We start from the raw sequence: 57,671 nt of genomic DNA on the forward strand, positions 1-57,671 counted from the left end.
GCGTATGCGCTCGACAAGCTTGGGGAACCGATGCTGTAACTCTTGCGTACGAGCAATGGCCTTGGAGGGCGCCTCTCTCTCGTATGCCATTAGAGCTTGTAGATAGGCAGCCTCTGGGGCAAGCTCTGGGCTCCATGGGTGATCTGCCAGTAGTGTAGCAGCTCGGCTAGCCTGCCCCTCGCTCCAGTCGAGGTTGCAAAGGTAGAGTATGGCCCACTCTGCCCATATAGATCGGCCCGTAGAGGCCTGCTCTAGCAGAGCTCTAGCCGCTGGTATGCTAGCAGAGGTATTCTGCTCTGTGAGCATGAGGTAGGCACGTAGTGTCAGGCACTGGGAGTATTCTTCGTCATTGAGTCCATCGGCCTGCACTAGGGATAGGTGGTGAGCAGCATTGATGCGGTCACCGCTCTCCATATACACCAGTGCGAGCATAAGCCTAGCCCGGTTGCGATCCATTGAACTAGGGTACTGCTCTACGAAGTCGAAGAGGACCCGTGCACTAGAGCTCTCTAGGCTCATGAGCTTGGAGAGCGCTTGCATATAGGGCCTCTGATCGGCATTGGCAAAAGTAATAGGCAGGTGCAGTCGGCTCTGCGAGATACCGATATGGTTTTGTCCCACGGCATATTGCCTCATCTGGCTCTCTAGACTCAACCTAGCAGAGGGCAGAGATTGCTGTGCTCCTAGATGAGAGAGGAATAATGTAGACAGACTGAGGCAGAGGACTAAATGTTTCATACCTAAAGTAATTCAAAAACTTGATACATATTTTGACAAAGATAACAAACACAGCTCAAATGCTCCTCTGCTCATGTACTCGGCTTGCCAATACATAAATAAGGACACCATCTGAGCTGCCTCTATAGCTCTAGCGAGAGAGCCAAAGACTGCCCGTCTTGCGTACTGCCCTCTAGTGGCTCGCTAGTCTAACTGGCAAGAGGGTGGCGGAGTAAGTGCCGACCACAAACTAGGCGTCGGCTCTAGCCATGGTAGAGGCGGCTGAGCGACTGTGGGGCGAATGGGTGTATTGCGTGTCTGTGGCGTGTCGATACCAGACTTCTTGAGCATCTCGGACATCCACGGCAGACGCCCCACGTATAGGAAGCGCTTGTTGAAGTAGCCGCTTGACTTGAGCTTGTGCTTAATGATACCACGGCTATTAGTACTGTGCATAATAGTCAGATCTCCGTCCTTATTGTCCACCACGAGGGCCACATGGCCTACTCGAGAGCTAGAAGCATTGCGCCCCTTGAAGAAAACCAAATCTCCGGGTCTAGCCTCTGCGACTTTCTTGACGAAAGTGCTTAGTGCTGCCGATGAGCGGGGAATCTGTACACCTAGCATCTTATATAAATAAGATACGTAACCAGAGCAATCCAACGGCCAAGGAGCTATGCCTCGTGAGCGGTAGGGTTTGCCGAGTAGTCGCTCACCGCTGCGTATGAGCTGCGAGAGCGCTTCCTCCAGCAGAGGCTCGTCCGTGCTAGCAGCCCGTGACACTTGCGCTGTCTGTATGCTGTGACTTGTGGCAGGCTTGCTTTTGCTCTTCTTATTGCGTGCGGCGCAGCTAACCAGAGGTAGCGAGAGCAGTACTAGCAGATAGAGCCGAGAGGCTAGAGTATATTTGGGGTTCATCAGCAATCTTTATCTATTGATTTTGTCGTATTTTACCAGATATGTAAGCATTATAGCTATGAGTTTGTTGTAGCAAGGAGATAGAGTGGCGCACATAAATCTCCTCACACCGGCGTGATAGCTATCAGTACTTACACAATATGGCAACGAACGAAAATAAACATTTATTATGAAATAGGGCATAACCTCCATGGACGAAGATCTAAACTGACTGTTAAAAGATGTTATCAATCTATGGATCAATTGTCGAAAATTAGTTGGGATTTGCTGAAAAATTGAAGGACTGATTTGGGAGGATTCTAGGACTCATTTCTCTAGATGTGTCCTACAATTCGCATAGATTGATGGGAAGAAATACGCAACAGTAAAGCTCCAATCTACTGAATATGCCAACAAAACATTTTATACAACTGATTATCAATAGGATAACAAAAATCTATTTTAGGCAATTATTTTTGCTGAGCGGAGCGGAAGTGCCCCAATAAGAGAAAATGCAATCTAGAGCCTCCTAGGGGGCAAATACGAGATCTACACATTTTCCCCAAAGCGCTCATGTGCTTTCCCATCAACATTCTGAACTCTGACCTGAAATATAAATCGAGCCTTGGCCAAAGACTCTACTCTCTCGACAAGCAAGGCAACACACTTGTAGTACACCAAGCAAGCCCTCTTTGCTGCATTAGGAGACACGTCAAGTTATATTCGGCAAGGCATCGCAATCATAATAGACAAGACACAGCCCTCTCAAATTGCCAGCTCCTAACCTGACATGGGTTCTGCAGAAGAGTTTGTGTATCGTGAAAGGCTCAGTTAGCACATCGGTGTGTTTCTCTTTTCCCGCTGAGTATGAAAAGACAGAGGTCCGAGTCGGTTTCGACTCGGACCTCTGTTCCTGCGGAGAGAGCGGGATTCGAACCCGCGAGACGCTTGTGACGCCTACACGCGTTCCAGGCGTGCCTCTTCAACCACTCGAGCACCTCTCCTTTATCCTAAAAGCAGTACAAAGATAAAACTTTTTCGCAAACGAGTACTAAAACTGGAAATAAATGAAGGGCTGGATCTCAGCAGACCTCATCTGTATAACGGCAGTCAGCAGAGCCAATACAATAGCTGCCTGCCAAACGAACTCGGCACGAGCAAAGAATAGCCTAAAACGACGCTCCAGTCGGTGACTCGTAAAGTGCAGCATATAGCCTAAGATCATCAAAGCAAACACCAATCTATACCCCTGCACAAACTGAAGGAAGACCTCTGGGTGAAAGTTCGTAGCAATCTGCGTAAGTACTTCGCCTGCCGTCTGCATCGACTCTGCCCTGAAGAATATCCAAGCAAAACATACTAAATGAAAGGTTAGTATGCGTCCCAACCAGCGGCGCCAGAGAGGAAGCTGATCGGCACCACGAGCCGAGCTTGGCACTAGGCTACACCACATCTTATGCACCGCCAAAGCAACCCCATGTACTGCCCCCCAAAGAACAAACCTCAAGGCGGCACCATGCCACAGACCACCGAGGAGCATCGTAAGCATCAAATTAATATAGGTGCGTACAGAACCTTTGCGATTCCCCCCAAGTGGAATGTATAAGTAATCCCTGAGCCACGAAGAAAGTGAAATATGCCATCGCCTCCAAAACTCAGTGATGCTGGCAGACTGATATGGAGAATCAAAGTTGATATTGAAGCGAAAGCCCAATAGCAACGCAATCCCGATAGCCATATCGGAGTACCCAGAGAAGTCGCAGTATATCTGCAAAGCATAGCCATAGACACCCAACAAATTCTCAAGCCCAGTGTAGAGAGCAGGCGCATCGAAGATACGATCGACAAAGTTGAGGCTGATATAGTCCGATATGATAGCCTTCTTAAACAGACCACTTACGATCAGAGCCAGCGCCTCCCCATACTCTGCTCTTGGCAATGTAGGCTTACGATAAATTTGGGGAATAAAATCCTTGGCCCGAACAATAGGCCCTGCCACAAGCTGGGGGAAAAACGACACATAGAAGACGTAGTCTATCCAACGTTTCAGCGGTTGTATCTCTCCTCTATACAGGTCGATGATATAGCTCATGGTCTGGAAAGTATAGAACGATATCCCTGCTGGTAGAATAATGTCCCACGCTTGCCATTCACCGAGCACCCACTCGGGCTTACCAAGAGCCAAGCCAAGCATATTCATCAAGCCGAAAAACAAGCTAACAAGGAAATTGAAATACTTAAAGTAAGCCAAAACCCCGAGATTGATGAGCATACTCAAAGCAACGTAACCCTTTCGTTTACCTCTGTTTGATGTGCGGGACATCAATCTACCGATGAAGAAGTCACTCGTTGCAGCCAACACTAGAAGAATTACATAGAGACCACTGCTTTTGTAATAGAAGAATAGGGAGAAAAGTGCTACGTATACGATACGCAGAGTAGTGTATCTCCTAAGTGCGCCATAGATAGGCAGGAAGAGTAGGAAGACGAAAAAAAACAATCCACTAGAGAAAATCATCGGCGCTGTGGCATCATAGCGCAGAAGCTGTGGAATGAGAGAGAAATCCAAAGAGCTTAAAAAATCCATCACGCCCTTTATTTATGCCCCACAAGAGGCTTACTCTGCTCTATGATCTCAACCAATGCAGCAGCAATATACTCGCCATGCTTAGTATAGCCAGCTACGGTGTAGTGTGTGCGGTCTGTGTGCATCCAACCTTTGGCTAACCAATGATTAGCCTCTCGCTCTGTCCCGATACTACCATACAGATTAATCAATGTGTAGCCACGCTGACGAGCCAAATAGTCCATAGTGCGTGCAGCCGTACCCGTATTCTTGTTGTAGCTATAATTGACCACGGTACGAGGAACGGACTTTCTCTTGCCTCGAGCTCGACCACGAGCATACGCCACTCGGCTAGCGGTCTTGAGGAAGCTAGGCGGCGGTGTCGTCATCACAATCGGCAGATTGGGCAGGCTCTTCTCTAAGAGTGTAAAGAATGTAGCCATATTAGCCCGAAACTCTTCCGCTGAGAACCTAAAAGTGTAGGAGTCATTCGTCCCGAGTGACACGATCAACAGGTCTGGCTTGGCCTTAACTATACGGTCGATCTCAGCTTGTATGCTATAAGTAACATACGTAGCACCATTGATTCCCCAATGCTGCACCTGAATGCTATCTCCATACTGGCCGCACAGACGCTCTCTGATGGGAACTGTCGTGAAGCCACTAGTAATATGGCTATCTCCCAAGTGTACGATGCGTAGTGGTGCCCGATCCGTACGACTAGACTTGAACGACTGCCAAAGTGCTTGATATATTGGACTTGATGGTGCATACCAACGATAGACCTTGGGCTTGTTGGCTGCAAAAAGTGACTCTATGCCCAGAAGTAATATGAGGCATAGGCTCAAAATATATGTACTATTGCGCTGCTTCATAATATCGTTTTTCTATTTCTAGAGCTTCCACGAATTTGCTCGCTAGCTCTCGCCCACCCTTATGATTAAGATGAGTATAATCTTTGGCGGCCTTACCCTGAGCTGCCATCTGTGTAATGCCGCCTATTGAGCGCATAGCCTTGAGCAAGCTCCAAAAGGGCAACCCTAGGTCTGCCGCCAGCATCTCTTGCTGCTTGTGCAGCTCTATGATAGCCGGCATAGTGGTCATTGAGCCAGACGAACGCTGGGCCCTATCCGACACACCTAGTAGCATGACGTCGGCCTCGGGATAGAGCTGTCGTAGATGTTGTATGGCTCGCTTCATTTGCTTGGCATACCCACGATAATCTCGCTGTTTGGCATTGGCTACATTGAGGCCGTACTGTAGAATAATCAGATCGTACGGGCGTAAACGCCCAAACGTTTGGTTCAGATCAAGGTCTAGGGAGGACAACAATAGCCCTGAGTTCCCTCGTAGCGACATATTGTCTACCGTAACGCCACGGCTCTGCTCTAGGGCTATACCATAGCTCGTCATGGAGCCAGCTCCGCTGGTGAGTGCCATCTTGATGCTCGTAGTCGGAGGTGTAGCATAGGTATAGGTGGACATAGCTACGCCTTGCTCTGTGGCTGGGAGGTGAAGCTCTTCCTCGCCACTATCAGTCGTGATCTTAACGGAAAGAGGCTCCGTGGCTTGATAGTACATAGTGGCACGATCGAATGCACCCATTCCCTTAGGCAGGCTATAACGAGACCATGCACTACCCTCTGGACGAAAGATATGCCCAGAGATAATATGACGCTCTCGCTTGCTGTGTAACATTGAATGATCCTTCCAACCTCGGAAGTCATGCCGTACCGACATACGAAATCCAGCAGTAGTACTGCTCATCGGCATCCACCCCACGCCCGAACCTCCATATAGGGTCTGGAGCTTAGAGCGCAAAGCATCGGTAAAGATATCTCCCTCAACAAACGAATCTCCCAGCACAGCAATACGAACCGATGCATCTAGAGATTGGCACTTAGCAAGACTAGAGAAAAAGCGTCGAAGACCCGTACGGGTTTGGCTATAGTCTACAATCTCAGTGCTGATACTATCCTCTTCTGACCAGCTCTCTGTATGTATCCGTTCATATACTTGGGCTCGTCTTACCTGCTCTTGCTCTATCGCCTGTGCGTCACTGTGTGATGCATCTTCCCCTTCCAGCTCTATAGTTGGAGTTTCGTACATATATACATCTAGATCGATAGTATCAATCACCTCTGTGGATCTCTCGACACGAAGATCTGCCAGCATATCAATAGGCTTAGACTCCCAGCCTCCAATATTCCTAGGCAAGTAATATAATAGTAATAACCCCAGCATCACAACTAGTAACAGGGCATACATACGATAGAAGTAATCTTTCGTTTTTTTCATCCAGCGTCAATCAATATCTGCTTATTTGCTTCTCCTCACTCGAGTCTTACTCTTCTCTCGATCTCGCTTAAGGCGTTTTCGCTGCTTAGCTTCCTGCTTAGTTCGCTTCTCTCGCTGCTCAGCCTTCTCTTGCATCTCATCGTAGCTAATAGCAGGTCTAGCTAACGCAGACTCACGAGGCACTTGTAGGGGATCTGAGGCAATGGCAGTTGTATCAACCGCAGCTGGCACTGCTGTGCCGAATCCGAAATCCAGCTTCTCTCCCGCAGCAGACCTAGTCTGTGCCTCTCTATTAGTTCGCTTGCTTTGCTCCGAGACCCAATAGTCTGCAATCTCTCTCGCCACTTGCACATCTACAGAGAGTAAACTGTCTCCCCCATGTAGCAGAAAATCCAAATAGTTCCACAGCATATCGGCTCTATTGAGCCGAGCAATATTAGTCTGCGAGATGGGAAGTATTGCCAAACGACCCAAAGTGCCGTAGCTATCATCGGAGGTAAGCTGATTGAGGTATAACTCCAGAGCATACGTTGTAGTAAATTTACCTACCGCTACAGCCGGCATATCAAGCTCATTCAATGCCCTAAGTGGGACTAGCGATTGCGTCTGTTTCGTGAAGTTGTACACTGCCAAGCGATAAATCAACTCAGGAGTGGAGAGCGAATCCATACCGATCAAGAGCAGTGCATAGCGATCACTTGCTCCACTAGGAGAGAACACCTCTGCTTGATCTATCTGAGTAGAGTCTACTCCTCCAGTGGCAACAGACCAATTGATTGGCTTAGGGTGACCGGCATAGATAGGGCGCCCCTCTCTCAACCCTTCAAGCATGGCCTCTACCAAAGTCTTGATCTCTTCTGGTGGGGTTATGGTCTGCAGTTCTCGAAGCTTCTCGCCGAAGGCCACAGCATTACCCGCACTAGCTTCTGCCATAGCAGAGAGAAAGAGCAGACGAGGCAGGTGCTCACTAGTCGGATAAGTTCGTTTGATCTCGCTGTAAATACTAAGAACGCTATCGGGCTGCCCATGATGATAGGCCTCGAAGGCTCGTACATACCGCCGAGCGACAGTCTGATCTCGATCTCGCAGACGCTCTAGATAATTGGGCGTAGACAGCTCTTGAGCGAGCTGAGTATTGGGGAAAGTAACCAAATATCTGCGACGGACTTGATCTGCTTGTCCTTCATCTCCCTGCCTCAGATAGAGTAAATAGAGGCGATAGAGTATTTGCTCCGCATATTTCGTTTTTGGGAAGCGCTCTAGTACTTGATGATAAATCTTGGTAGCATCTCCTAGACGTTCTAGTTTATCCGTTAGTAAACGCCCCATCTCTACGAGATTCTGCTCGATCTGGGCTTCGCTCTCTTGCTGTGCCTGTGGCGTCATGGGCAACCTAGAGAGGTAATACGCAGGGTTGTGCGGATCTTCGGTAGGTTGGATCTCTTCTTTGACCTCACTTTGATCCGACATATTGACCTGCCCATCACCTGAACGAGCAGTAGTACTATCGGCTCCTCCCGGGAGCTGTGATTGAATACGATCTAGGACAAAGCCATCACGCTTACGCAGGCGCCAAAGATCCTCTAGCTTACGACGGCCCCATGTTCGCTCGAAATCTTTGCGCCCCTCGCTGAGCAGGGCATAGTTGTAGAAATAGAACTCTCCGCTCTCCCCTATCACTTTGGGAATAGATGGAGCACTAGGGGTAGTCGCCCCCGGCATACGTGCAGCGATATCCTGATTGCGCTGAGCGATAGAATCTCTAGCCCTCTGAGCAGCCTCCTCTGCTTCCTTGGCTTTGAGCACCCTGATCACACTATCAATCACTAGGGCTCTAGCCTTCTCGTCCATGCGAGCCAAAGCGAGCACACTATCCTCTCGGTGCACAACCTCTGCGGGCTGAGCCAAAGAGTCCAGACCTTGTGCTAGATAATTGTATGCCTTGTAGCTCGGCTCAAGCTGGGACAGAGCGGGTATGGCTTGGGTGTATGCGGCTCGGGCTGGGAGATATTGCATGCGTTGCAGATAAATCTGTCCTAGAGCGATATTGGCCAGAGCATAGTCTTGCCCTTTATTTTGGCTCGTATCTATGGCAAAGCGAAAAGCACCAATAGCCCCGAGGGTATCCCCCGAAGAGAGATAGGTGCTACCTATGGCGTAGTAGATTTGATCGAGTTGAGTTCGATACTTACCTCGGCGAGCCATCGCCTTGAGTGACCTAAGAACATCTGTATGCCCTCTAGGCGATAGCTCTGCTCGTCTGATGCGGGCAGCAAAGTCTAGAGCAGGTCTAGGAGAGAGAGAGAGCACCTTACCGTATGAACGGTAGGCTGCTAAGGCATCGCCCGAGCTCTGCTGTAGCTGCCCGAGCAAATAATACAACCTAGCCTTCTGAGCGGCTAAGGGTTCTACCTGTGCTGCCAAGGAGAGCCAAGGTAGAGCTAAAGCCTGCTCCCCCTGAGCCAGATGGTGCTCTGCCATAGTAAAGCTATACAGAGGTTTAAGATCGTTATAGAGACTTCTATTAGTCGTATCAATAAGGGCTACTAACTGCTTACCCTCACTCGCTCGGTCCGCAAGACTGAGGCAACGGACCTGCCAGAGCAAAGCTACATCTCGAACCTCTGGCGAAGCCTCATAGAGGCGAGCAATGTAAGCGAACGTAGCCATAGCCTCATCGACATCAGCATTATAGAGCTGAGCCTTGCCTAGCAACAGCCAACTTTGATGCAAAAATGGATTATACTCGCCTCTGAGCTGCTCTGCTACGGCCTTGGGATCCTTCCGCCAACTGGGTTTGCGTGCGGGTTTAATGCGAATGCTATGTTCTTTAATGGCCTTCTGTGCCTTCTCTACTGAACGATCGAATGAGCCTCCAGACTTCTTATCCGTACCTCGTACCTGTGCTATCTTATAAGCAATGAGGTCTGGGGCGATAGGGCGTGTGTAGCTCTCGTTTTCACCCTCTAGTAGTGAGCGGTAAGCCTCGTCGAAGGCGGTCTGTCCGTTGTAGTGTACGTTGTACCTTGTCGTCAGGTTATGGTATAGACGGGTAGCACTATTGTTTTTCTTAACCGTACAGCCCCAACCTAGCCCGAGTGCTATAAAACATAGGACTAGCCACAATGGATCGAAAATAGAGGAGCGAAAAACAGCTTTCATACGGTCATCATATACGGTTATCTATACGCTACGCAACTGTAGTCGACGCAAAAGTTTCGCACAGCCCAACATTAAGAATAGGACCAGTATGATCAGTACTCCCGAGGGGACAGCTAGCAAATAGTAACTAAGCAGAAGACCCGAGATATTCGCAAACAAACATACCAAGACAGAGCCAAGCATTAGCCGCTTGAAGTCGGCGACAAAGAGCCCTACTATACTCTGTGGCAGAGTGAGCAAAGACATCAAAAGCATAATCCCCACTAGCCTGATGCACAATACCAAGCCTACTGATACGATCACAAGCATAAACATATTCCAGCGGTCCGCTCTCACACCTCGTGTCCGAGAGAAGTCGGGATCGAAAATGGAATATAAAATGGGACGATAGAATAGAACCAAGCAAAGCAATAGCAAGGAACCAAAGCCCGCAAGCCACAATAAATCGGTCGAGCTAACCAGCAAGATATTGCCAAAAAGGTAAGACGAAAGACCCGTTGTATAGCCGGGTGTAAGAGTTAGAAACAGAACACCCAATGCCATACCAAGAGCCCAAACACCAGCAATAGCAGAGTCTTCTCTGATCTCTCCACCTCGGCTCAGAGAGCTAATACCAAGAGCGGCCAGTACGGCAGCTACTCCAGCAGATAATATGGGGCTAATACCTAAATAGACCCCCAGTCCCAGCCCTCCGAATGAAGCATGCGTAATCCCTCCACTAACAAAGACTATGCGGCGTACCACAATATAAGATCCTATCAGCCCACAAACTAGAGCTGATAGGACAGACGCCCAAAGTGCGTTTTGGAAGAATTGAAACTCGAAAATGCTTGCCACGCCCAGAGCCTACTACTTAATTAATGATGATGTGCGTCTGGCCCGTGCTCCATGTGGTAGGCTCGGCACTCGCCTACGATGAGGAAAACCTCTGGTTTAAGATCCTCGGGAAGCTCTATCTGACGTAGTTGCAAGCTACGCACCCATCCTGCCACATCATCTTGGTTTAATGTGATGAGGATATCTCGAAACTCATCAACTGCCTCGGCTGAATAGTCGCAGGCCTGAGTACCATGGAAGCGGTCGAGCTCCTCGTCATCGTAGTAGACAATCCGTGTGCTGACTGCAGAGAGCAAGCTATCTCGCTCGCAGGTCATGTGCATACCACAGCAACCACCTACACTGACTGGACGCTCGGGTTCAACCTCCACTGCCTCGCCACGTGCGATTTTAGCTTGACGAATCTGTCCTTGTATCCAGCCGACCAAGGCAGCGACAGCCCCAAGGGCTAGAAGGGCGATAACTGCCCATGTTATATTCATACTCTTGTTCCTCTTAACTATATCACTTGCTAAACAAGGCTTCGCAGATGATTGGGGACACACATCAAACGCCCAGATGTATCTATCTATTGCCTCGCAAGTTTACAACAAAAGTACAATAAAGATGTTTCAATCCACACATAGACCATTTTAGCTTCAAGGGGCTGTACCGAAAACTCAATTCCAGTACAGCCCCTTGACTTGACTAAATCACCCTAATATCTAGAAGCGCTGAAGCATCTGCTTGAGGCTTTCCTTGGCATCGCCGAGGAACAGATGCACGCCCTCGGCTCGCGTGTACAGAGGATTGGGGACGCCTGCATAACCGGGAGAGAGGTCGAAGTTGCAAATCACAATCTCTCGAGCTGCGTCTACACTCAAGACAGGCATACCATAGATTGGCGTGCCCTCGGCCTCACGAGCAGCGGGGTTAAGCACGTCATTGGCACCAATCACAACTACCAAGTCCGCAGTCTTGAAGTCATCATTGATCGCGTCCATCTCGTACAGATCCTCGTAGTCTACATCAGCCTCGGCTAGTAGCACGTTCATGTGCCCCGGCATACGACCTGCCACGGGNATCATTGATCGCGTCCATCTCGTACAGATCCTCGTAGTCTACATCAGCCTCGGCTAGTAGCACGTTCATGTGCCCCGGCATACGACCTGCCACGGGGTGGATTGCGTAGCGCACTCGAGCGCCTTGGCTCGTTAGCTTATTGGCTAGAGCTCGCACCTCGTGCTGAGCCTGAGAGAGTGCCATACCATAGCCGGGGACGATGATGACTTCACGAGCCGAGCGAAGCACCTCCGGCAGACGATCTGCTGTATTAGACTCTGCCTTGCTCGAAGCTCCCTTCTCGTCAAAAGCTGACAGCAGTCCCTTGAGGCTTTCCTTGGCGTCGCCGAGGAGCAGATGCACGCCCTCGGCTCGTGTGTACAGCGGATTGGGGACGCCTGCATAGCCGGGAGAGAGGTCGAAGTTGCAGATGACGATCTCTCGAGCCGCATCTACACTCAAGACAGGCATACCATAGATAGGCGTGCCCTCGGCCTCACGAGCAGCGGGGTTAAGTACGTCATTGGCGCCAATCACAACTACTAAGTCGGCAGTCTTGAAATCATCATTGATCGCGTCCATCTCGTACAGATCCTCGTAGTCTACATCAGCCTCGGCTAGTAGCACGTTCATGTGCCCCGGCATACGACCTGCCACGGGNATCATTGATCGCGTCCATCTCGTACAGATCCTCGTAGTCTACATCAGCCTCGGCTAGTAGCACGTTCATGTGCCCCGGCATACGACCTGCCACGGGGTGAATGGCGTAGCGCACTCGAGCGCCTTGGCTCGTTAGCTTATTGGCTAGAGCTCGCACCTCGTGCTGAGCCTGAGAGAGAGCCATGCCATAGCCGGGGACGATGATGACCTCACGAGCCGAGCGAAGCGTATCTACGAGCGTTGGGCGTGCTGACTCACTGGGCTTAGACTCGTCTGCGACAGGAGCTGCTGTACTCTGTGGCTTGCTCGCAGTTTGTGACTGTGGTTTGGAGGTGTTTAGTCCCTCTCCAAGTAAGATGGAGGCTAGGCTACGGTTCATAGCTCGGCACATGATCTGTGTGAGGAGCAGACCGCTAGCTCCCACGACACCTCCGATTGCCACAAGTAGCAGGTCGCCCGTAGCCATACCTGCAATGGCACCCGCCAAGCCGCTAAGCGAGTTGAGTAGAGAAATGGTAATAGGCATGTCTGCACCACCGACACGAATGGCGAAGAGATAGCCAAAGAGCGTCGAGAGCACGGTTACTATCCCAACGGTGAGTGCATCTGCCTCTAGATAGCCCAAGAAGATCATGACCGTGAGCGCGCCGCTCATGCCGATGCACACGTTGGAGATGAAACTATGGGCAGGGTAGACAATAGGACGCTGGGGTAGGAGCTTGTGCAGTTTACCTGCTGCCACAAGACTCCCCACTAGAGTCATCATACCAATCAAGATCGCTAGAACAGACGTACCAGCAGCGAAGCGAGGATTGTCGCTCGTCATGATACCTAGACTCATGCCTTGTAGGCTGAGGAAACCGACAAGGGCCGATGCGCCACCTCCAATACCGTTGAGCAGAGCCACAAGCTGTGGCATCTGTATCATCTGCACACGTCTGGCCAAGCGCAAACCGATGAGGCTACCAATAGCTATGAATAGGTAGATCGTCCAAGCAGAGAATACCTGATGATAGACCAAAGTAAAGATAATGGCCAGCAGCATGCTTAGAGCACTGAGCTGATTGCCTGCTTTGGCAGTCTGCACACGGCTCATCATCCAAATACCGCCTAGCACCATGACGGTAAGCAAGGCGCATATACCATAATATATGTAAGGTGTCATGGGCCAAAACTATTTTTTGCGGTTGAACATGCGTAGCATACGGTGCGTCACAGCGAACCCGCCTACTACATTGACTGTGGCTAGGATAATGGCTAAGCCTCCTAGTATCTGGCTAAGCCAGAGATGCCCACCTGTGGCACTGAGCAGAGCCAGACCTGTGGCAGAGACAGCACCAACGACGGTAACGCCACTCAGAGCGTTCATACCCGACATCAGAGGCGTGTGTAGCAAGCTGGGAACATTACGAATCAATAGATACCCGACGACCGTGGAGACAGCCAATACTATGAGATAGAGCAGTGGGGACATAAGTGTTATATTCCTAAATAGTGAGTTATCAATAAGCCGAGGCTGTGCCCCTGTGATGCTACTCGCAGCGACACAGCCTCGTAGACTAGTTGCAGATTGTCTGATTACTTGGCTGCCATAGCCTCCAGCGTACCAGCGTGGACGATCTGTCCGTCGCGTGTAACGAGGATCTTGGCACAAATCTCATCATTCATGTCTAGATGTACGGCACCGTCCTTGACGAGGTACTTGACTAGATTGTACATATTGTTGGCAAACATCCATGTAGAGCTCTTTGGGAGCATGCCCGGGATATTTTTGATGCCTTCTAGGATTACTCCATGCTTGACGGCTCTCTCTCCTGCTGGTGTTATCTCGCAGTTACCGCCTTGGTCAATAGAGATATCTACGATCACTGAGCCCTTCTTCATTTGGCGAACCATATCCTCGGTGATGAGTATGGGGGCAATTTTTCCGGGGATTAGGGCGCTACAGAATATCACGTCCATATCCTTGATGACCTCCATAAGGCGCTTACGTTCCTCCACCAGCACATGCTCGGGCAGTGTATTGGCATATCCACCCTCGGCTACGGCTAGCTCGGCTGGCACGCCAAGGTCCACGACCTTGGCCCCTAGGCTCTGTGCTTGTTCGACGGCAGCAGGGCGAATGTCGGCAGCATAGGTCTGGCAACCTAACCGTTTGGCCGTAGCTAGAGCTTGTAGTCCTGCTACGCCTACGCCGATGATCAGAGCCTTAGCAGGGGGGATCATACCTACGGCAGTACCCATCATCGGCATAAAGCTCGCCAAGTCGTTGGCTGCCATCAAGATTCCCTTGTAGCCGGCACAAGTACTCATCGAGGTGAGTGCGTCTAGGTTCTGAGCACGACTGATACGTGGCACGCCATCGAGCGTCAGACCAATGACTCCCTGCTGAGCTAGTCTGCGTACCATGTCGTGATTGACTGGCGAAGCTGGGTGAATGAAGGTGATGAGGTATTGACCCTGATGCATCATATCGACCTCGTGTAGCCCGAGCTCATGGTTCATCTGGGGTTCTTTTACTTTGAGGATAATGTGTGCCTGATCGTAGATTTCACGTGGCGAATCAACTAGCTCAGCACCTGCTGATGCATATTCTTCGTCATGGTAAAGTGCGCCAAGGCCTGCATTCTTCTGAATGAGTACTCTGAATCCGTCCTTAACAAACTTGGAAACAGTCTCTGGTGTGGCAGCTACACGTGCTTCGCCGTGCATAATTTCTTTTGGGATACCAATGATAAGCATCATTTTTAACTTTTTAAGCGTTAATATATCGTACACTTTTGTTTATATCCAACACAATGCTGCAAATATACTAAAGAAATACTAGCATCAAAGAGAAACTCAACAAAAACACATCTTCAGTTTGTTCGCAATCCTAATACCTCGGAAGTTTAGCCCCAAGCATCATGCTTAGGTGCTTGCACAAGGAGCCACTGATCGCTCATGGCGTGCTACTAGAGGCCTGCTCCTCGGCACATTGCTGGTACTATACCCTACTCCAGCGGGCGAAGCTCAAGCCATGATCCGTTATTTATGCCCCCGCAAGGAGGCTACATGGGGCGAGACACACAAGTTTGACGCCTCGTTTATCCCTCACAATCATTTGGTTTACAAAATAAACTGAATTACATTTGTAGAGTCATTGCGCACTTAATGCACTGATATTTGTAACTACTAGTAAGCAAGGCGGACGGCTACAAGCATTTAATCACATCGTATTACTTATCTCAACACGCACACAATGGCGGCAGAAAATCTCAACCCAAAGCAAAGTCTAGAGGTCATCGAAGCGATGATCAGCAAGACAAATCGTAGAATCAACACCACGGGGGCGACCCAATTCCTCCTCTGGGGCTACGTCACAGTCCTGACGAGCCTGCTACACTACTTCTTAATGCCCTATATGACGTCTATACATCACGCCTATATCTGGCTACTCATTCCGTTTGTCGGTGGCATTATCTCTTGGCTAATGGCTCGCAGAAAGCGCCATCAACCGTATAGTAGCAGTCAGATAGACTACTTCATCAATACTGTTTGGCTCGTGAGCGGACTCAATGCCCTTGCTTGTTCCTTTGTCCTAGGGTTCTTTACGTTGATTGCGATCATCATTCTTCTAGGCTCGGCTTCGGCGATTACGGGCTTTGTCCTACGCATCAGAGTGCTACAAGTCTGCTCTATCTTGGGTATGGCGATTGGTTATGGCAGCATCATACTCGACCGCACTCTAGACTTGCTCTCTTATAGGGATTATAGTCTGGTGTTTGGAGTCGTCTTTTTCGTTATGCACTGTATCCCGGGGCATTACCTCTATGCGCAAATACGCCGAGAGCTCAAGAGTACACCTAATGCGTCTGTCGTATGAGCGACGTGATCAACTTGCCAAGCCTCGACCCACTACTCCTCTCCGAGCTCAGACTCTCGATCATGTCGATCTTGCTCTCGCTAGAGGAGGCGGACTTTCTCTATATTAAGGAAGCAACAGGAGCCAGCTCGGGCAATATCAGCGTACAGATAGACAAGCTCGCATCGGCAGGCTATATCACCATCGAGAAGGGCTTCATCGGCAAGCGAACACGTACTACTTGTCGGCTCTCGCCGCTTGGGCGAGAGGCTTTTGTCAAGCACTTCGAGGCTTTGAAATCATATCTCCCCAATTCTAATAAGTTATGACCATCTCTACCAGATTTATGTGCATCGCACTGCTGATGACCTACTCGAGCCTAGCCGAGGGTCAGACCCTGCTCAAGGGACGAGTACTCGACGGGCATGGGCGCCCGATACGCCTAGCGAATGTGTACCCAGCAGACTCTTTCGACGGCACAGCGACCGATTCGCTCGGCTACTTCTCTCTCTCGACGGAGGCACCGCTCCCCCTAAGCCTCGTCGCCTCGCATCTGAGCTACGAAGCCGATACCATTGTGCTCAAGCGTATGGAAGATGCCCAAGACCTCACCTTTAGCCTCAAGGAGAAGCTATCGCTGACGCTAGAGGAGGTTGTAGTGAGTGCCTCTGCTCTACGCTTCAACGACCGCAAAGGCCAAGCCGTCATGAAGCCGATGGACGTCTACACCAACCCAGCAGGCTCGGGCGACCTAGCCCTATCTATGCGGCAGATGCCGGGCTTGCAGCATGTGGGGCAGACAGAGGGCTTCTTCGTGCGTGGAGGTGCTGCGTGGGAGACGAATGTGAGCATCGAGGGGATACGTATCCAGCGTTTCTTCGGCAAGAATGGGCACAATACCCCCACGAGGGCACGCTTCGAGACGGGTATGTTCCAAGGACTAAGCCTAGCCACTGGCGGCTATGGTGCAAGCAAACAGGGCGGTCTGAGCGGATTGCTCGAGCTACAACTCTCGGGGCAGTCGCCTTCGTCGCTCAATGTATCGCTCGCATCGGTCTTCGCTGGCATCGGCTGGGGCTACCTCTCACCCAAGAAGACGACCTATATCGAGCAGGGAGTGAGCGTCATTGAGGGCTCTGCCCTTAGGCTGATGCTTAGGAACGAGTACAAACTGCCCGAGGCTCCTTTCGGTATGATCTATCATGCTCGACTAGCTTGGTCACCGACAAAGCAGGACGACGTCAAGGCGCTCGTGATGATGCGCCGAGATAAGCACATCTCACTCGCCCCAGCCCCCACACCCTATGGCACCACCTCGGAGCTATACAAGGGACGTAACGACTATGCTTTCGGCATGGGGCGCTGGCGCCATCATTTCCAAGACGGCTATACCAAGACTACACTTGCCGTTGGTCTTGGCTGGGACGACAATAAGCTCCACATAGCCTACCCCGACTGGCACAACCGTAGCTTCGAGATGACGTCACGAGAGCTAGATGCCCAGATACGTTTGAGGCTAGATACACGCCTCACCTCGCTCAAGGTGGCTGGTGGTCTGGACTATGCCTACGTCCGTGCCAAGGCTGCTCTACGGCAGAGGCAGGGCATTGGCTCGATAGCTGATGCGACCTCATCGGCTTGGGTTGAGGCTTTCTACCCCATTAGCCGCTCACTATCGCTTGAGGGAGGGCTAAGGCTGGAGCATTCGTCCCTCATTGGCTCGGCCACACTGCTTCCACGGGCTGCGCTTGCCGTGCGCCTGCATCAGACTGGTACCCTAAGCCTAGACCTCGGTAGATATGCAGCCCTAGGCGACTACTACCTGACACATGGGATACAACCCAATGCTCGAGAAGAGGCCTATCAAGCCAACCTAACCTACGAATGGCGTCCCAAGCTGCATCATCTGCTACGCTTGCAGATCTATAACAAGGAGTACAGCAGCCTCACTCGCCTGCATCACAACTACCGAGTGGACAATCTAGGCCGTGGCTATGCTCGTGGAGTCGATGTATTCTGGCGAGTTACACGCCTTATCCCCAACGTTGAGCACTGGCTCTCCTACACCTACACCGATGCCCGTCGTAGCTGGCTGTATGCTCACGAGCTAGAGCAACCCGACTTCGTCGCCACGCATACAGCCTCGGCCGTGATCAAGTATTGGTGCAAGCCGATCTCTTCGCTCTTCAACCTCGCTATAAACTACCGCACGGGTATGCCCTACCACAATCCTAACAGCAAGGCTCGAGGCTACTACAACGAGCTCAATGACGAGAGTTTCGGTCTGAGCTTCTCGTACAACTATCCGTTTATGCTTGGCCGTATGGCAGGTGTGGTCGTGGCTAGTGTGGAGAATATACTCAATGCTGCCCCAACCTTCGGCTACCGCTACTCGCCCGAGCCTAATGCTCTGGGGCAATACTCGGCTACACGCATCACTACACCCTATCGGCAGGTCTATATGCTCGGCTTCTTCATCAATATCGGTGTAGATAGACGAAAGGAAATCATGAATACAAACCTCTAAATACAGTAATAATAATGAAGCGAATAACGACTCCCCTACTCTGTGCTCTGCTCTTGCTCTGCTCGGTGAGCCTTGGCGCCCAAAGCTCAGCCTACCAACGTGCGATGACCGAGCGTACTGCCAAGCTAGGCTCTGCCTCGATTGAGGTCTTGCAGAGCTTAGCAGCGGACTTTGACCGATTTACTCTGATGACGGGAGCAGACTGGACAGCTCCCTATTACTCGGCTTACTGCCGTGCCATACAGGCCTTTGCCGACAGTGAGGCAGCCGACCGCCTCGCCGAGCAGGCAGAGCAATACCTAGAGAAGGCGACGGAGCTAGGGGGCGATGCTTCCGAGATTGCCTGCCTGCGCAGTATGCTCTTCGCCGCTCGCCTGCAAGTTAATCCACAGACACGCTGGCAGATCTATGGGCCAGAGAGCGCTAAGCAGCTCCAACTAGCCCAAGAAGCCAACTCCAATAACCCGAGAGTCTACCTGCTACAAGCCCAGTCCGTGGCCTATACGCCAGCAGCCTATGGCGGAGGTAAAGACAAAGCGCTACCGTCTATAACCAAAGCACTAGAGCTGTACACGAAGCAGTCGCCAGAGCCAGCCTATGCGCCACACTGGGGAGAGGAGCAAGCTAAGGCACTCTATCACTTCTGCACAGCCGAGGAGGCGAAATAAACCCACCTCAATGAAGATATCTAAGGGGTTGCATCAAGGTAAAACTTGATTGCAGCCCCTTCTCCATACCCTAGAGTTGGTGCCTATAAACCCTCTAGAAGCCTACAATGATTAATTTTATCTATTACTTCCCTTCTGGTATTACAGTGCTTATTAGTCAGTAAAACGCATCATTTAGATCTAGAGCAGACGTCTTATTAGTGAGTTATTGGTGTCGCTAGTCTAGAGAAATATCGTCCTCAACGACTTCTCCAAACATCATTTTACAAACACCTAGTTATCATTGACTTAACATAGACTTATCAAAGCCTAAAATTTGAGACGTCTCAATCCGAAAATTCAGACGTCTCAATCGTGCTGTTTAGACGTCTCAATTTTCGGATTGAGACGTCTGAATTTTTTGTTTGAGATGTCAGTGCATTTTTTAGCAATTTTTTGAATGATTTTCGGGGGGCGTTAGTCCGATTATTCGCACTTGTAATTAACACTTTTTTGAGCCGAAAAAAATCGCACCACAATCCATGCTATCTATTGGTTTGGTTCGGATATTTGTTATACATTTGTCTGTTTCCTTATGAAAAGCACTCTAGTGAGGGTAAAGCCTTCAACTTCTCTAGAGGAAAAACATCATGAAGGCATATACAATTTATTATGGCTAATAGACCATTGGCTTACGTACTCGTTGAGCGGAAAGCAAGTTTCGGGAAGATGGCAGGCAAGACTGTCCTACAAGCTCGTCCCACTGGTAGAAAACGTATTGATCATCGCAACTTCTGCGAGGAGGTGGCTCGTGCAACCACTTTTACCGGCGCAGAGGTGGAGGCAGTGCTTCGTCTAGCTGCCGAGATTGCGAAGCAGCACGTGGAGAATGGCGATATTGTGGACTTTGGGGACATCGGTACGCTCAGTCCGTCATTTCAGAGTAAGCTAGTTGAGAAGGGCAAAGAGAAGTTCAATGCCAATGTGCACATCACCAAACCCGTCGTGCGGCTTAGTGCATCACGCAAATACTTCGCCCTTAGCAACGTGAGCTATGAGCAAACACTCGTCAAAGCCCGCAAAAGCATCGACACACCGCCAAGCGACACCGACAGTGGCGGCAGCAACTCTGGCAGTGGCGGCGATAGCAGTAGTGGTAGTGGTGGCAAACTGCCCGAGGCAGGCTTGTAAACTCGCCTAGGCTCCAAGACAAACATCGCAAGCGAGCGACTCTACACAAGGCACTCCGTGACCTACACAGCGTCCAGTAGGGCCGAATGACTTATCCTAAAGGGTACACCAAAGGGGCTGCGTCTAAGTATTATCTAGACGCAGCCCCTTTGGTATGTCGTGCTCTCGGTCGCTTACCGACTACTCTTGGTAGTAGAGCCGCTGTATGCGGTGCGAGAGTGTGGTGAGTATCTCGTAGCTAATAGTGCCACACGCCTGTGCCATCTGCTCGAGCGAGAGTGCCTCGTCTGCGAAGATGAGGACCCGATCGCCCTCTCTGGCCTCTGGCACATCGGTTATATCAATCATACAAGCGTCCATGCAGATGTTGCCGATAGTTGGGCACAGCCGACCTCTGACGGCCACAGACCACGCACCATTGCTCAGCATACGCCTAAAACCATCGGCATAGCCAATGGGGATAACGGCTAGGCGTGTGGGACGAGCCACCTCCCCCCGACAACCATAGCCTACCATCGAGCCAAGTCCGACGTCTTTGATTTGCAGAATAGTGGTAGAGAGGCGAGCCACAGACTTGAGGTTGGGCTGCTGCGTAGGGCTAACGCCATATAGACCGATGCCTAGCCGAGCCATATCGAAGGCATATTGGTCGGCGAACCGCTCCAGCCCAGCCGTATTGAGCAGATGAAGCAGAGGGCGATAGCCGAGTCCCTGCTCGAGGGTTGCGTGCGCCTCGAGCAGATAGTCCGCCTGTGCCTTGGTGAAGTCGTCCCACCTTGCTTCGTCTGCCGAGGCCAAATGGCTGAATACACTCGCCACCGATAGGCTCTCGGTTCGCTCGAGCAGGGTGAGCACTTGTGGCAGCTCATCGAGCGAGAAGCCTAGGCGGTGCATACCACTATCTATCTTGATGTGTATGGGTCTACGCTCTAGGCCTCGTGCCTCGGCTTCCTCGATCAGACCACTGAGCAGAGCCAGACTGTAGACTTCGGGCTCCAGATTGTATTGGAAGAGTGTTTCGCTACTAGATAGCTCCGGATTCATCACGATAATAGGGCTACGAATCCCCTCCAAGCGTAGTGCTTTGCCCTCATCAGCCACCGCCACGGCCAGATAGTCCACACGGCCCTCCTCAAGTGTGCGTGCTAGCTCGAGGGCTCCGATGCCATAGCCGTCGGCCTTAATCATGCAAATAATCCGCCCTTGGCGTGGTAGCAGGGAGCGGTAGTAGGCTAGATTGTGGCGCACTGCCGAGAGATTGACCTCGAGCGTAGTCTGATGCTCTAGGCGAGAGAGCTCTCGATAGATGCGCTCGAAGCCAAAAACTCTAGCTCCTTTGAGCAGAATACAAGCCCTATGCAGATCGTACAGAGCAGATGAGCCAAGTAGCTCCTCGGTCGTAGCGAAGTGCGTGCAGGCAAACGAACGGCACTGCTCGAGCAACCTGCCGATAGTAGGCCCGACAGCGAAGACTTCGGCGACCTGATAGGCCTCGAGTAGCTCCGCCACCTGAGCGTAGAGCTCGTCGGCAGAGAGGGGGCTCTGCTCTATGTCGGACAAGACGACCACAGCCTTGGCATTGGAGCTCTGCACACGTCTGCGCTGGAAGTCGAGCGCCATACGCAAGGCATCGAGATCGTTGGAATAGGAGTCGTTGATGATCGTATTGCCTCGATAGCTCTCTTTAACCTCCAGACGCATCTCCACAGGACGCAAGCGGTGCAGCAGACCGATGGCAGTAGGCAGATGATCGGGGCATAGTACAGCGATCGCAGAGAGCGACGTCAGCGCATTCTCTATGCTCGCCTCGTCGCTCATGGGCAGTAGTGCCTCGTAGACTTGCCCCGAGTGGTGTATGCGCAGTAGCGTTTCGTCGCCACACTTCTGGCTCTGCTCTAGCCAGAGCAGGGCAGAGCGATCGGTACGGCTCCAGCCACGCAGACGCCCAAGCAGCCCCAAGCGCTCGAGGCTGGCACCGATGAGCGGGTAATCAAGCGGAGCAATGATAGACTCAACCGAAACGAAAAGTTTGAGCTTCTCGTCTAGAAGCGCCTGAGCCGAGGCGAAATGCTCGGCGTGCGCACTACCCAAGCTCGTCAGTATGCCCACCGAGGGCGCAATCATATCCGCCAAAGCCTGCATCTCGCCGGGATAAGAGATGCCCGCCTCGATGAGTGCCAGCTCGTCCGATGCCTCCAGCTCTAGCAAGGATAGGGCAACGCCAATCTGCGAATTGTAGCTACGAGGCGAGCGACAGATGTGCTTGTAGTAGGGGCGCAGTAGCGTATGGAGAAACTCTTTGACTATGGTCTTGCCATTGCTGCCAGTAATGCCGACCACAGGCAGGTCAAAATGCGCACGATGATATGCCGCCAGCCTCTGGAGCGCACGAATGGAGTGCTCGACCCGAACGAAATTGGCCTCGGGGCAACTCGACAGATAGGCGGAGAAGTCGTCCTCAACAATGAAGGTACGCACGCCTCTCTCGTACAGCTCTCGTATGTAGCGGTGCCCATCGCCCGATGAGGTGCGTATGGCGATGAACGCAGTACCGTCGGCTCTAGAGAGCGAGCGGCTATCGGTTAGCCATATGTGTAGCTCCTCGCTCTGTACCAACCGAGCCTGTCGGGCGGAGAGGAGATCGGCAAGAGCGTCTGATGTTATATGCATAGTACAATACTCATATTATAATTGATCTAATCGGAGAACCACGAAGACAAGTCCGCCTCGGGGAAGCGGCGCTCGAAGGCTCTAAGGCGCACGAGTAGCTGCTCTCGTCTAAGGTCTGCCTCGGGGTGATCGGCATGCAAAGGGCGATGCTGGTACTCGCTACGCAGACGCGCCAGATGCGTCATGGCCTCCAAGCACTCAGGCGAGCAAGCCCACTGGACGAAGCGATCACCCACGATACGTGCCGTCTGGGCAGTGGGGTGAAGCATATCCTCGGCGTAGAAACGGTAATCTCTCAGCTCGTCCTGTACGATCTCGTATGCAGGGAAATAATGTATGCGATCGGGGAATAGCTTGTGTAGCTCCTCGTTCATCAGCATCAGCGTGGCCTTGCTCAGCTGATTGCCATGTGCTCCGTCCCTAAGATGACGCACGGGACTAATCGTGGTAATAATCTGTAGCTCGGGGCACTTGGCCAGTAGTGTGCCGAGCATGTCCTGCCACGGAGCGACCAATTCGCCCACCGAGAGGAGGCGGCGCTGGAAGTAGTAGTCGGGGAGTTTGTGGCAGTTATTGACCACTCGGCTACCCTCTTTGAGGTAGTAGACGAAGGCAGTGCCCCAAGTGAGCAGGAGGAAAGAGGTCTTCGACAGGGCCTGCATAGCTCGCTCATAGTCGGCATTGATCAGACTAAGGGCTCTATCGGGGTCTGCACTGGAGTAAGCTCCGTGGTGATCGAAGCTATGGAATAGACCATCGTGCTCGATGAGCTCGTCTAGGGTGTAGGCCCTATGCTCCATCAGCCGCATGAGCGACCTCAAGATAGAGAGCGGATTGTACTGTATGCCGAAGGGATTAATCACGATGCTGTGCCCAGCATCACGCAGCATGGCTCCGATATGCTCGCTAAAGCACGAGCCTAGACTCATCACTCCCTGCCCGTAGTCTAGTGGGTCGAAGGTGCGACGAGGCGTCTTAACGACTGTCTGTAGCTGTGTCATTGCTTGTCTTCTATTTATATACGACAAAAGTACTAAATAGCCAGCTAGCTCTGTGTCTATACAAAACAAGTTGATAGAGGAGAGCCAAAGCCCCCTCTATCAACTCGCCTTACTTCGTATGATACGTATCTAAGCTATGCTAGCCTTCCCAGAACGTGAGGTCTGGCGCTTGAGCTTCGACCCGCTGCTCCAACTTATCGGGCAGATTGTAGAATAAATCTAGCCCTGTCTTTTCCTCCAGCTCGTCGATGGAGATGACTACCGACTCAGTAGCAGGGAAGTTCGCTTTCTTCTTACCATAGATCTTATGCTCCACCCAGAAGGCTAAAGCTTGGACTGTAGTCCCCTTACGAACGAGCATCGCCATCCAGTAGTAGCTTGGCCTTGCCATTGGTACTCCTTCGGGTAACGTGTACGTGCCGCTCTTAATCGAACCGCCCTTGGCGACATACATCACATCTCTGAAGCTATTATCTCTCCCCCACTTCTGCACCTTATCCTCTAGATGCTGCCAATAGCCTTGATTGAAGTCCGAGAGCTGTGGGCTCACATTCGAGAAATAGAACGTTTGCTTCTCTGCTTCTTGCGTCATTCGCCTATCATTGGAGGCCACCATGTGCCCACGGTCATAGCTGTTCTGATCCGATTGCTTGTTGTGCGGATACCATTGTGCAAAGAGATCGACCGTGCTCCATGATTGAGGAATGTGCGTAGAGTCCCATAGCCATTTGCTACTACGCTTCACTCCTTTGCCCTTGACAGAGTTGTGGCTGTCGAAAGTGAACGCTACCCAGCGGGGGTGACGGATGTCGGTATCGTATTCGGTTGAGTAGTTTACCGATCCGTCTTGCAGTGTGTAAGTGATGTTGTAGATGTTTGCGCCCATGATCCCTCTAGGTAGCTCGTAGCGCACGCCTTCGAGCGGGAAGTCTTCGTTGTCTGCTGGAGGCGTTGGAGGCGTTGGGGGAGCTGGAGGTGTGTCAGGTCCGTCGGGGTTGGGATTAGGCTGATGCCCTCCGCCACCTGAAGACAGATCTATATAGTCATTACCCCAGCCAGCCTCGGTCTTAGGGCCATAGAGGCGCTTATTCTGTTTGTCGATGTACCAGTCGCCTTCCTTACCGAGATTGTCTTGTGGAGCTCCTTGACCTCCGTAGATGCGAGAGCCGTCACGGCCGGGATCGCCTTTGTCACCCTTAGCACCATCTTGGCCGTTCTTGCCGTCACGGCCGGGATCGCCTTTGTCACCCTTAGCACCATCTTGGCCGTTCTTGCCGTCACGGCCGGGATCGCCTTTGTCTCCCTTAGCGCCGTCTTGGCCATTCTTGCCGTCACGACCGGGATCGCCTTTGTCACCCTTAGCACCGTCTTGACCATTCTTGCCGTCACGGCCGGGATCGCCTTTGTCTCCCTTAGCACCGTCTTGACCATTCTTGCCATCACGACCGGGATCGCCCTTGTCCCCCTTAGCGCCGTCTTGGCCATTCTGGCCATTGTCGCCCTTCTCTCCTTTTTCTCCTTTCTGCCCGGCAATGCCCTTGAGGCTGATCGGCTTGCCCCAGCCTAGAGCCGTTTTGGCTCCATACAACTCCGAAGTCAACAGGTCGATGTAGTAGTCGCCAACCTCTCCCAAACTTGGAGCTGGAGCACCTTGCCCCGAATGAATGACACTACCCTTACGTACCTCTATACGCTCAATGATCTTCTCCGGCGTACAAGCACTGAAGGGTAAGACGAGAACTGCGGAACATAGTAGTCCCCAAAGTAAGTGTTTAACTGATCGTTTCATGGAAATAACGATTAATTAGTATTAAAAATCAATTAATTACTTCTTCATAGTTAGACAAAAATGCAGAAGCCGTAGCCTAATCCGAAAGACGATCATTTTCTACAGCTTCTGCGTTGTACATAATTGTGATTGCTTTTAGTGATCCTAAGATACCTAGCGGTTGAGTCGTTTGCGCTCCGTTTCGTCAAGGATAATCTTACGCATACGTTGCGAGTGTGGTGTAATCTCCACATATTCGTCGGGCTTGATGTACTCCAGCGCATCTTCCAGACTAAATACTACGGGTGGCGCGAGCGCTACTTTGTCATCACTGCCCGAGGCTCTCATATTAGTTAGCTTCTTGCTCTTGCAGACATTGACCACCAAATCGCCCTCTTTGCTGTGTTCGCCGATGACTTGGCCAGCATAAACTTCCTCTTGTGGAGAGATGAAGAAGCGTCCACGGCTCTGCAAGTTGTTGAGTGCGTATGCAAAGGCTGTACCCGTCTCTAGGGCTATGATCGAGCCATTGTTGCGCCGGTCGATATCTCCCTTCCATGGCTGATACTCAAGGAAGCGGTGCGCCATGACTGCTTCGCCTGCCGAGGCTGTCAGTACCGCATTGTTTAGCCCAATAATGCCACGAGAGGGAATGTTGAACTCGAGGAAAGTCCTATCTCCCTTAGTTTCCATCATCGTCATCTCTCCCTTGCGGCGAGTGACCATGTCAATGATTTTGCTGGCGCTCTCTTCGGGCAAATTGACCGTCAAGTGCTCGATAGGCTCATGCTTGACGCCGTCTATCTCACGGATGATCACCTGAGGCTGACCTACTTGTAGCTCATACCCCTCTCGACGCATCGTCTCTATGAGAACCGAGAGATGGAGCACGCCTCGCCCATAGACGAGCCAGCTATCGGCCGTATCGGCTGGCTCTACACGCAGCGCAAGGTTCTTGTCTAGCTCACGCATCAGGCGATCATGTATATGGCGGCTAGTAACGAACTTACCCTCCTTGCCATAGAAGGGCGAATTATTGATCGTGAAGAGCATACTCATCGTAGGCTCATCGACAGCAATCGTTTCTAGAGCCTCTGGGCAAGAAACATCGGTAATACTCTCGCCTATCTCGAAGCCATCAATGCCCACTAGGGCGCAGATATCTCCCGAGGAAACGGAGTCTACCTTAGTGCGTCCTAGCCCCTCGAAGATATTAACCTCCTTGATGCGCATCTTGCTGGTCGAGCCATCACGCTTGCAGAGCATCACGTCCTGCCCCTCTCTGAATGTACCACGGTGCACACGTCCCACGGCAATACGCCCCACATAGCTAGAGAAGTCTAGAGAAGTGATGAGCATCTGGCTAGGGCCGTCAATCTGCTCGGGCGGGGGGATTTGCTCAAGGATTGTGTCGAGCAGTGTGGTGATATCTTGGGTAGGCTCGTTGAAGTCTTTGCTCATCCAGCCCTGCTTGGCGGAGCCATATATTGTTTCGAAGTCTAGCTGGTCCTCGCTTGCTCCGAGGCTAAACATCAGGTCGAAGACCATATCCTGCACCTCACTGGGGCGGCAGTTGGGCTTGTCAACCTTGTTGATCACAACGATGGGCTTCAGCCCCATCTCAATGGCTTTTTGTAGCACGAAACGAGTCTGAGGCATTGGCCCCTCGAAAGCATCTACAAGAAGTAGACAGCCATCTGCTAGGTTAAGTACACGCTCCACCTCGCCACCAAAATCGGCGTGCCCGGGCGTGTCTATGATATTGATCTTAACATCACGGTAGCGAATGCTCACATTCTTCGATAGGATCGTGATGCCTCGCTCACGCTCTAGATCGTTATTATCTAGGTAGGTGTCTACCTCGGCGGCTTTGTCGTCTCTAAAAAGTTTCCCTGCCAGTAGCATCTTATCCACGAGTGTAGTCTTACCGTGGTCTACGTGGGCGATGATGGCAATGTTTCTAATATCTTGCATTTATCTCATTAATTCTTGGCTGCAAAGGTAATACAAAATCTGAGGGCACTACATCAACAATCACCACTAGAAAGTAGGAATAGAAGAGGTTGTCACGAGGGACTGACTACCACAGAGCATCTATGCAGTTCCAGAAGCTCGGAGCTAGGCTGTGCTTGCCTGCCAGATTACGTTCACTCGGAGGAAGCATCATACCGTATGCAGAAGTTGCTCGGTCTTGATACATTTGCGTTAAGGACTGTAAACTGCTTGGCACCAAACCAGAGATGATGCCCAAGAGGTTGATCCGAAGCGATAGGTGATCGTGGAAAGATTGAAGGACTAACTCCCGGCAATTGATGGACTAATACTCTAGGAGATGTCCATCAATCTGATCAAGTTAATGGGAAGAAAAACCGAGCATGGAAGGGGCAATCTGACTATGCAACACAAAATACAAAACTAGACATCTGGTTATCAACACATTAAAAAACCACGTTTAAGAGGGGGATTCTCCGACTATGGGGCCAGAGAGCCGAAACGACTCTAAACGCCGTGTAGCCCCTCCTAGGGGGCAAATACGGGATCTATACTTTTTACATCAAGCCACGGAAGACTTTCCCATAGACATTCTGAAAAGTGATCAAAAATATAAATATCGCCACTTGCAGAAATAGCTCTAAAATTGTGGAGCAAGGATATCGCAGCGGTAAGCCAAGGGCCACCTCTCCTGCCAAGGGCTGGCACACTTAGAGGAGAGCGACGAGCCTTGGGCACTACGAACGAGAGTTATCCTCTTGGGTCTTCTGCTCTCGTAGCCTCTCGTAATCTTGCCGATCCATCATATTGTGGTAGAGTAGTGCTTCCTCAAAATCTTTGTCCTCTGGACACTCTAGATGCATCTGTATGCCCAAGGGGTCGAGGTGTATGAGCGAGAGTATATGATCTTGGGCATCGTAGCCCACGACTGCCTCACCGTCCTCGCTGCCAGCCCAGTGACGAGCCACCATAGTGCAGTAGGTCGAGAAGAACTTAATGGCTCGCTCTGCCAGAGCTTCTCTATCTCTACAGTAGGCCTCCGCTTCTGCCTCATCGACATAGTAGGCATCTACCCTTACGCCTCGCCGACCAATCTTGTACTTACCCAAGAAGAGTTTCTCCTCTCTAGGCTTATTTGCTGTTTTCTTCTTCATTGCCTCTTTTAGGTTGGGGATCATATCAAACACAAACTCTCAGTCGGCAGCTCTACACGCCCACACAAATCGTATGCAATCTCAAAGTACGTGGGCAACAACCTGCCAATCAGCGTAAAAATACGAACTTCGATAACAAAAGGCCAATCCCTAGGGTCCAGAACTAGCTTTGCTCGATCCTCCTAGCCCCTGCCCTCGCGCATCTAGACCTCCACTAGAAAGGATAAACAGCCCTACCCTAGATTGGATTTCAGTATCTAGTACCAATCCACTAAACTTATAGCTAGGATTTACCTAGATGCGTCTTATCGGCCATGAGTATTAAAGACTATATATGTATCTTTGCTCGTTATTTCTTCGGAAGAATGTAAGAATAGAACGGATATGTCTAAGAACCGCAAGCGGTATCAACAATATACAATCCCACTAGGAATCCTCCTAATCCTTATTTTATCGGCCTGCGTCTTTCGCCGTCCTATACCCCTTGCATCTCCCAAGGTAGAGGCAGAGCAGGGCAATACGCTCGATACAATCCTTCTCGCAGTACCCGACAGCCCTGCAAAGGCTATTGACACGATCTCTCTACGCATCGATAGCCTCTCGGTAACCAACGATAGCCTTCGCCTACTAGATAGCATCTTCGTAGACTCCCTACGCCCTAGGACAGACAGCCTTACCGTAGCAGACAGCATCTCAGTGGTCGATAGCTTACAGAACCAAGCAGATAGCAGCAAGCGCAACCCCGTAGTAGATGGTTTCGACGACATCATCGAGTACAAGGCCAAGGACTCTATCGTCATGATTGGATCCAATCTGGCATATCTCTTTGGGCCAAGTACAGTGGACTACAAGGACAAAGGACTGGAAGCTAACTTTATGCGTATGAATGTGGACAGCAACCTTGTCTACGCTCACTACGTACTAGACAGCCTCGGTCGCCCTACGGCTCACCCCAAGTTTAGGGACGGCGACCAAAGCTATGAAGCCAAGACGATGAACTACAACTTCAAGACATCCAAAGGGTTCATCACTGGGGCCGTAACCAAACAAGGCGAGGGCTATGTCGTGGCTGAGCGTACGAAAAAGGACACAGAGGGGCATATGTATATGGAGGGTGGCACCTACACCACGTGTAGCGACCTAGAGAGTCCCCACTTCTGCCTAAAACTTACCAGAGCCAAGGTACGCACAGGTAAGAATATCGTCGCAGGGCCATCTTATCTAGAGATCCTAGGCGTACCACTACCTATTGGTTTGCCTTTCGGATTTTTCCCGTTCTCTAGCTCCTACTCCTCTGGGATCATCATGCCTAAGTACGGAGAGGAAGCACAGCGAGGCCTCTACTTGCGAGAGGGAGGCTACTACTGGGCGATCAACGACTATGTAGATCTAGCGATCACAGGGGACTGGTACAGCCGAGGCTCATGGGGGGTAAATGCTAGCTCCAACTATCGCAAACGCTATAGCTACAATGGCGGATTTAACCTCAGCTACATCGTTACCAAAACGGGTGACGAAGATGTGGCAGGCGACTTCACTTCGACCAAAGACTTCCGCATCAACTGGACGCACTCGCAGGACGCCAAGGCAAACCCCAACCAAACCTTCTCGGCAAGTGTGAACTTCTCCACCAGTAGCTACAACCACAATTCGCTCAACACGCTCTACAACCCGAATCTCTCTGGTCAGAACACCAAGAGCTCATCTATCAACTATAGCCGTACGTTCGTCGGTACACCATTCCGCCTCTCAGCCTCAATCGATGCCTCTCAGACCTCATCGACCAAAGAGGTAGCCCTTACCTCGCCCAATATCTCGGTAAGTATGAACCGTATCTTCCCATTCAAAAGGAAGAAGCGTGTGGGCAAAGAACGGTGGTACGAGAAGATCGGGCTCAGCTACTCAGGACAACTACGCAATAGTATCTCGGCCAAAGAAGACGAAGTATTCAAGAAGAACCTCATCAAGGACTGGCGCAATGGTGTCAGCCACAGCATTCCGATCTCGGCATCGTACAAGATATTTGACTATATAGATATGACGCTTAGCGCCAACTATACGGAGCGCTGGTATAGCTACAAGTCAGTCAAAGAGTACGACCCCACGCAAGACAGGCTTGTAAGCAAAAGGAAGTACGGCTTCAACCGATCCTACGACTTCAGCACATCGGCTAGCCTCAATACCACACTCTATGGTTTCTTCAAGCCTTGGCGTATCTTCGGCGACAAATTGCAGATGATTCGCCATCGTATGACTCCAAGCATCGGGATCAGCTACCGCCCCGACTTCAGCGAAGACTTCTGGGGATCTTGGCGGCACATCGAGTACACAGACAAGAATGGTAATAGAAAGCAAGAGATCTACTCACTCTTTAGCGATGATCATATCTTCGGAGGAGCAGGCCGAGGCAAGAGTGCATCACTCAACTTCAGCCTAGACAACAATATCGAAGCAAAGATCCGCAGTAAGCAAGATACGGTAGAGAGCTTCAAGAAAGTCAGCCTTATCGATAACTTCTCCGTCAGCACAAGCTATAATATGGCAGCGGATTCGTTTCAGCTGAGCGACATCAATGCACGTATCAACCTCAAGCTCTCCAAGAGCTTCAACCTCAACCTCAGCGGATCTTTCGACCCTTATATGTACGGGCATACGACTAGCCCCGATGGGACGAAGCGAGAAATAAGGCTCAATAAGCTACGTGTCTTCAACGGCAGAGGAATTGGCTCGCTCAGAGGGACGGGTACATCATTTAGCTATACTTTCAATAACGGCACTTTCGAGAAGCTCATGAAGCTCTTCAGTGGCGAGGACAAGGACAAACAGGGTAACAGATCGGGGAAAGACTCTGGCGAAGGCACCGACAATATGCAGGGGCCCAACCAAACGAACCGAGATACATCTCTGGGAGAGATGGCAGCCAATCAGAATGCTAGTCAAGACGGAGGATCGATGTATGGCAATCAAGACGATATACAGTACGATGCAGACGGCTATGGTATAGCTTCTGTACCTTGGAATCTCTCAATCAGCTATGGGGTCAATCTCAACCGAACGACCTTCGACTTCGATCGTGACGAGTATAACTATGGGCTAACCCACAGCTTAATGTTCTCGGGCAGTATACAGCCAACGAAAAATTGGTCGTTCAACTTCAATGCGAGCTATGACTTCCTCAGCAAGAAGATAGCCAACATGACCCTCGGCATCAGCCGAGACCTACACTGCTGGAGTTTCACTGCTAGTGCCATTCCGTTTGGCCCGTACAAGAGCTACAATCTGACTATCGGAGTCAAGAGCTCACTACTCAAGGATCTCAAGTACGACAAGCACAGCCGTCCTAACCCATCAGTCTGGTATTAGTACGATCTAAGTTTGGAAACTCTATTGTACAGAGCGGTAGACTTCGTCACTTTTTCCGTACCTTTGCAAAGATGTTCCCTAAGAAACGATATGAACTAGAGGCAACATCTAGAAAGAACTTGCATGTTACTGACACTAATTAAAGGTATCATCATAGGTATTATCATCTCAGCTCCACTAGGACCTGTGGGTTTGTTGTGCCTGAGAGAGACCATATATGGCGGACGCAAGGAAGGTTTGCTCACAGGTGTAGGAGCCATGATTAGCGATGTCCTATATGGTTTTGTTGTTTACCTAGGTGTGGGCCTAGTCTTGGACTTCGTCGATGCGTACGATGCCGCTCTGCGCATTTTGGGCGGAGTGATTATTATGATTTTTTGCTATGTGGTTTTTCGCAATGCTGGCAAGGGCGTCAAGCATCAACCCACCAAGCGCCTCAGCAAGATACATGGCCTGCGCAAAGTCGTAACGGCTTTCCTCGTCACACTCTCGAACCCTTTCATCATGCTCTTGATCCTACCACTATATACGCGCTTCGGATTTGTCCGAGAGAGCAGCACGCCCGGGCTAGAACTAGCCCTTGCCCTGACGGCCATAGGCATCGGCTGTATGCTATGGTGGGTACTGCTAACTTACTTGGTTACGAAACTCTCACAGCGTATGGGGGACCGTGGTGTAATGTGGATTAGCCGTGGTGTAGCGACAATCCTATTCATCATCGCCATCATTGGTATCTATACAGGGATTGAGTCCTATTACTTGGCTCACTATTAGTGGCGTCTAACCAACGAAACAGCTACATTAATATGAAAAGAACAACTATCCCATTCGTCGATCTATCCTCAGCTTCTATGACCGACCTCCCGCTTCTTCTCGAGAGCAGAGGGCGTCGTCTACATATTGACACCTTGCCTTGGGAGGCCGACTTCCCATATCAACCGATAGCGGTAGTAGATATTGCCCACTGCCACGAGGGTATTGCTCTGCACTACTTCGTGAGAGGTCTAGATCTACGTACACTATCGGAGGGAGATGGTCACTATGTTCACGAGGATAGCTGTGTGGAGTTTTTCATGCAACGTGAAGAGGGGGAAGCCTATATCAACTTCGAGTTTAATGCCGCAGGTGTCTGCTACGCCTCTCATCACCCAAGAGTTGGCGAAGGGACTGGCTTCACTGCTGAGGAGTTTGCGACAATCCGCCGCCATGCTACATATACCGATCAGAAGCTAGACCAAACAGGCCTGCATACGTGGGAGCTAACTGCCCTAATCCCATGGACGACCATGGGCTATGCCGAGGGAGAGCGCCCACAGTCAATGCGAGCTAACTTCTACAAGTGTGCAGACGGTACAGCACACCCACACTACCTATCTTGGTCGCCAATCGTAGAGGAGCAACCAGCCTTTCACAGACCTCAGTTTTTTGGTGAGCTGATTTTTGAGCAAGCCTAGAGTTGGCTGTAATGTTTCTGTCCGCTAAGGTAATATCGGCGAAGCAGACTAAATGTTTTGATACCCTCGGGGTTCGGAACCTTTGTTTGGGCTAAGTTCTCTCGTCGATCAGCCTCGAAGTCGGGACGCATTGTACGATAATCTCGATACGCCTGCCAAACTGCCCTAGCATGGCGCACTTGCCCACGCAGCAAGAAGACCAATAGAGCCAAACAATCCAACAAAATACGTACCCGAAGTACTGCCTCAAGGCGTGCTTCGGGTAAATTTTTGTAGAGCATAAGCAGATTATTGCGGAAGTTGAGGTAGGTTTTGCGCGGATGCTCCGCTGCTAGACTAGCACCTCCCACATGATAGACTATCGAATGGGGAGCTAGAGCAATTCTCCCTCCCCGAGCTACTACACGCCAACAGAGATCTATCTCCTCTTGATGCGCGAAGAAGCGAGCATCGAGTCCCCCAGCCTGCAAGTAAGCCTCTCGGCGAATGATCAGACACGCACCAGATGCCCAGAGCAGATCTGTCGCAACTTCATCATACTGCCCCCTATCCGCCTCCAAGGTATCGAAGATACGCCCCCGACAAAATGGGTAACCATATACATCTAGATAGCCTCCAGCAGCTCCTGCATACTCAAACATCTCAGGCGAACGATAGGCACGTATCTTGGGTTGTACTGCCGAGATGTCCGAAGAGTGTTCAAGCAAAGCAAGAGGCTCATCGAGCCAGCCTGCGGTCAGGGCCACATCACTGTTGAGGAGGACGATTACCGAGTGCTCAAGCATCTCTATTGCCCTATTGTAACCGAGGGCAAACCCATAGTTTTGGTCAAATGCAATACATCGAACATCGGGATAATGGCTCTGTAAATAGGCGACCGAATCATCGGACGAACCGTTATCAACAATGATTAGCTCCGCTTCGGCTGGCGTAAACGCAACCCAAGAGGGCATAAACTGCTCGAGCAGTCTACGGCCATTCCAGTTCAAGACAACGACAGCTACACGCCTGAGTCTTTCCATCGGACTAGTTGATTTGAGAGGGAGTGGATTGCGCCTCGGGGGGCTTGAGCTTCCACCTGCGATGACTCCAGAGCCAGCAGGCGGGATCTCGCCGAATAGTTTGCTCGAGCTCGTGGATATAGAGCTTGGTGAGCTCATGCCTTGGCAGCAAGTGTGGGTTAGCGCTCAGCAGCTTCATTCGGCCAGTATAACAACGATTGTTATGACGAACGACGTCCATATACACCACGGGCAACTGATACTTGGCAGCCAAACGCTCCGCTCCGTCGAGGAACGCAGTAGGCTGATTGAGGAAATCTGCCCAAAGGCCCACTCGACCGTCCTGCCCGGGTGTCTGGTCTGCGATGAAAGCAATGGTATGCCCAGAGTCTGGGCTCTGACGCATCAGCTGAATCAATCGTCTACCGACTTGGTCTTTGGGGGTCGTCATCGAGCCGAGTGCGGAGCGCATCTCTAGCTGTACCCGATCTAGCGCCTCATCTTTGAGGGGGCGGTAGAGCTGCTCCTGCTGAATGCCAATCTCGTCGAAGTAGATTTGTCCTGCACTGAACAACTCCCAATTACCACAGTGCCCCATGAGAACAAGGGAGAGAGGTTTGCCCTCTGCTTTGAGCATGGCGAAGATCTCCATACCCTCGACAAGCATATGCTCCCGCTTAATGACCTCGGTGGGCTGAGCTAGTAATTTGGGAGAAGAAAGGAACTGAAAAACCAAATGGTCATAGAAGTCGTGAGCAATACGCTCTAGCTCGGCAGTACTCTTCTCGGGGAAGCTACGCTTGAGATTGTCGTAGACCACAGCACGGCGATAGGCTATGGGGCCTCTAAGCAGTGCAGCAATACCTTTGCTCAGGGCTGTGAGTACGCCCCAAGGCAGACGTCTGAGCAGAGCAAAAAAGGACTTGTACAACTGGTATTTCATACCGCAAAGGTAGTTAGATTAGGAATAATCCCGTATCGCTCAGCCCTGTAGTTTGTACCAGCTCCATTGACCCGACCCGATCGGCTTGATATGGGCGGCCAACACGTACATAATTGTCGGAGTAGCCCGTCATCCAGCCATCGTCATTGCCCTCCTCCCAGATCACACGCATCTCTCGACCTATATTGGCCTCGTAGAATGCCCTGAGCTTATCCTCCGAGAGCCTCTGCAATCTCTGGCTACGCCTGTGCTTTTCTCTTGGGTCTACGCTATGGGCAATGCGCAGAGCCATCGTACCTGACCGTTCGGAATAGCTGAAGACATGGAGCTGAGAGCAGTCCAACTCTGTGAGATAATCTACACAAGCCTCATAGTACTCTAGGAGCTCGCCTCTAGTACCCACGATCACATCTACCCCAATGAAAGCCTCGGGCAGACGCTCTCGGATATAGGCGACTCTACGAGAAAACAGTGCAGTATCGTATCTACGACGCATCAGCTTGAGGACCTCATCACTACCACTCTGCAGAGGGATATGGAAGTGTGGTGCTATACGTTGGCTCTCGGCACAGAAATCAATAATATCCTCTGTGAGCAGATTTGGCTCAATCGAGCCTATACGGAAGCGCCGAATACCAGAGATAGTATCGAGAGCCTTGAGCAAATCGAGGAAACTCTCTCCTGTGCTACGACCAAAATCTCCGATATTCACCCCTGTAAGTACAATCTCCAAGCCCCCCAACTGCTCGATGCGTCGAGCCTCCTGCACAATCTGAGCAATAGAGCCATTACGGCTACGGCCTCGTGCTTTGGGGATAGTGCAGTAGGTACAGTGGTAGTCGCATCCGTCCTGCACCTTGAGGTAGTGGCGGGTACGCTGGTCGCTCGAGGAACTGATGTGGAAGTGCTCAATATCCTTGGTCGCCGTCGTAATCGTCTGAGCTTGATCTTGCTCTCGGCTCAGCTCCAGCTGACTAAGATAGTGCACGACATCGAGCTTCTGCTCGGAGCCAAGTACCAAATTGACGCCCTCGATCTGGGCGACCTCCTCTGGGCTAAGCTGAGCATAGCAGCCCGTTACCACGACGAAAGCCCCGGGGTGCTCTCGATGGGCCTTACGAATCATATAGCGACACTTCTTGTCCGCCAGCTCCGTCACTGAACAAGTATTGATCACACAGATATCGGCATGCTCTCCCGTGCGCGCAGTGCGCACGCCTTGTGCCAACAAAGACCTCCCGATGTGAGAGGTCTCTGCGAAGTTTAGCTTACAACCCAGTGTATAGTAGGCTGCAGTTTTGTTCTCAAATATAGAGTGATCTGTCATCTAATGTTGATTATTGCTAGAGCGAGGAGCAAAGATAAGCATAAGATAGGTGCGAATAGAACCCACTAACGCAATGCCCAAGCCAGTATAGAAGCCAGCAATGAAAGTATAGCTAACGAACCCCGAGTAGCGTAGAGCAATACCTAGGGTCATCATGAAGGCCATAATCGCCCATGATGATGGGGTAAAACAGCGATAAATGGGCAGAAACTCCCGACCACTCTGCTGTATTACCTTGATATTTTTGGCCACGACCCTAGGGAATATCCCCAGAGCAAAGAAGATGTACGCCCCAAAAGCCCAGTAAATCTTGGCCGAAGATGCAAGATTCCAGACCCCGTAAGCAATATACAGTACCTTGGCACCTGCGACAAGCCACAGCAAGCTAGCTATGATGTAGAGTCCTCTATGTGATATTTTCGTCATTGTATGTGAATATTACTCCATCTCCTCTTGTAGGAACTGATCCACATCAGGTATGTTCACTGGAGTAATAGCACTATCCATTCCTGCTGTGTGATCTAGCCCCACACCTCTCTCCTCTTCGGCTTCTTGACCCGAAAGTGTACCAAAGGTACTAATAACTTCCTCAAGTCCTTGTACAAACTTGTCGATATCTTCCTCATAGACAAAGACACGCTGGCGCTCTCTCTGCCCAGTACGGGTATTGATACGACTCTCGGAGATAACCAAATAGTTATTCCCCTGCTGATCCTGCTTCGCATCTAAATAATAGAAACGTGATCCAGCCTTGACACACTTGGAGAAAAGCTCCTTAGATGCCGAATATTCTTTTTCTTTCATACTGTAATCTCTTCCTCTAGTTGTATTAAGAGTTATCATTATTGAGACCTAATCCACCTATTAAAATTGTTCCCTAGCGAGGTGCATTCTACATGATAACTACCAATATAGTACTTTTTGTTTGGTCATTAGTTAATATTTCTAAACACTAATCGAGCAAGAAACATCATTTTATATGTTATTTTTTGATAAACAAGACCAACACAACAAGCCTTTTCCCCTAGTTACAAGCGAATTAAACAGATCAGCCGCCAACGATATTTTTCACACAATTGGGTGCAAAGAAACTTACGCCTGTATACGCACAGACTCGAAGCCTAGCAGACTCTCAAGCTCTCGACAAGGTATAGGATACCATGAGAGGGACAAAAGACCGAGAAATTAGCGATGGCAAAGATAGGTTAAGCGGCAAAATTCTCTAGAGCAAACTTAGCTCTATATAGAGCAAGGTTACCTCTACATAGAGCAAGCCTATCTCTATATAGAGCTAAGCTTGCTCCAAAGTTTCCGCCCAAGAAAGCGCAGGGCGCTCGTCCCCCTATACCAAAGACTACTGCTAGCAAGCCCAGAGCCGTTCACCAGAATATGGCTAGTGGACGACCTGCATCATGCATAAACGGCTGTGGGGTCTACAAAGTTTAATCCGCACGCATTTAGTCGTCTGCCTGAGATCAGACACCTATTTGTGGCACCCTTGGCTCAATCTCTGCATCTTCCATTGACACATCTCGTACTCTTTACGGAGGCTGCTGCAGCAATAAATCCTACAACAGTTCCTCTCCTACCAGAGAACTCTCCCAAACACAAAAAGCGATGTGCCAAGACTTACATCTCGACACATCGCCTATAGTATGCAAAAAAGCCCTCAAGAAACTCCAGCACAGAGGGGCTTTAACCAACAGACTAGAGCTGTCTAACTAGATAAACGTAGACAGGATAGTGATCGCTGTAACCATTCTGAAACTGTCCATAGCTGAAAGTACGGAAGGGATACCCCTTAAACTGCCCAGTCTTCTGCGTCAGCATAGAAGAGTTGCAGATGCGCCCATAGGCCTTCGTCGTCTTATCCTCGAGCAGCTTGAGCGTAGACAGATCCGAACCGATGAGGTTGCTGGTCACGACGATGTTGTCAAATAAGTTCCACACATCACGATAGGCCAAAGTACCTAACCCTTGGCGATGTAGCTTGGCCATGACATTGAATAGATCGCCCTCTCGGATCTCGTCGAGCTGATTCTTACTCATCAAGCCTTTGGTCAGGCTAGGCGACACGGGATCGTCGTTGAAGTCGCCCATGAGAATGACCTTTTGGTCTGCTCCGATGCTCGTAAGCGAGTCCGTCACCCGCTTCATCACTTTGGCCGCCGACATACGTCTATTAAGCGAGATCTGCTCCCCTCCTGCACGGCTAGGCCAGTGAGCGACAAGTATGCTGACGGGCTCGCCTAGGATAGCCCCATTGACCTCCAGCACATCTCTAGTCTTGATCTCTGGTTCGCCCGAGATATTAACGGGGTGTGGGCGAGCATCTGTAAACTTAAACACAGAACCTCTATAGAGCAGGGCGCAGTCGATACCACGTCTATCTGGCGAGTCGAAGTGTACGATACTATAGCCCTGAGCAGCAAGCGTAGGGTGAGCAATCAGATCTTCAAGCACCTGCCTATTCTCTAGCTCGCAGACCCCAAGGATATCGGGGGCTCTATCCCCGGCAATCTGATTGATCGCTGCAGCCATATTATCCAACTTCATCTGATAGCGCTCTGGCGTCCATTGATTAGAGCCATTGGGCAAAAAATCGGCATCGTTGTTGGGGCCATCTTGAGTGTCGAATAGATTTTCGAGATTGTAGAACGCCACTGAGATCTTGGCATACTTCTGTGCATGTCCTTGCCCGACACCTAGAAGCATCAGGGCTAGAGATGCTGTGAGCATTAGCTTCCGCATAACAAAAGAGCTTTAATATAAAATTCATAACTTTGAGCCAGTCAAAGATCTGATTGATTACTTGGACTTTCTCGACTTGGGGCAAATTTAATAAAACTTATTAGAAGCTGAATTTCAATGGGAACGTCCGTGTAACTAGATGATTGTATCGGATCTTACCTACTTATATAATGTATAGACATGAAGCGATTACTTACAGTATTGGCAATGGGTCTAATAACCGCTGGCTCACTCTCTGCTCAACAGACGCAGCGAGGGCAGGTTGTAGACCAAGCTAGTGGCAAGTCGGTGGAGGGCGTATCAATCTCCGTGTGGGGACCCGTACGCACACGACTGGAAACCGACCGTAACGGATACTACACACTCGAGAAGCTACCTCAGGGACGCTACACGATCACCATCACAGCGCCCGGCTATGAGGCACAGCAATTCGAATACATACAGACAGCCTCGGGAGCCAAGCTCCCACTGCTACGCCTTGCACCCATACAAGACGCACAAGGATTCTCCACCGAAGATCTAGACATAGTAGAGGATCTATCCGAGGGCGGTAGCTCACGTACTGATCTTGGGTCGCTACTATCTGCGAGCCAAGACCCATTCAACAACGCAGCGAGCTTCGCCTTCAGCCCAGCTCGCTTCAACCGCCGAGGCTACGACTCTCCCTACACAGCTCAGTACCTAAACGGTATCCCGATGAACGACCTCAATACAGGCTACTCGGTATGGTCGCTCTGGGGTGGGCTAAACGATATGACCCGCAACCAAAGTCTAAGCGAAACGCTGGAGCCAATAGATGTGGCTGTCGGGACAATTGGTCTGACAAGCAATCTACAAATGAGAGCCTCCAAATATCGAGCTCAGCGACGCCTAACCTACTCCAATAGTAATAGGACCTACAGCAACCGTGCTATCTTCTCTTGGACTACGGGGCGTATGCAAAACGGCTGGTCACTGGCTCTCTCTGGCAGCAGACGCTGGGGCAATGGACTATACTCTTATGTACGAGGGCAGCACTACGATGCTAGTAGCTACTTCCTAGCCATAGAGAAGCAACTCGGCGACAACCACAGCATCGGTTTGGTTGCCTTCGGTGCTCCCACACGCCGAGGCGTAGCGAGCGCATCGACCCAAGAGGCATATGATCTAGTAGGCTCCAACTACTACAACCCCAACATGGGGCGCCAAGGGCGTAACTGGCGCAATGCTCGTGAGCGAGATAACCACGAGCCCGTCGTACAGCTCAGTCACTACTACGACAATCTAGCCAAACATCTACAAATCAACACAACTGCGAGCTACCGCTTCGGCTACAACAGCTATTCGTCGCTCAACTGGTACAATGCTCCCGACCCTCGCCCAGACTACTACCGCTATCTACCATCTTACTTCACAGAAATGGCTACTCCGGGCAAAGAAGACCCCGAAACGGCTCTGCTGTACGAGGACTACTGGCTAAGCGACCCCAATACACGCTACATCAATTGGGAGAAGCTCTACCAAATCAACCGCAGCAATACGGCTCCTCTCTACAACTCGGAGGGTAAGCTACTGGCCGAGGGTAAGCGTGCACTCTATATGATAGAGCGACGCCACAGCGACCAGCAGGAGTTTGCTCTGGCCTCCTCACTCAACTGGATCGCGAACGACTGGCTTAGGCTGGATGCAGGCGTCAACTACCGCCACAATCGTACAGAGCAGTACACCAAAGTAGGTGATCTACTAGGGGCGGACTATGTGTACGACATTGACAAATTCGCAGATCGAGATTTCGGGGGTGACCCTAGCAAGGCTCAAATGGATCTGCGCAACCCTGACCGCATCGCCCGAGAGGGGGACCGCTTCGGCTACGACTACGATGCCATCATTGACAGAGCGCAGGGCTGGCTGAATCTCAAATACAACTTCCGCCACTTCGATGCCTACACAGCCGTATCGCTCACATACACCTCTATGTATAGACACGGCAATCAGCAGAGAGGTCTATTCCCCAACAATTCACTAGGAGCTTCTCCCCGCACGGACTTCACCGACCTTGCGGCTAAACTTGGGTTAACCTACAAGATCAGCGGCCAACACTTCCTCCTGCTCAATGCCGCCTACGTGGAGCAAGCCCCTACGTTCACTAGTGTATTTATCTCTCCTCGTACTCGAGATACACGTATCTCAGATCCCAAAAGCGAGCGCATGCTCTCGGCCGATTTGAGCTATGCGGTTCGTCTACCTTGGCTACGTGGTCGCTTGACTGCATTCTATACCCGAATTGCAGACAAGACCCGTACGATGAACTTCTACTCCGACCAGCATGCCGCCTTCTCCAACTACACCCTCTCGGGCATTGCAACCCGACACATCGGAGCCGAGGTTGGCCTAGAGGCCAAGCTATCCCCTACTCTCACACTCAATGGAGCTATGGCTCTGGGGCAGTATCAGTACGACAGCAACCCTGAGTATATCCAGACGATCGACAACGTAAACCGCATCGTCGAGCAAGATGTCGTGTACTGGAAGGGACTCAATACCTCGGGAACGCCACAGACGGCTGCCACGCTTGGTCTAACCTATCGAGCCCCTTGGTACGGAACATTTGGGATCAATGCCAATTATTTTGGACGCAACTACATCTCCATGGCTCCTGTACCTCGCACCGATGCTGGTCGTGCCTTCCTCCCAGAGAGCAAGATCCTGCCCGAGCGCCTCAAAGATGGGTTCACGGTAGATCTTTTCGCAGGCTATTCATGGCGTATCAAGCGTGATGTATTCCTCCGCCTCAACCTATCTGTGAGCAATATACTCAACAATAAACAGATCCACAGCGGAGGCTTTGAGCAGCTACGTACACGCTCCTACACCAACGAGGCAGGCGAAAGCACCCTACATACACCATTCGCCTCCAAGTACTACTACCTCTATGGGACGAACTTCTTCTTCAACACGTCGCTTCAGTTCTAGGGTATAGGTTCTTCAGACACATAATATATGATACAGATTATGAAATGGCATCAAACATTGGCTGTCCTAGCTATGATACTCGGCCTAACGACAGCTTGTAACTACAATAGACCAGACGAACCAGCCCCCCAAAGTGGGCAGGACTTGATTGAGAAGCTCAAACCTACTCATACGGTAGCTCAGCTCAAAGCTCTCTACCCCGGCTCGCCTCTCACTATCGCCGAAGATGTGATCGTGAGTGCCACGATGGCCTCGGACGACACCGAGGGCAACCTCTACCGCACCTGCTACATACAGGACGAAACAGGAGGTCTAGAACTCAAGCTATCTTTGGGTAACCTTAGCACTATTTATCCGCAGGGGAGCAAAATTTATCTGCGAACTCGTGGTATGACCCTCGGCCGCTATGCCGATCATATCAACCTTGGCTATAGATCTCTTGACCCCAAGTATGAAACGGCATTTTTCCCCGAGAAGCTCGTCCCCGAGGTTCTATTCTTCGTAAAGAGCGGCTCCATAGAGCCTCGCTCACTGAGCATCTCGGGTGTAAGCCCACAATACGCAGGTACACTCGTGCGCATTGAGGGGGTGCAATTCCTCGAGAGCGAGCTCAACCAAACCTATGCAGCACCAGACGACCGCAAAAGCCAAGGGTACGTCAATCGCACTCTAGTGGATCGTACTGGCAAAACCATCATCGTACGCACCAGTAGCTATGCCAAGTTTGCAGGTCGTAAGCTCCCTCAAGGCTCGGGTAGCATAACGGCTATCTTGAGCTACTTCCGTGACACGCCTCAGCTGCTCCTACTCAGAGAGTCGGACGCCAAGATGAGTGCTGCTCGCTTCTAATGTCCATAATCAATCATTCAATATTCAATGAAAATCTTAGGTAACATCCGTATGCGCTCACTCCATCTATTGGCTGGAGTGCTAGCTTTGGGTAGCATCTTCGCCTCTTGTAAGGACAACGACGATGCCTACCAAACTCCCGAGCTAACCGTGGAGGGAGTCAAAAACGAAACAATAGAATACAACAAGGATGGTGGCTCTGCCAACTTTACCCTACAAACCAATCGTAAGTGGAGTATCTCCAACTCTAGTTCTTGGATAGATGTGAGTCCCAAGGAGGGAGCATCCGGATCGCACACCATTACAGTAAAGGTGCTACCCAATACTTCTGGAGCTCGTCTAGGACAGCTACTCGTCAAGGCTGGGACGAAGACTCAGGCCATCAAAATCAAACAAGCAGGCATGGACGGCTCCGACGATCCTCAGCTCGAGGGCATGCCTCTCTCCGAGTTCCTAAAAACCTACGACAAGGGGACAGATATCCCCAGCATCAATGAAGATGTCTTCTTCGAAGCTGTGGTACTTACCGATGTCACTCAAGCTAATCAGCCATTCAGCAAGCTCATTGTAGTACAAGCAGGCGAAGTCGGTATCCCCGTAATCCTAAAAGAAGAAGTACGTGATCTAAAGCCCGGAGAGGTAGTGCGCATCAAGGCCAAGGGGGCTAAGCTAGCGTATTTCAATGGTGTTTCTCTACAGCTCACCTTGCCTAATGGAGCCAGCCTAGAGCGAAAAGGAGAAACACGCACGCTAGAACCTAAGGCTCTGACGATCGCTCAGATCTACGAAGGCAAGTACGACAATATTCTCGTGCAGGTATCGGGTGTGCAGTTCATCAACACAGATGGTACTCTTGTCAAAGACTCTAAGACAACTAACCATCAGATTACGGACTGCCAACCTACCCCAGAGGGCAAGAACAAGGTAAGCGTGACGGTCTTCAAGAATGCTAAGTTTGGCTCAGAAGCTATCCCAGAGAAGCGTGGTAGCATCACTGGAGTCCTACAACTTACTAAGGACAAAAACGACAAGACGCAAATCCGTTTCTACAACATTGCTCCTCGCAACCTAGCCGATATGCAGATGACAGAGGATCGTTGCCAAGAAGGGAGCACTCCCGAGCCACAGCCCGGAGAAACAGTCAAGATGAGTCTTGAAAACTTCATCAAGAAATATGACACTGGAGCCGATGCTAAGGTGGAGGAAGCCGTAGAGCTCACTGTAGCTCTGCTCAACGACTTTGAGGGCAACAATATGCAGAGCCTGCTCAACCTCATCGTGCAAGAAGGTAATCTTGGTATCACGCTCCGCCTCCCCAAGGGTAGCAAGCCACAGTTTGCCAAGGATGCCGAGCTCAAAGTACTCGCTCATGGCGCTACTGTGAAGAGATACAACGGCTCTCTACAAGTTGACTTCACAGATGTAGCCGATGCACTAACGGGCAATAAGATCTCCGCAACTGGTCAGACCAAAGCTATGACACCTGCTGAGCTAACCGTAGAACAGCTACAAGCTCAGAAAGTGGAGAATATCCTCGTGAAGATCAGCAAGACTCAGCTCAAAGACACCAACGGCGTCCTCAACGACGACACGAAAAAGACGGCATATCTACCTCTTGACACCGACCCTGCAATCACAGGTAAGGTTACCTTCTCTCTAGGTATCTCGGCTTACGCTCCATTCAAGGGCGACACACGCCCCTCCGGTAGCGGCTCTATCGTTGGTATCCTAAGCAAAAACATCAACAAAGATGGCGTATGCCAATACACTCTCTGGCCAAGAACTAAGGCTGATATGGCTCTGACTTCTCCTCGCTTCGGCGAAACACCCAAGCCAGACCCAACGCCAGACCCCAAGCCAACACCCAATGGCGCTGATCTAATGATCATCACTTATGTAGAGGGTGGAGGCAGCAATAAGTATATCCAGATCTACAACCCTACGGATAAAGCTATCGACCTAAAGGAAGGAGGCTACAGCCTGCAAATGGATAACTACGGCAAAGATGGCAAGGAGGGTGCTAAAAAGTCGGGCATCAAGAAAACGGCACTCACGGGCAAGCTAGAAGCCAAGCAGACACTCGTACTTGCCAACCCTAGGGCAAACGCCTACAAGGGTGATGTAACCCAAGATCAGGAAGCATTGAACTTCAACGGCAATGATAACGTAGCACTCTTCAAGGGAGATACGATGATTGACGTAATCGGTACGTGGGGAGAGGTTTGGCTAAATGGCTCTAATGGAGCAGGCAAGGATATAACACTACATCGCAAGGCCGACATCAATAAGCCTAACGCGACCTACACTCCTGACGAATGGGTCGTGCTCCCCAAAGATGATGTAACGACCCTAGGCAAACGCTAATCAAGCATAGACAATGAAGCAATTCAATTCAGTAGCAGGGTGTATAGCCCTGCTACTTGCTTTAGTCCTCACGGGCTGTATCGGCAATAATCGTGGAGAGCCCGAAATTACGCTCAAGGTTTCTCTAAGCACTTCCGACTCTCACGCCAAAGTCAAGCTACTCAACCAGTCGAGTACGACATTCTTCTTGCAGATAGAGAGCAATGGAGCTTGGCGCATCGAGAAAGAGCCGAGTATCTCCTCTAGCTGGATCACACTTGATGCAATGGAGGGCAAAGGGAATCAGGCTATTATCGTGAAGATCAAAGAAAACCTAGGCGAAGAGCGTAGCGTCGTCCTCAAAGCTCGCATCGGCAATAGCACAGATAGCTTCCAAATTATTCAGCAGGGGCAGCACAAGCCAAGCCCACAGCCCGATCCCGAACCTGCCCCCAAGGACGAACATATACTAGGCGATCTCAATCTCATTGAGCTACCTCGTCTAGCTGGAGGAGCGCACAACTACTTCATCACGCACTACCTCAAAGATGGTTCGGTCAATTACTCTCTTGAGTACGATACCGAGCGACGACACTCCCGCTGGGTTGCATTCACCTTCGACAAGAACAACTCCAAGAAAGTAACCAAGCGATCGGACGAATGGGACTGGGATCCTAAAGTACCCAGCCAGTTCGATACAAGTGACTTCTTCAGAGGGAGCGGCTTCGATCGTGGACATCTCGTGGCTTCGGAAGATAGAGTACACAGCAGAGAGGCGAATGTACAGACTTTCTACTACACCAATATGAGCCCACAGAGAGGTCCTCTAAACCAAAAGTATTGGGCCAAACTCGAGGACCTCATTAGAAGCTGGGGACGAGATAACAATTTCCGTGATGTCCTATACGTAGCTAAAGGAGGAACTATATCGGACAATCTCATAGAGGGACCTCGCCTAAAGGGCACAATGGTAATCCCCCAATACTACTGGATGGCAGTCGTAGCCCAAAGGGGGAGTGACTACCAAGGTATCGCCTTCTGGGTAGAGCACAAAGCCCACCCAGATAATACTCGTCACTTAGGTAAGGCTATCAAGATCCGTGAACTGGAAGAAAAGACTGGACTAGACTTCTTCCACAACCTGCCCAACACTATTGAGGAGCAAGTAGAGATGCAGGTACCCTCTACCATACTCTGGCCTAGACTCTAGACAAGCTCACGTATATTGCAAGAATGGATAAAAGGAGGACGCCAGACGGCGATCCTCCTTTTATTATTTGATCTTGTCCTCGGGCAAGGCCTACATGCTCCGAGGCTTGGGTATCACCCTACATCAAACTTCTTCTGCCTCTCGACTAGCCACGGGCTCCAAGGCTTATACTTGACGTCGTAAAACAAAAATGCTTGAGGAGTGTATGTTCAAGCCTATTCAAGTCGGTCTATTTGCCTTCTATATGGCCGCATAAATGCCCACAAATACATTTATTTTTTTTAGCTTTGTCCCTAAGTAAATCACTTTGTCAATAGAAGTATGTCTATACGATACATATCGATGTGTACCGCAATGTTGGTTGGTTGGAGTGCGTCACTTCAAGCCCAAACCGAGGTTAGGCGCTACAATGCGACGGCGGACACCGACTATGGAGTTGTCTACCGCCTACCACGCACACAGCTAGAGGTGATCGCCACTGTACGCGAGCGTATATATACACCGGGCGTATATGCCATTTGGGCGGAGAAGTATCTCGGGGTGCCTATGCCCAATCGAGCAGAGAGGCAATACGCGATCACTGATGTGCAGATACGCACCTATGGTGTAGCCGACACTGAGAAGCAGTACCTCATAGCTTTTGACAAACGTACTATCGCCCCCTTCGTTTCTCTGGGGCAAAACAATCTCATCTACAACATCAACGGACGAGAAGAGCCTAAACTAGAGGCTAAGACACAGCTCCCCACGCCTACATTCCCCGATAGGGCACTACCAGCTCTGCCACGAGAGTATAGCCTAGCGACCTCGGAGGCCAAACAAGCAGAGCTAGCTGCTGCATATCTGTACGAGGTGCGTGAGGCCGCTATGAGCATCGTCACCGGAGAGGTAGAGAGTATGCCCAAGGACGGAGAATCCATGCGCTTGATCCTTGACAAGCTACGCACGGAGGAGAAGCGTACCCTACGCCTATTCGCAGGGGATACAACAGAGCGCTACACGCAGCATCGCTGGGAGATAACCCCAGAGTCCGAGGATATGAACGGCCGTATCTTGTGTCGCTTCTCGGAGGCAGAGGGGGTACTCGATGCTATGGCACGAGAGGGCTACCCCGTGCTTTTTAGTTTACAGATCACAGAGCGAGCACCAGAGCTAAACAACAAAGACCGTAAAAAACATGAGAAGCTAGAGGGCATTACCTACAACGTGCCGGGTGCTGGCATAGCGACGGTTGATTACTCTGGCAGAACCCTAGCTAGACAATCCGTCCCTATCACTCAGGTTGGTGGAGTGCAAGTGCTGAGCAAGAAAATGTTCAACGTCAAGGACGCTGGCATTACAGCCGTCTATTTTGACCCCAATACTGGTGCCCTAGAGCGCATCGTCAATGAGTAATAAATAAACCCAATAATAACTTTCTAACAACTATCACCTATGTTCAAAAATCACCCTAAAGGTTTGATCGGGGCAGCACTAGCCAATATGGGCGAGCGCTTCGGATTCTACATTATGATGGGCGTTCTGCTGCTCTTCCTACAGTCTAAGTTCGGGCTTAGCGGAGAGAGGGCAGGCGTTGTGTACTCTATCTTCTATGCCTCTGTGTATATCTTGGCTCTAGTAGGGGGGATCATCGCAGACTCTCTGAAGAACTATAAGGGCACGATCTTCGTTGGTTTGCTGATCATGACTTCGGGCTATCTACTGCTCGGCGTACCCGGTGGCACCAACGAAACATGGCTATGGATCACATACGGAGCTCTCGCTCTGATCTCATTTGGCAATGGTCTATTCAAGGGTAACCTACAAGCACTCGTAGGCCGCATGTACGATACTGATGAGTATCGCCACATGCGTGACTCTGGGTTCAGCCTTTTCTATATGTTCATCAACGTAGGAGCTATTTTCGCCCCCCTATTCGCTGTGGGTATCCGTGGCTGGTGGCTCAAAGCCAATGGTGTGGCTTATGACGCTACCCTACCAGAGCTCTGCCACAAGGTGCTAGACAACACTGCCACTGCGGAGCAGATGACGCGCTTCGAGCAGCTTGCCATGCAGGCCTCCAATGGCACGATGACCGATGCTTCAGCCTTCGCTCAGCAGTATCTCGATATCTTCAACACGGGATATCACTATGCGTTCTGGGCTGCCGTAGGTGCTATGCTCATCTCTCTGGTGATCTACATCTTCAACCAAAAGCAATTCCCAGCAGACCAAAAGAAGGCGTCTGTACAGCAGGCCGCTACGACTGCAACACGTCAGGAGGTAACGATGGCCGCTAGCGAAATCCGTCAGCGTATCCTAGCCCTATGTGCCGTGTTTGGCGTGGTAATCTTCTTCTGGATGTCTTTCCACCAGAATGGTGTTTCGCTCACACAGTTCGCCAAGGACTACATCAACCTCTCTAGTCTACGTCTAGACCTTGGCTTCACAGTGATTGAGGGCGTAGAGGTATTCCAGTCGGTTAATCCATTCTTCGTGGTGTTCCTCACTCCATTTGTGATTTGGCTATTCAGTTTCCTCAACAAGCGTAACCTCGAGCCCTCTACACCCAAGAAGATCGTGATCGGTATGTTCATCGCTACCCTAGCCTTCGTAGTTATGGCAGTAGCCTCTATGACGATGCCAGCTGCCTCCGAGCTAGCTGCCACGGGTGGTCTAGATGCTGCGATGAAGCTATCTCCTTGGCTCATGGTACTGACCTACCTAATCCTAACGATCGCCGAGCTGTTCATCTCTCCTATGGGTATCTCATTCGTGTCCAAGGTAGCACCTCCTCACTTACAGGGTATCATGCAGGGTCTATGGCTCTGTGCTACTGCCGCTGGCAATTCCCTACTATTCGTGGGTATGATTCTATACAATAGCCTACCTATCTGGATGGTTTGGGTATGCTTCGCAGGTGCATGCGCCTTCTCTATGTTCGTGATGCTTGGCATGGTGAAGTGGCTCGAACGTGTAGCTAAGTAACACCTAGACAAAAATCAAACGACAGAGATGCATCAGCCTCTTCGTCTATCGGTCGCCCGACTTTGGTTCCGCAGATGGAGCCGAAGCCGGGCGGCTGTCTTTCATTCTCTTGGCACTGCTGTCATGATTGGGCGTCTATCTAGTAGTGTACTAGATAGCCTTGCTCGCAAGAGCCGTACCCTAGCCGTAGAGAGTGAGGCAAGAGGTGAGGTGTCCTATCAAGCAAAGCACGAGGGTGAGGACGAGGAGCCGCTCTTCTATACTACCGTATATAACTGGCAAGCCTTGTACACGCCAGCCCTTGGCCTGAGCAACAACCAACATAGCGCATCGTCTATCTCTATGATAGATGATGCGTATATAACAATAGTAAAGGGGCTGTATCAAAACTCGTTTTGGTACAGCCCCTTTTAAGGTATCCCAGAATGTACAAAATGCAAGGCGCTAAGACTGAGTCTGACGAGAGCATACTTAAAGTATGTGACCGAAGCCGACGACGAAGTCCGTGCGGAGCAAATGTCGCAACTAACAGAGCAGTTTGTACATTACGGCACATCGCCTTTTTGGGTGTTTAAGTATTAAGTATATGCAAGGATTGCGTATTCTGTGACACACCATCTTTTTATTCATTTATCACTTAAATATGATTTCAGAAATTAAGGAACGTATTCTCTCTGGCGGAGCTATTAGCCAAGACGAAGCACTGGCTCTGCTCACTACCCCCAATAAAGAGGAGCTCTACGAAGCAGCCCACGAGGTCACCAGACACTTCATGGGTAATGCCTTCGATACCTGCTCGATCATCAACGCCAAGAGCGGCAACTGCCCAGAGGACTGCAAGTGGTGCGCCCAGAGCGGACACTATGCGACCTCGGCCGAGAGATATAGCCTCGTCAGCCCCAGTGTCTGTGTGGCACAAGCTACCTACAACCACAAGCAAGGCATCGGACGCTTCTCCCTCGTGGCCAGTGGTCGCAGACAGACCGACAAGGAGATCGACATGATCTCGATTAGCTATCGAGCCATCAAAAAGGCCAACCCAACACTCAAGTGCTGCGCCTCACTTGGCTTGCTCTATGAGCATCAGCTCAAGAAACTCTTCGATAGTGGCGTGACGACCTACCACTGCAATATGGAGACTGCCCCGAGCTACTTCGCCGAGCTATGTACCACGCACAGCCAAAAAGACAAGGAGGAAACGCTCGCAGCAGCTAGGCGTGTCGGCATGCGCATCTGTAGTGGTGGCATCATCGGTATGGGCGAGAGTGCAGAGCAGCGTGTGGAGTTAGCCTTCTACCTCAAGAGCATTGATGCGATGAGTATCCCAGTCAATATCCTCCAGCCTATCACGGGGACCCCACTTGCCGAGGCTACCCCTCTGAGTGAGGAGGAGATCCTCACGGCCATTGCGATTTTCCGCCTTGTCAATCCTCGTGCTTTCCTCCGCTTCTCGGGCGGCCGTGCACAGCTTAGCCCCGAGATGCAGCGACGAGCCATCTATATTGGTATCAACTCTGCTATCACTGGCGATCTGCTGACCACAATCGGGCAGCAAGCCAAAGACGATATGGCGATGATCGAGGAGTGTGGGCTAGAGAATAGGACTGTAGACTGGGAGGTCAGCTACGACTACTAAAACCCTAGAGCTATGAATACAGAGAAGCTACTGGCCATAGACCGACGACATCTGTGGCATCCCTATACCTCCACAATCGATCCTCTACCCGTCTACCCCGTGGAGCGTGCCGATGGTGTACATATCACGCTCAAAGACGGACGCAGACTCATCGACGGCATGAGTAGCTGGTGGGCAGCTGTACACGGATACAATCACCCACGGCTCAACGAAGCTCTGCGCCAACAGAGCGAACGTATGAGCCATATTATGTTCGGTGGACTAACCCACGACTCAGCTGGAGAATTGGCAGACGAACTTCTCAAGATCTTGCCCAAGGGTCTAGACTGCATCTTCCTAGCAGACTCTGGCTCTGTAGCTGTAGAGGTGGCACTCAAGATGGCCATTCAGTACCAAGCTGCTAGAGGAGAGCGGCAGCGCTTTCGCTTTGCCACTCTAGCAGGAGGCTACCATGGCGACACTTGGCATGCAATGAGTGTCTGTGACCCCATAACGGGAATGCACAGCCTATTCTCGGGTTCTCTCCCTCGGCAGCACTTCTTGCCTAGACCTATCTCTAGGTTTGGTGAGGAGTGGCAGGAGAGCGATCTTGAGCCGTTGGAGCTGCTCATTGAGCAGTATGGAGCGGAGCTTGCCGCCCTAGTGCTAGAGCCTATTGTACAGGGGGCTGGGGGTATGTACTTCTACCACCCCGAGTACCTACGTAGGGCTCAAGCGCTGTGCCGGGAGGCTGGAGTACTGCTAATTTTTGATGAGATTGCCACAGGATTTGGGCGTACGGGCAGGCTATTTGCTGGGGAGTATGCTGGCGTCGTCCCAGATATCATGTGCATCGGCAAGGCACTCACTGGCGGATATATGACCCTCTCGGCGAGTATCACCACGAAGGCTATCGCAGATACCATTTGCTCGGGCGAGGCTCGCTGCTTTATGCATGGGCCAACCTTTATGGGCAATCCACTCGCCTGCGCCGTGGCCACCGAGAGTATCCGCTTGCTGATGGAGAGCCCTTGGCAGGAGCGGGTCGCTCAAATAGAGGAGCAGCTTAGGGCAGAGCTCGCACCAGCCCGAGCTCTGGCATCGGTTGCCGACGTTCGGGTACTGGGAGCTATCGGAGTGGTTGAGATGAAGGCGCCTGTCGATATGGCTTCGCTACAAGCTAAGTTGGTGGAGCAAGGTATCTGGGTACGCCCATTCGGGCGATTGGCCTATCTGATGCCTCCCTTCATCATCAAGCCCGACGAGCTTCGTCAGCTTACCTCGGGGCTCATCTCTGTACTGCAAACCCAATAGAGGCACGAACTAATACCGCAAGAGGCGGAAGGGGCTGTGGCAAAAAATTAAACTTTGTCCACAGCCCCTTTTGCCAGATCTGAAGACATACCTCCGTACACACTCTATTATTTGGAGTAGAAGTCTTTCTACTTTTCCGTTAAGATATGTAAAGAAACAACCCTCAAATTTGAAGAGGAGAGAGGTTGATTTAGGGGGAAAGACGAAGGGATTTCACAAAATTGAAGGGCTTATTTTGGAGTATTGGTGGGCTAATCGCTTGGGCTATGTCCTACAATCCGAGAGGATTGATGGGAAGAAAATCTAAAAACGACCACACGAGCGCACGAAACCTCAGCAGTTACAAACATATTCCGCTCTATATTAGCAAATTAAGAAAATCCGTTTTAGGAGGACATTTCTCCTTAGCCAACACTAGAGGTCCCAATGAGTCCAAACGCAACCTAGAGCCTTCTAGAGGGCAAATAAGGGCTTGACACTCTCCTTTTGGGTAGCCCCTCTATTTCCCCACCAACATTCTGAAAACTGATCTAGAATATAAATCTTGGTGAATGTAAGCCAAAACCTCAAAGAGCAGCAAACATCTTACATGAAGAACCAGCACAACGCATATTTTAGGAGCTTAATTGACCAATTATCTGCAAAAACTATTACCTTTGTGAGGAGAGGCTAAGCAGATTCAATTTGCAATAAAAAGCCGATGTAACCTATTTGAAACCATTCAATACTGAACGCCTATGAAGACGATGAAACTAGCTCTGGGTATAGCCCTCGCAAGCTGCTGCTTAGTCGCTTGCGACAGGGAGATGACATCTCCCCCACTCCCAGAGGACAATCGTAAGGCCTTTGAGCTACCAGAGTCTAAGCAAAACCCCAAGGGCAAGCAAACTGGGCCAGAGAAGCCCCTAACGGCAGATCTGATCGCCCTCAAGAACCTAGGGTTAAAACCTCTTGACATTGACTCTGCGGCTCTACCTCCACTGCCCACGCCTAAAGACCCTAGCAAAAATATCGGGCTAGACTCAATCTATACATACAAGAAGGGGCTCTGGAAGAAACACTTCGAGGAAACAGGAAAACCCTTAGTGACTGGTGAATACAGGATCATCAGTGAATACATTATTTGGGGTTATGGCAAGCCAGAGGGAATCCTACTAGGCTGGAGGACTCACATAGCAGACTGCAGAACAGATGGTGACCCTGAGTGGTGGAAGGATAAGCCAGCCATTCCTCTGACGCTATCCTATGGGGCAAGTCCTAGATTCTGCGATGAACACTCTCACTACAACGACAAAGTCGCTGCACATCGCTTCGACTCCCTAACAAGACTACATGGTGTAGTCAAGGGAAATGAAGCCTTTCACGACCACACCCCAATGCCCTACGACCTAAGACATATGCGCATTGCACATAACGGTGTAGATATCTCCCCTCTATTCAGCATTCGCTACGAAGATTACAAGGAGGTAATCCGCACGGGACAGTACAACAAATGGTACTCTCGTGATGTGCGTATCTCAGATGTTGGTATGGATGTGTTGGATTGGATCTTCAGCAGTGCCTTCGAAATCTATCCACTGACCCAAGACTACCCCAAGTTTACGGTCATCTTCATTCTCAAAGATGGCACAGTAATCAGCCGAGAGGTAGAGCATCGAGTATAGCTTAGCATCACAAACGATCTCGAGGGTGTATCACCGTGTACGAAGTGTTTACCATACAGCTTACACGGCGATACACCCTCGTTGGTATGTAGAGGCACGTGGAGATATGGCGATTGTTGTGTATCTTCGCTGTCAGTAATATGTAATTGGATTATTTCACAACCAAAATATAACGGCTTTTTATGTTTTCTGGAATCGTAGAAGAGTACGCCCAAGTAGTGGGACTAGAACGAGAGGGCGACAACCTACACATCACGATGACCTGCTCGTTTGTTGATGAGCTGAGTATTGACCAAAGTATCGCACACAACGGCGTGTGCCTAACTGTCGTACGCAAGACGGACAAGAGCTATACCGTCACTGCTATCAAAGAAACCCTAGAGCGTAGCAACCTAGGGCTGCTCAAAATCGGCGACCTAGTCAATCTTGAGCGCAGTATGACTCTTGGAGGTCGCCTAGATGGGCACATCGTACAGGGCCATGTGGACCAAACAGCCGTATGCCTAGAGGTACGTGAAGCTAATGGGAGCTGGTACTACAAGTTTGAGCACGAAACCTCTGCCGAGATGGCAGCCAAGGGATATGTGACTGTAGAGAAAGGCTCTGTGTGCGTCAATGGAGTTAGCCTAACGGTAGTGAATTCAACGCTCAATGGCTTTGAAGTTGCGATTATACCCTACACGCACGACCACACCAACTTCTGCCGCATTGAGGCTGGCACTGTGGTCAATCTAGAGTTCGACATCATCGGCAAGTATCTCTGCAAGATGCAGGCTTACCTAAAGTAAATCCTCCCTCAAAAGACTGGCTATGCTTCGACTCAAATCAATCCTCTTAGGGTGTGCTGTGCTCGCCAGTTCTCAGGAGATAACGCATGCCCAAGAGGAGGGCAAACGCATAGGTTACATCGAGGTACAGACTCAAGGGCGCAATAGCCCCAAGGGTCTAGCACCTCGATTTAGCTATATGCACAGCCAAGGAGAGGGGATACGTATAGACTTCGACCTACTCGGGTCGGAAGAGCCTATCCTAGCCTATCGCATCAGACACTGCAATGCAGACTGGAGCATCTCCTCTCTCAGCCCCATCGAATATCTAATTGGGTTCGACGGCAACGAGCTTCCGTACCCAACCTCAAGTCGATCCACTCTACAGCCATACGTACACTATAGCCTAGAGCTGCCCAATGAGCAAGTTCAATTCAAGCACTCGGGCAACTACATTGTGGAGATCTACGACAGCTCCGAACCCGACACTCCGGTCGCTACAATCCCTTTCGCCGTTACGGAGCAGCTTACCGAGGTCAAGGCAGAGCAGACCACACAGACGTGGGTCGATGCCCGTGCCAAACATCAGCAAGTCAATGTAGAGGTAAGTACCCGAGGGCTACAAATCAATCGGGCGGAAGAGGAGATCAAAATCGTCGTCCTACAAAATGGGCGATGGGACAACGCTCAGAAGCTCTCTGTACCCTCGTCACAAACCCTTGGCACTCTGCGCTACGACATGAATAGAGGAGCTCTCTTCGCCGCAGGCAATGAGTATCACAAGCTCGAGCATCTTACCGATCGAGGGGCTGGTATGGGCATTGATCGCATCTGGGTCGAAGATGGATTACATGCCCTAGGTCTATATCCGCAGCGCATGCGTGCAAGGGATTCATACCTCTACGAGGAGGATCGCAATGGGCGTAGCATCGTTCGATCCCTCCAGACAGACGTCCCCGAGGTCGAAGCCGACTATCATCTGGTGCACTTCTCCTATTACGCTCCGCCTCTAGCAAGCGGACGCATCGTACTAGAGGGACAGTGCTTCGCCCATCTGCCACTAGAGGAACGTACCCTGAGATACGAGGCCGCGAGTGGTAGCTACCATGCAGAGGTACTCCTCAAGATGGGCTATCAGGAGTATCAATACCTATACCTGCCAGAGGGTGCTCAAACCCTCTCCTCAACCGAAACCGAGGGGAACCACTACCAGACGAGCAATGACTACACCGTACTGGTCTACCTAAGAAGTCCTAGGGACAGAGCCGATAGGCTCATCGCTGTGGCCGAGCTGTAGAAGGTGAGCTGTACGAATTTGCAGACCCACCAACACGAGCCCTACTCCCCGTGTCCGGGACGCTATGAAAGAGAAGAAAGAGATAAGGGGAACTTATATCACAAAATTTTAATTTCGTGAAGATTGAGAGCCAAATTGCACTATCTTTGTTCTTTGTGCTAGAGAGTAACTCTCAACTCAGTTTTCATCGAACCCCAAGACAGTCTATGTAAGCGATTTGTGACACAATCACTACCCGTGAGGCAATGCCACGAATGGTTTGGGTAGAGCTAGTTGCGATGCAGATGCACTAGGATACGTCCTTTGTCATCATCGCACTAGATACGACACCCAAACAAAAATATCGACTGTAAAAAGAGATTTTATTATGAAATATGTGTACTTCATCGGTATAGGTGGTATTGGCATGAGTGCAATCGCTAGATATTTCCATAGCAAGGGCTATGGAGTAGCAGGCTACGACCTCACGCCTAGCCCGCTAACTCGCACCCTAGAGAGCGAGGGCATAGACATTCATTATAGTGATGACATTGACCTCATTCCCCTGCACTATAGAGCACTAGATACGCTCGTAGTCTACACTCCCGCCGTACCAGCGACGCATCAAGAGCTTTGCTACTACAGAGCTCAAGGCAATCGGGTACTCAAGCGCTCGGAGATCCTCGGCGAAATCACACGCCTAGAGCGTGGACTCTGTGTGGCTGGCACACACGGCAAGACGACGACCTCGAGCCTACTGGCTCATCTACTCTACAGCAGTAGTGTGGGTTGCAATGCCTTCCTTGGTGGTATCTCCAACAACTATAAGACCAATCTGCTCCTAAGCGAGCACAGTGATCTAGTCGTAGTAGAGGCGGACGAGTTTGACCGTTCGTTTCACCG

General features: G+C 50.7%; 46 protein-coding genes and 1 tRNA gene (2 of these 47 cut by a window edge). 22 read left to right on the forward strand and 25 right to left on the reverse strand.

Annotation, left to right across the window (positions count from 1 at the left end; all coding sequences use genetic code 11):
• From HQ48_RS05615 to HQ48_RS05670, 14 genes are all read right to left on the reverse strand, one after another.
• On the reverse strand, positions 1 to 738 hold the 5' end (the start) of the coding sequence (locus HQ48_RS05615) for a tetratricopeptide repeat protein (protein WP_081969739.1). Its footprint begins 2,283 nt before the window's first position; 738 of the gene's 3,021 nt are visible here — the first part of the coding sequence; the start codon lies at positions 736 to 738; the stop codon falls past the left edge of the window.
• A gap of 183 nt (positions 739 to 921) precedes the next feature.
• Complete coding sequence (locus HQ48_RS09010) at positions 922 to 1,635, reverse strand: C40 family peptidase (protein WP_052408986.1); 714 nt, start codon at positions 1,633 to 1,635, stop codon at positions 922 to 924.
• 895 nt (positions 1,636 to 2,530) lie between these two features.
• Positions 2,531 to 2,618, reverse strand: a tRNA-Ser gene (locus tag HQ48_RS05625).
• Positions 2,619 to 2,665: 47 nt separating this feature from the next.
• Positions 2,666 to 4,201, reverse strand: a complete 1,536-nt coding sequence (locus HQ48_RS05630) for an MBOAT family protein (protein ID WP_044232237.1) — start codon at positions 4,199 to 4,201, stop codon at positions 2,666 to 2,668.
• A gap of 8 nt (positions 4,202 to 4,209) precedes the next feature.
• Complete coding sequence (locus tag HQ48_RS05635; RefSeq protein ID WP_052408987.1) at positions 4,210 to 5,055, reverse strand: GDSL-type esterase/lipase family protein; 846 nt, start codon at positions 5,053 to 5,055, stop codon at positions 4,210 to 4,212.
• The gene (locus tag HQ48_RS05640; RefSeq protein WP_044232238.1) at positions 5,039 to 6,478 is read right to left on the reverse strand and encodes a GDSL-type esterase/lipase family protein; all 1,440 of its coding nucleotides are present in this window, start codon (positions 6,476 to 6,478) and stop codon (positions 5,039 to 5,041) included. Before HQ48_RS05640 ends, HQ48_RS05635 begins: the two co-directional genes overlap by 17 nt.
• 21 nt (positions 6,479 to 6,499) lie before the next feature.
• The gene (locus HQ48_RS05645) at positions 6,500 to 9,640 is read right to left on the reverse strand and encodes a lipopolysaccharide assembly protein LapB (RefSeq protein ID WP_044232241.1); all 3,141 of its coding nucleotides are present in this window, start codon (positions 9,638 to 9,640) and stop codon (positions 6,500 to 6,502) included.
• Positions 9,641 to 9,661: 21 nt separating this feature from the next.
• Complete coding sequence (locus HQ48_RS05650; RefSeq protein WP_044232244.1) at positions 9,662 to 10,477, reverse strand: metal ABC transporter permease; 816 nt, start codon at positions 10,475 to 10,477, stop codon at positions 9,662 to 9,664.
• Positions 10,478 to 10,497: 20 nt separating this feature from the next.
• Entirely contained in the window at positions 10,498 to 10,959 is a 462-nt protein-coding gene (locus tag HQ48_RS05655) for a phospholipase (RefSeq protein WP_152568324.1), read from the reverse strand.
• 222 nt (positions 10,960 to 11,181) lie between these two features.
• The gene (locus HQ48_RS09630) at positions 11,182 to 11,544 is read right to left on the reverse strand and encodes an NAD(P)(+) transhydrogenase (Re/Si-specific) subunit beta (RefSeq protein ID WP_369794300.1); all 363 of its coding nucleotides are present in this window, start codon (positions 11,542 to 11,544) and stop codon (positions 11,182 to 11,184) included.
• Positions 11,486 to 12,184: an NAD(P)(+) transhydrogenase (Re/Si-specific) subunit beta gene (locus tag HQ48_RS09635; RefSeq protein WP_369794301.1), complete on the reverse strand. Its 699-nt coding sequence runs from the start codon at positions 12,182 to 12,184 to the stop codon at positions 11,486 to 11,488. Before HQ48_RS09635 ends, HQ48_RS09630 begins: the two co-directional genes overlap by 59 nt.
• Positions 12,126 to 13,343 carry an NAD(P)(+) transhydrogenase (Re/Si-specific) subunit beta gene (locus HQ48_RS09640; protein ID WP_369794302.1) on the reverse strand — a complete coding sequence of 406 codons (1,218 nt, stop codon included), beginning with the start codon at positions 13,341 to 13,343 and terminating at the stop codon, positions 12,126 to 12,128. The genes HQ48_RS09635 and HQ48_RS09640 overlap by 59 nt, the downstream gene beginning before the upstream one ends.
• Positions 13,344 to 13,352: 9 nt before the next feature.
• Positions 13,353 to 13,652, reverse strand: a complete 300-nt coding sequence (locus HQ48_RS05665) for an NAD(P) transhydrogenase subunit alpha (protein WP_044187242.1) — start codon at positions 13,650 to 13,652, stop codon at positions 13,353 to 13,355.
• 104 nt (positions 13,653 to 13,756) lie between these two features.
• Positions 13,757 to 14,923 carry an NAD(P) transhydrogenase subunit alpha gene (locus HQ48_RS05670; RefSeq protein ID WP_235300201.1) on the reverse strand — a complete coding sequence of 389 codons (1,167 nt, stop codon included), beginning with the start codon at positions 14,921 to 14,923 and terminating at the stop codon, positions 13,757 to 13,759.
• A 169-nt stretch (positions 14,924 to 15,092) separates the two neighbouring features.
• Here HQ48_RS05670 and HQ48_RS09390 point away from each other — a divergent pair, with 169 nt between their 5' ends.
• The 6 genes from HQ48_RS09390 (at position 15,093) to HQ48_RS05695 (ending at position 20,387) form a co-directional block, all read left to right on the forward strand.
• Positions 15,093 to 15,302 carry a hypothetical protein gene (locus HQ48_RS09390; protein WP_160225934.1) on the forward strand — a complete coding sequence of 70 codons (210 nt, stop codon included), beginning with the start codon at positions 15,093 to 15,095 and terminating at the stop codon, positions 15,300 to 15,302.
• A 117-nt stretch (positions 15,303 to 15,419) separates the two neighbouring features.
• Positions 15,420 to 16,043 (forward strand): hypothetical protein, encoded by a 624-nt coding sequence (locus HQ48_RS05675; protein WP_044232245.1) that lies wholly within the window; start codon positions 15,420 to 15,422, stop codon positions 16,041 to 16,043.
• The gene (locus HQ48_RS05680; protein WP_044187237.1) at positions 16,040 to 16,351 is read left to right on the forward strand and encodes a transcriptional regulator; all 312 of its coding nucleotides are present in this window, start codon (positions 16,040 to 16,042) and stop codon (positions 16,349 to 16,351) included. Before HQ48_RS05675 ends, HQ48_RS05680 begins: the two co-directional genes overlap by 4 nt.
• Positions 16,348 to 18,549, forward strand: a complete 2,202-nt coding sequence (locus tag HQ48_RS05685) for a TonB-dependent receptor (RefSeq protein WP_235300202.1) — start codon at positions 16,348 to 16,350, stop codon at positions 18,547 to 18,549. The genes HQ48_RS05680 and HQ48_RS05685 overlap by 4 nt, the downstream gene beginning before the upstream one ends.
• 14 nt (positions 18,550 to 18,563) lie before the next feature.
• Positions 18,564 to 19,217, forward strand: a complete 654-nt coding sequence (locus tag HQ48_RS05690) for a hypothetical protein (RefSeq protein WP_044232247.1) — start codon at positions 18,564 to 18,566, stop codon at positions 19,215 to 19,217.
• A gap of 651 nt (positions 19,218 to 19,868) precedes the next feature.
• Positions 19,869 to 20,387, forward strand: a complete 519-nt coding sequence (locus tag HQ48_RS05695; protein WP_044232249.1) for a histidinol phosphate phosphatase — start codon at positions 19,869 to 19,871, stop codon at positions 20,385 to 20,387.
• A 180-nt stretch (positions 20,388 to 20,567) separates the two neighbouring features.
• On the opposite strand, the gene HQ48_RS05700 is transcribed toward HQ48_RS05695, so the two are convergent.
• The 5 genes from HQ48_RS05700 to HQ48_RS09020 all read right to left on the reverse strand — a co-directional run bounded on the left by HQ48_RS05700 (position 20,568) and on the right by HQ48_RS09020 (position 28,972).
• The gene (locus HQ48_RS05700; RefSeq protein ID WP_044232251.1) at positions 20,568 to 23,057 is read right to left on the reverse strand and encodes a bifunctional UDP-N-acetylmuramoyl-tripeptide:D-alanyl-D-alanine ligase/alanine racemase; all 2,490 of its coding nucleotides are present in this window, start codon (positions 23,055 to 23,057) and stop codon (positions 20,568 to 20,570) included.
• 26 nt (positions 23,058 to 23,083) lie between these two features.
• Entirely contained in the window at positions 23,084 to 24,058 is a 975-nt protein-coding gene (locus HQ48_RS05705; protein WP_044232253.1) for a GSCFA domain-containing protein, read from the reverse strand.
• Positions 24,059 to 24,197: 139 nt separating this feature from the next.
• Complete coding sequence (locus tag HQ48_RS09015; RefSeq protein WP_081969740.1) at positions 24,198 to 25,847, reverse strand: DNA/RNA non-specific endonuclease; 1,650 nt, start codon at positions 25,845 to 25,847, stop codon at positions 24,198 to 24,200.
• A gap of 153 nt (positions 25,848 to 26,000) precedes the next feature.
• Positions 26,001 to 27,800 carry a translational GTPase TypA gene (gene typA / locus HQ48_RS05720; protein ID WP_044187223.1) on the reverse strand — a complete coding sequence of 600 codons (1,800 nt, stop codon included), beginning with the start codon at positions 27,798 to 27,800 and terminating at the stop codon, positions 26,001 to 26,003.
• A 755-nt stretch (positions 27,801 to 28,555) separates the two neighbouring features.
• A complete protein-coding gene (locus HQ48_RS09020; protein ID WP_152568325.1) occupies positions 28,556 to 28,972 on the reverse strand; it encodes a hypothetical protein in 417 nt (138 codons plus the stop codon).
• Between the two features lie 384 nt (positions 28,973 to 29,356).
• On the opposite strand from HQ48_RS09020, the gene HQ48_RS05730 reads away from it, so the two are divergent.
• The 3 genes from HQ48_RS05730 (at position 29,357) to HQ48_RS05740 (ending at position 33,789) form a co-directional block, all read left to right on the forward strand.
• Positions 29,357 to 32,335 carry a putative LPS assembly protein LptD gene (locus HQ48_RS05730; RefSeq protein ID WP_152568326.1) on the forward strand — a complete coding sequence of 993 codons (2,979 nt, stop codon included), beginning with the start codon at positions 29,357 to 29,359 and terminating at the stop codon, positions 32,333 to 32,335.
• A 123-nt stretch (positions 32,336 to 32,458) separates the two neighbouring features.
• A complete protein-coding gene (locus HQ48_RS05735; RefSeq protein WP_044232256.1) occupies positions 32,459 to 33,109 on the forward strand; it encodes a LysE family translocator in 651 nt (216 codons plus the stop codon).
• A 32-nt stretch (positions 33,110 to 33,141) separates the two neighbouring features.
• The gene (locus tag HQ48_RS05740) at positions 33,142 to 33,789 is read left to right on the forward strand and encodes a carbohydrate-binding family 9-like protein (RefSeq protein WP_044232258.1); all 648 of its coding nucleotides are present in this window, start codon (positions 33,142 to 33,144) and stop codon (positions 33,787 to 33,789) included.
• Here HQ48_RS05740 and HQ48_RS05745 read toward each other — a convergent pair.
• The 6 genes from HQ48_RS05745 to HQ48_RS05770 all read right to left on the reverse strand — a co-directional run bounded on the left by HQ48_RS05745 (position 33,786) and on the right by HQ48_RS05770 (position 39,811).
• Positions 33,786 to 34,811, reverse strand: a complete 1,026-nt coding sequence (locus HQ48_RS05745; protein WP_044232260.1) for a glycosyltransferase family 2 protein — start codon at positions 34,809 to 34,811, stop codon at positions 33,786 to 33,788. The two genes, HQ48_RS05740 and HQ48_RS05745, sit on opposite strands and share 4 nt — an antisense overlap.
• A gap of 4 nt (positions 34,812 to 34,815) precedes the next feature.
• Positions 34,816 to 35,733, reverse strand: a complete 918-nt coding sequence (locus HQ48_RS05750) for a lysophospholipid acyltransferase family protein (RefSeq protein WP_044232262.1) — start codon at positions 35,731 to 35,733, stop codon at positions 34,816 to 34,818.
• A 13-nt stretch (positions 35,734 to 35,746) separates the two neighbouring features.
• On the reverse strand, positions 35,747 to 37,060 hold the full coding sequence (gene mtaB, locus HQ48_RS05755) for a tRNA (N(6)-L-threonylcarbamoyladenosine(37)-C(2))-methylthiotransferase MtaB (RefSeq protein WP_044232263.1): 1,314 nt from the start codon (positions 37,058 to 37,060) through the stop codon (positions 35,747 to 35,749).
• The gene (locus HQ48_RS05760; protein ID WP_044232265.1) at positions 37,061 to 37,486 is read right to left on the reverse strand and encodes a hypothetical protein; all 426 of its coding nucleotides are present in this window, start codon (positions 37,484 to 37,486) and stop codon (positions 37,061 to 37,063) included.
• 12 nt (positions 37,487 to 37,498) lie between these two features.
• Entirely contained in the window at positions 37,499 to 37,864 is a 366-nt protein-coding gene (locus tag HQ48_RS09025; protein ID WP_052405234.1) for a DUF3276 family protein, read from the reverse strand.
• A 903-nt stretch (positions 37,865 to 38,767) separates the two neighbouring features.
• Positions 38,768 to 39,811 carry an endonuclease/exonuclease/phosphatase family protein gene (locus HQ48_RS05770; RefSeq protein ID WP_044232266.1) on the reverse strand — a complete coding sequence of 348 codons (1,044 nt, stop codon included), beginning with the start codon at positions 39,809 to 39,811 and terminating at the stop codon, positions 38,768 to 38,770.
• A 207-nt stretch (positions 39,812 to 40,018) separates the two neighbouring features.
• On the opposite strand from HQ48_RS05770, the gene HQ48_RS05775 reads away from it, so the two are divergent.
• The 13 genes from HQ48_RS05775 to murC all read left to right on the forward strand — a co-directional run.
• Positions 40,019 to 42,763, forward strand: coding sequence for a TonB-dependent receptor (locus tag HQ48_RS05775; protein WP_235300203.1), 2,745 nt, complete (start codon positions 40,019 to 40,021; stop codon positions 42,761 to 42,763).
• Positions 42,764 to 42,802: 39 nt separating this feature from the next.
• A complete protein-coding gene (locus HQ48_RS05780) occupies positions 42,803 to 43,612 on the forward strand; it encodes a DUF5689 domain-containing protein (RefSeq protein WP_152568327.1) in 810 nt (269 codons plus the stop codon).
• A 27-nt stretch (positions 43,613 to 43,639) separates the two neighbouring features.
• Complete coding sequence (locus HQ48_RS05785) at positions 43,640 to 45,976, forward strand: DUF5689 domain-containing protein (protein ID WP_044232271.1); 2,337 nt, start codon at positions 43,640 to 43,642, stop codon at positions 45,974 to 45,976.
• A gap of 13 nt (positions 45,977 to 45,989) precedes the next feature.
• Positions 45,990 to 47,165 (forward strand): DNA/RNA non-specific endonuclease, encoded by a 1,176-nt coding sequence (locus tag HQ48_RS05790; protein WP_044232273.1) that lies wholly within the window; start codon positions 45,990 to 45,992, stop codon positions 47,163 to 47,165.
• Positions 47,166 to 47,486: 321 nt separating this feature from the next.
• A complete protein-coding gene (locus tag HQ48_RS05795) occupies positions 47,487 to 48,560 on the forward strand; it encodes a DUF4831 family protein (RefSeq protein WP_044232275.1) in 1,074 nt (357 codons plus the stop codon).
• 39 nt (positions 48,561 to 48,599) lie between these two features.
• A complete protein-coding gene (locus tag HQ48_RS05800; RefSeq protein WP_044232276.1) occupies positions 48,600 to 50,132 on the forward strand; it encodes a peptide MFS transporter in 1,533 nt (510 codons plus the stop codon).
• Positions 50,133 to 50,159: 27 nt separating this feature from the next.
• Positions 50,160 to 50,546: a hypothetical protein gene (locus HQ48_RS05805; RefSeq protein ID WP_152568328.1), complete on the forward strand. Its 387-nt coding sequence runs from the start codon at positions 50,160 to 50,162 to the stop codon at positions 50,544 to 50,546.
• Positions 50,547 to 50,775: 229 nt separating this feature from the next.
• Positions 50,776 to 51,768, forward strand: coding sequence for a biotin synthase BioB (gene bioB / locus HQ48_RS05810; RefSeq protein ID WP_044187177.1), 993 nt, complete (start codon positions 50,776 to 50,778; stop codon positions 51,766 to 51,768).
• A gap of 12 nt (positions 51,769 to 51,780) precedes the next feature.
• The gene (gene bioA / locus HQ48_RS05815) at positions 51,781 to 53,061 is read left to right on the forward strand and encodes an adenosylmethionine--8-amino-7-oxononanoate transaminase (protein WP_044232281.1); all 1,281 of its coding nucleotides are present in this window, start codon (positions 51,781 to 51,783) and stop codon (positions 53,059 to 53,061) included.
• A gap of 737 nt (positions 53,062 to 53,798) precedes the next feature.
• Positions 53,799 to 54,725, forward strand: coding sequence for a hypothetical protein (locus tag HQ48_RS05820; RefSeq protein ID WP_044232284.1), 927 nt, complete (start codon positions 53,799 to 53,801; stop codon positions 54,723 to 54,725).
• Between the two features lie 182 nt (positions 54,726 to 54,907).
• Positions 54,908 to 55,513 (forward strand): riboflavin synthase, encoded by a 606-nt coding sequence (locus tag HQ48_RS05825; protein ID WP_044187168.1) that lies wholly within the window; start codon positions 54,908 to 54,910, stop codon positions 55,511 to 55,513.
• A 22-nt stretch (positions 55,514 to 55,535) separates the two neighbouring features.
• On the forward strand, positions 55,536 to 56,789 hold the full coding sequence (locus HQ48_RS05830) for a DUF5103 domain-containing protein (protein WP_052408991.1): 1,254 nt from the start codon (positions 55,536 to 55,538) through the stop codon (positions 56,787 to 56,789).
• 367 nt (positions 56,790 to 57,156) lie between these two features.
• Positions 57,157 to 57,671: the start of a UDP-N-acetylmuramate--L-alanine ligase gene (gene murC, locus HQ48_RS05835; RefSeq protein WP_044232287.1), read on the forward strand. Its footprint extends 868 nt past the window's final position; the window shows 515 of its 1,383 coding nt (coding positions 1–515); it begins with the start codon at positions 57,157 to 57,159; the stop codon falls past the right edge of the window.

The sequence above is a fragment of the Porphyromonas sp. COT-290 OH3588 genome (assembly GCF_000769075.1).
Classification (GTDB): domain Bacteria; phylum Bacteroidota; class Bacteroidia; order Bacteroidales; family Porphyromonadaceae; genus Porphyromonas.

What these genes read in the sequence shown, in the direction of transcription:
- HQ48_RS05820 (WP_044232284.1), top strand. Translation starts at nt 53,799, where the DNA reads ATGAAGACGATGAAACTAGCTCTGGGTATAGCCCTCGCAAGCTGCTGC.
- HQ48_RS09025 (WP_052405234.1), bottom strand. Translation starts at nt 37,864, where the DNA reads ATGAAAGAAAAAGAATATTCGGCATCTAAGGAGCTTTTCTCCAAGTGT.
- HQ48_RS05645 (WP_044232241.1), bottom strand. Translation starts at nt 9,640, where the DNA reads ATGAAAGCTGTTTTTCGCTCCTCTATTTTCGATCCATTGTGGCTAGTC.
- HQ48_RS05705 (WP_044232253.1), bottom strand. Translation starts at nt 24,058, where the DNA reads ATGACACAGCTACAGACAGTCGTTAAGACGCCTCGTCGCACCTTCGAC.
- HQ48_RS05695 (WP_044232249.1), top strand. Translation starts at nt 19,869, where the DNA reads ATGGCTAATAGACCATTGGCTTACGTACTCGTTGAGCGGAAAGCAAGT.
- bioB (WP_044187177.1), top strand. Translation starts at nt 50,776, where the DNA reads ATGATTTCAGAAATTAAGGAACGTATTCTCTCTGGCGGAGCTATTAGC.
- HQ48_RS05670 (WP_235300201.1), bottom strand. Translation starts at nt 14,923, where the DNA reads ATGATGCTTATCATTGGTATCCCAAAAGAAATTATGCACGGCGAAGCA.
- HQ48_RS05675 (WP_044232245.1), top strand. Translation starts at nt 15,420, where the DNA reads ATGGCGGCAGAAAATCTCAACCCAAAGCAAAGTCTAGAGGTCATCGAA.
- HQ48_RS05680 (WP_044187237.1), top strand. Translation starts at nt 16,040, where the DNA reads ATGAGCGACGTGATCAACTTGCCAAGCCTCGACCCACTACTCCTCTCC.
- HQ48_RS05640 (WP_044232238.1), bottom strand. Translation starts at nt 6,478, where the DNA reads ATGAAAAAAACGAAAGATTACTTCTATCGTATGTATGCCCTGTTACTA.
- HQ48_RS05745 (WP_044232260.1), bottom strand. Translation starts at nt 34,811, where the DNA reads ATGGAAAGACTCAGGCGTGTAGCTGTCGTTGTCTTGAACTGGAATGGC.
- HQ48_RS05735 (WP_044232256.1), top strand. Translation starts at nt 32,459, where the DNA reads ATGTTACTGACACTAATTAAAGGTATCATCATAGGTATTATCATCTCA.
- HQ48_RS05760 (WP_044232265.1), bottom strand. Translation starts at nt 37,486, where the DNA reads ATGACGAAAATATCACATAGAGGACTCTACATCATAGCTAGCTTGCTG.
- HQ48_RS05685 (WP_235300202.1), top strand. Translation starts at nt 16,348, where the DNA reads ATGACCATCTCTACCAGATTTATGTGCATCGCACTGCTGATGACCTAC.
- HQ48_RS09010 (WP_052408986.1), bottom strand. Translation starts at nt 1,635, where the DNA reads ATGAACCCCAAATATACTCTAGCCTCTCGGCTCTATCTGCTAGTACTG.
- HQ48_RS05830 (WP_052408991.1), top strand. Translation starts at nt 55,536, where the DNA reads ATGCTTCGACTCAAATCAATCCTCTTAGGGTGTGCTGTGCTCGCCAGT.
- HQ48_RS05800 (WP_044232276.1), top strand. Translation starts at nt 48,600, where the DNA reads ATGTTCAAAAATCACCCTAAAGGTTTGATCGGGGCAGCACTAGCCAAT.
- HQ48_RS05805 (WP_152568328.1), top strand. Translation starts at nt 50,160, where the DNA reads ATGCATCAGCCTCTTCGTCTATCGGTCGCCCGACTTTGGTTCCGCAGA.
- HQ48_RS09020 (WP_152568325.1), bottom strand. Translation starts at nt 28,972, where the DNA reads ATGAAGAAGAAAACAGCAAATAAGCCTAGAGAGGAGAAACTCTTCTTG.
- HQ48_RS05785 (WP_044232271.1), top strand. Translation starts at nt 43,640, where the DNA reads ATGAAAATCTTAGGTAACATCCGTATGCGCTCACTCCATCTATTGGCT.
- HQ48_RS05825 (WP_044187168.1), top strand. Translation starts at nt 54,908, where the DNA reads ATGTTTTCTGGAATCGTAGAAGAGTACGCCCAAGTAGTGGGACTAGAA.
- HQ48_RS05775 (WP_235300203.1), top strand. Translation starts at nt 40,019, where the DNA reads ATGGGTCTAATAACCGCTGGCTCACTCTCTGCTCAACAGACGCAGCGA.
- typA (WP_044187223.1), bottom strand. Translation starts at nt 27,800, where the DNA reads ATGCAAGATATTAGAAACATTGCCATCATCGCCCACGTAGACCACGGT.
- HQ48_RS05790 (WP_044232273.1), top strand. Translation starts at nt 45,990, where the DNA reads ATGAAGCAATTCAATTCAGTAGCAGGGTGTATAGCCCTGCTACTTGCT.
- HQ48_RS05630 (WP_044232237.1), bottom strand. Translation starts at nt 4,201, where the DNA reads ATGGATTTTTTAAGCTCTTTGGATTTCTCTCTCATTCCACAGCTTCTG.
- HQ48_RS05635 (WP_052408987.1), bottom strand. Translation starts at nt 5,055, where the DNA reads ATGAAGCAGCGCAATAGTACATATATTTTGAGCCTATGCCTCATATTA.
- HQ48_RS05690 (WP_044232247.1), top strand. Translation starts at nt 18,564, where the DNA reads ATGAAGCGAATAACGACTCCCCTACTCTGTGCTCTGCTCTTGCTCTGC.
- HQ48_RS09015 (WP_081969740.1), bottom strand. Translation starts at nt 25,847, where the DNA reads ATGAAACGATCAGTTAAACACTTACTTTGGGGACTACTATGTTCCGCA.
- HQ48_RS05665 (WP_044187242.1), bottom strand. Translation starts at nt 13,652, where the DNA reads ATGTCCCCACTGCTCTATCTCATAGTATTGGCTGTCTCCACGGTCGTC.
- HQ48_RS05730 (WP_152568326.1), top strand. Translation starts at nt 29,357, where the DNA reads ATGTCTAAGAACCGCAAGCGGTATCAACAATATACAATCCCACTAGGA.
- HQ48_RS05700 (WP_044232251.1), bottom strand. Translation starts at nt 23,057, where the DNA reads ATGCATATAACATCAGACGCTCTTGCCGATCTCCTCTCCGCCCGACAG.
- HQ48_RS05740 (WP_044232258.1), top strand. Translation starts at nt 33,142, where the DNA reads ATGAAAAGAACAACTATCCCATTCGTCGATCTATCCTCAGCTTCTATG.
- HQ48_RS05655 (WP_152568324.1), bottom strand. Translation starts at nt 10,959, where the DNA reads ATGAATATAACATGGGCAGTTATCGCCCTTCTAGCCCTTGGGGCTGTC.
- HQ48_RS05770 (WP_044232266.1), bottom strand. Translation starts at nt 39,811, where the DNA reads ATGCGGAAGCTAATGCTCACAGCATCTCTAGCCCTGATGCTTCTAGGT.
- HQ48_RS05795 (WP_044232275.1), top strand. Translation starts at nt 47,487, where the DNA reads ATGTCTATACGATACATATCGATGTGTACCGCAATGTTGGTTGGTTGG.
- HQ48_RS05750 (WP_044232262.1), bottom strand. Translation starts at nt 35,733, where the DNA reads ATGAAATACCAGTTGTACAAGTCCTTTTTTGCTCTGCTCAGACGTCTG.
- HQ48_RS05780 (WP_152568327.1), top strand. Translation starts at nt 42,803, where the DNA reads ATGAAATGGCATCAAACATTGGCTGTCCTAGCTATGATACTCGGCCTA.
- bioA (WP_044232281.1), top strand. Translation starts at nt 51,781, where the DNA reads ATGAATACAGAGAAGCTACTGGCCATAGACCGACGACATCTGTGGCAT.
- mtaB (WP_044232263.1), bottom strand. Translation starts at nt 37,060, where the DNA reads ATGACAGATCACTCTATATTTGAGAACAAAACTGCAGCCTACTATACA.